Origin of the sequence: Rudanella lutea DSM 19387, from assembly GCF_000383955.1 — a bacterium.
GTDB lineage: Bacteria > Bacteroidota > Bacteroidia > Cytophagales > Spirosomataceae > Rudanella > Rudanella lutea.
The window spans coordinates 3,118,865-3,176,535 of the sequence record NZ_KB913013.1 but is presented as its reverse complement, the minus strand read 5'-3'; the positions used below and the strand labels follow the sequence as shown (position 1 = coordinate 3,176,535).

Here is a 57,671-nt window from a genome sequence, read left to right as displayed (position 1 = left end):
GTGCCAACGACGATGGTTCGGGTACGGCGGCCGTGATCGAACTCTGCCGGGTGCTGAGCAAGTCGAACTTCCCGGCTACCATCGTCTTTGCCACTCTGACGGGTGAAGAACAGGGGCTTTTGGGCGCCGAGCACCTCTCTGACCGGGCCGTGAAAGAAAAATGGAACCTCGAAGCGGTACTGAACAACGACATCATGGGCAGCAACCACTCCAACGAGACCCACATTATCGACAATACCCGGCTGCGCGTATTCAGCGAAGGCTTGCCCGCCAATATGCTGCGCGATACCACCGGCCGCATCGCCCAGATTCGGAACTTTGGTAACGAAAACGATGGGAAAGCCCGTACGTTGGCCCGTTACCTGAAAGAGGTGGGGGAGCGGTATGTTGAAAATCTGGAAGTGGTCATGATTTACCGTAACGACCGTTACCTGCGCGGGGGCGACCATACGCCATTTGTGCAACGTGGCTTTGCGGCCGTGCGCCTGACGGAGATGAACGAAAACTACGATCACCAACATCAGGATCTCCGCGTCGAAAACAAAATCGAGTTTGGCGATTACGCCAAGTTCATGGACTTTGAATACCTCCGCAAAAACACGGCCGTGAACTTAGCTACCCTGGCCAACTTAGCTAAAGCGCCCGCCGTGCCCCAAAACGTGACCATCGAAGTACGTAACCTGACCAACTCGACCGCCTTGTACTGGAAAGCTCCGGCTACTGGCAAGGTACGCGGCTATTATGTACTCATGCGCGAAACCCATTGGCCGTTTTGGCAGAAGAAATTCTTCACCAACAAACTCGGCATGACGCTGCCTTACTCCAAAGACAACTATTACTTCGCGGTGCAGGCCGTCAGTGAAGACGGCAACGAAAGCCTGCCTGTGTTGCCGGTTCCAAATTTGAGATAGAAGGGAAGGATATTCGATAGGGGAAAAAGGAGAAGGGAGGAAAGGACAAACCCCCTTCTCCTTTTTCCCCTATCGAATATCCTTGTAAAGTCGCTTGAGCCGCGCGGGCGAAAAGCCTACACCCCACAAAAAGCCGATTGTCAGAAACAGGGCATTGGCTCGCCAGAAGCCCCATTTCGCCACCCGCCGGTCCGACGACTCGACCACCCGGTTTACCTGCCGGATGCGGCCAAACTGCACCAGTTTAAGCAACAGGTCGGCCTCTTCCATAATGGGTAGGTCGTCGCGGTAACCACCACAGCGCATAAACTGCTCCCGCCGACAGAAAATCACCTGATCGCCGAACAGCAACCGGGCCCCTTTAGCAAAGAAAAGGTACGGCCGGAAAAGCAGTGGGGCATAATAACTCTTGATGTAATTGTGCAAGGAGGTGAGCCAACGGGTTTGCGTATCGCCCCGCATAAGCGAAATAAACCCACCGGCTGCCACGCGTGGGTTGCGTAGGGTGTGCTCTACCACAGAGAGAGCATCGTCGGGCAGGAGCGTGTCGGCGTGCAAAAAACACAAAATAGAACCCTGCGCAACGTGGGCCGCCTGATTCATCTGGTGAGCACGACCCGTCTGCGCGCACTCAATCAGTTGGAGATGAGGTAACTCGGTTTGCCAGCTTCGCACGATGGTCAGCGTTTGGTCGGTGCTACCACCATCGGACACAATTATTTCCACCGGCGTCGGCCACAATCCCCGCAGCATGCGTAGCGTGCGGGGCAGAGCCTGCTCCTCGTTGAGGGTGGGAATAATAATCGAAACCATACATGTACAACCAACAGTGAACAACGAACAACCAACAGTGAGCAACTAACAACGGACAGAGAACAACCAACAACGGACAGGAGTCAAATGTCTCCCTGTCAATTGTTCACTGCTCGTTGCTCACTGCTCGTTGTTCACTGTTGGTTGTTCACTGTTCACTGCTTAAAACCAGCCCGCGCCCGGAATCCGGAACGGCCAGGGAATAGAGGCCAGAATGATCAGCAGACCGATACCCATAAAAATGGCAACCGCCTTGTGTTTATCGGCGGCATCGGTCAGGCGCTTCGAGCGCGAGTAGCCTACTGTAACCAGTGCAATGGCAATGAGCATCCCCACCAGGTGTTCTACCGTGTAGAAGCGGTAGAGCTTGTCGCTCATCATGCCGAAGTCAACTTTGGGGCTGATAAAATACAGAACCAGACCAATCAGCAGCTGAGTATGAACGGCAATCAGGGTGAACAGGTACAGTTTCCGGTTCGATTCGGTAAAGGCGTTGCGGCTTTGCCAGCGGCCAAAAGCGGTGGCTACAGCAGCCACCAGCAGGATCAGGGCGACCCAGCGTAGGCCCGAGTGGGCATGAACTAATCCAGAGTACATACGTTTTTCAGATTACAACAAGGGAGAATCTCCCCGGCAAATAAACAACCAAAACGGCAACTTGTCCGCAACTTAGTCGCATCCCGCATGATTCTTTTCAATATTACCTACAGCCTCGACCCTACCATCGAACGCGACTGGCTCCGCTGGGCCAAGACCGAGTACCTGCCTATGATTGAGGCTACTACCCTGACCGACAATGTGAGGGTTCTGAAGCTGTTGACCGAGCTCGACAATGGAGCGGCTACGTATTCGGTGCAGGTGTATTTTACAGCGATGGAGAGTTTTCTGGCGTATCACCACACATTCGCCGATGCACACCAGCGGAAAGCGGATGAGCTGTTTGCGAATAAGTACGCTACCTTCCGGACGTTGCTCGAAGACGTGTAGCCCCTGGCTGCCAAACCAATAAACCGCTTACTTGAACACACCCTTGGGGTCGGGCTGTTTGGCAATCAACTCGTTCAGGAGGGTGAGATCGATGCTTGAAAAGTCAATCTGTCGGGCCTTGTGGATATGCTCCCACGCCCGGCCATAATCGGCCTTGGTGTACTGCAACAAGGCCATTTTTATGTGCGCCGTAGCGTTATCGGGCAAGATGGAGAGGGCTTTTGCCAAATGGGTTTCGGCATCGGTGAGGTGCGCCGGGTCTTTTTTCTGCTGAAACTGCATCAACTCAACGGTGGCCAGGTCGGTCATCAGCACAGCGTTGGTATCGGCAATGGCCAATCCCTTGCCGAGCATCCGAATGGCCTGATCGAGCTTATTCTGCTGGTAGCAGACAACCCCAAGCCCCCAGTATGCATCCACATTTTTCTCATTGAGCAGCCAGGCCAGGTTGAACCGGTAGGCTGCGGTATCGAGCTGACTTTCGCCGAGGTAATCCCAGCCGCGGGCGGCAAAGAACTGACTGGCTTCGCCCCGGTTGCTAAAATTCTGGTCGCAATCGTTCAGAAAATTAATTTCGAATTCGATCTGCTCACCCGATTTTGCCCGTTCGCCAAACAACGGCATCACCCGCGTAGCCTGAGCCGACTCGGCCCCAACTCCGCTCGCATCGCCTGGCAACGCGGCTTTATCCCGGCTCGTTGAACTCACGCTCCGGGCCGAACTGATGAATTGACCCGGTTGGGCCATCGTCCAGAGCGGCAGGAACGCAACGATCAGCAGGAACGAATTATGGGGAATCCGAATGCTCATTGTCATACTCGATAACAGACATGCTTTTCTAGAACGAAAAGGAAGGGAAATATAGTGTTTTCCCGGCAGATTATCTCCGCCCTTTTCGCTTGGGTCCGCCGGGTCTACCCGAGGTGCCTGCCCGCTTTGGTCCACCCGTTTTGGGCTTTCCGCCACCTGGTTTTACGCCTAATTTGGCCGCCCGGGCCGATTGTGCCCCACTTTTAACGGCACGGGCTTTGGCGGTTCCGAGCGACTTTTTCTCGTGAAAAGCACCTTTAAACGTGGGGTCTTCTTTTTTACGTTGCTCGTCGATTTCGCGAAGCATGGCCTGCTGCTCATCAAACGGCGTTTCGGTTACCTCGACGTTGGCGGGCAGGGCCTCGCGCGGGATGGGCATCCGAATAATTTTTTCGATTTTCTGGATATGATACGCTTCCGGTGGCGTCATAAACGTAATGGCCTGACCCGAGCGGTTGGCCCGGCCGGTGCGCCCAATCCGGTGCACGTAATCTTCGTAAATAAGCGGCACATCGAAATTAATCACGTGCGACACCTCGGCCACGTCGATACCGCGAGCCGCTACGTCGGTAGCCACCAGAATCTTGACCGAGCCTTCTTTAAACGCTTCCATCGAATTGATCCGGGTATTCTGGCCCTTATTGGCGTGAATGACCCGTACCTGCCCTTCTTCGACTACCTTACGCTGTAAAAACTTGTACACGTTTTCGGCGGTCGTTTTGGAGCGGGTAAACACAATACCTCGCTCGAAAGCCTCGCGCTCTACCAGTTCTTCGAGTAGGCTTATTTTGGTTCGAAAATTAGGCACTTCGTAAAGCGTTTGCGTCACCATTTCGGCTGCGGTAGCCTGCGGGGTCACTTCAACCCGCACCGGAGCTTCGAGAAATTCGGCCGATAGGCGTTCAACTTTTTCGGGGAAGGTGGCCGAAAACAACAGGTTTTGCCGCTTGCGGGGAATAACCTCCAGAATTTTGCGGATCTGAGGCATAAAACCCATGTCCATCATCTTGTCGGCCTCATCCAGAATCATGGTCTTAAGCTCCTTCGTCACAATCGACTCGGTGAGGTAAAGGTCCATGAAACGGCCCGGTGTTGCCACAATAATATCAATGCCAGCGTCGAGGGCAGCAATCTGGGTTTTGGGGCCAAGGCCACCGTACAAGGCTATATGCCGTAGGTCGGTGTATTTGGCCAGCTGAGCAATGGCTTCGTCGATTTGCATGACCAGCTCGCGGGTCGGGGCCAGAATCAGCGCCCGTGGATTTTTGCCCTGCGCGTATTTCACCTTCATCAGCAACGGCAGCACGTAGGCGGCCGTTTTGCCCGTGCCGGTCTGCGCAATGCCCAGTACATCGTGATTGCCCAGAATAAGCGGAATGGTTTTCTGCTGAATCGGGGTAGGGGTGGTGTAGCCGGCATCGGCAATGGCGTTGAGTAGCTGGCGATTCAGAGCGAAATCGTCAAACGAAGTAATTTCCATAAAACAAAGGTAATCATTAAGCCGGACTCCAACTTCCGGCTTTGTCTATGATCTGATAGTCAGTGAGTTATTTGGGAGCTAGAAGGGGCGTAAAACCTGGCTCGGCTAAGGCGGGTATTGTACTTAAATATCTATTGATAGTACAACAATTATGGCCCATAGGTGTTGCTACAAGGGTCAAATGGCTTATATTTGCCCATTCAAAAAAATGTTATGCACGCATACTATCTGACATACGGACACGAAAAAAGCCTTCCCGAACGAGAAGGCTTTCTAAGCGAGGTGGTGATGGACGGAATCGAACCGCCGACACAAGGATTTTCAGTCCTTTGCTCTACCAACTGAGCTACATCACCTCGGCGTCTGTTAAACGTGGGTGCAAAACTATGGGCAGATTGCCCACAAAGCAACATTTTTAGAAAATATTTTTCACCATCAGACAAGCTGACGAGCCAATCGGTTGGAAGTCAGTAGCGATCAACTTTTCGTATGGCATATTTAGAGCAAGTATTCTTTGTGATAGCGCTGGGTGTAACGGCCTGGTTTATCACAAAACGGGTCAAACTCATCACGCGGGCTATCAAGCTGGGCCGACCCGAAGACCGATCGGCGAATGCCGGTGAGCGGTTGAAAATCATGTTGCAGGTAGCGTTTGGACAGAAAAAAATGTTCGACAACCCGCTGGTGGGGATTATGCACTTCGTGATTTACGCGGGCTTCATTATCATCAACATTGAGATTCTGGAGATCATTGTGGATGGGCTTATCGGGGCCCACCGGGTTTTCGCGCCGTTTATCACGCCCATTTATCCGTTTTTGATCAACGTATTTGAGGTGCTGGCTTTCGGGGTTCTGGCCGTGTGCGTGGTGTTCCTGACGCGCCGGTGGGTATCGAAAGTACAGCGGTTGCAACCCGAACGCCATCGGGAACTGAAAAACTGGCCGGTTAAAGATGCAACCTATATTCTGGTGGCCGAGATTGTGCTGATGATTCTGTTTCTGACCTGGAACGCGTCGGACAGCGTACTGCGCGATCGGGGAATCGGGCATTACGGCGAATTGCAGGGCATTGTCCCCGATTTCTTGGTCAGTCAGTATCTGAAGCCGCTTTTTACCGGTTTTAGTGACGGGGCGCTGGTGGCCTACGAACGGGCCGCCTGGTGGTTGCACATTCTGGGAATCATGGGCTTTGCCGTGTACGTAACTTACTCAAAGCACCTGCACATTGCCCTGGGCTTCCCCAACGTGTATTTCTCGGACCTGAAGCCTAAAGGCGAAATGACCAACATGCCTGAGGTGACCAAAGAGGTGCAGCTGATGCTGGGTATCTCGCCCGAGCAGGCCGACCCGTCGGGCGGCAATGACAACGGCGAACAGCCGCCCACCATTGGGCGGTTTGGGGCCAAAGATGTGGAAGACCTGCGCTGGATCAACCTCATGAATGCCTACAGCTGTACCGAATGCGGGCGGTGTACGGCGGCTTGCCCGGCTAATATTACGGGCAAAAAACTGTCGCCCCGGAAGATCATGATGGATACCCGCGACCGGCTCGAAGATATTCAGCGTGGCTGGGTGCAGAATGGCCCCGAGTTTAAAGACGAAAAATCGTTGCTGGGCGACTACATCACGGTGGAAGAAATCAACGCCTGTACCACCTGTCAGGCGTGTGTGAATGCCTGCCCGATCAACATTAACCCGCTCGATATTATCCTGCAACTGCGCCGGTACAAGGTAATGGAAGAGTCGCAGGCACCCGGCTCGTGGAACGCCATGTTCAGCAATATCGAAAACAACATGGCCCCCTGGAAATTTTCACCAAGCGACCGGTTTAACTGGGCCGATCAGATTAATTCATAAGTTTTCGGTTTGCAGTTTTCGGTTTTCAGTTGCTGGCGCCATAGAGCTGGTCCGGTTTCTCGAAAACTGTAAACTGTAGACCGAAAACAGAAAACTTCACTTACGATGTCTCAATACTCCGTTCCGACCATGGCCGAGATGATGGCCGCTGGCGAAGAACCTGAAATTTTATTCTGGGTCGGTTGTGCCGGCTCGTTTGATGACCGGTACAAGCGGGTGACTATCGCCTTTGTCCGGATTCTGAACCATGTGGGTATCAAGTTTGCCGTACTCGGACCCGAAGAGGCCTGCACCGGTGATCCGGCGCGCCGGGCGGGCAATGAGTTTCTGTTTCAGATGCAGGCCGTCTCGAACATCCAGGTGCTTAACGGCTACAACGTAAAGAAAATCGTGACGGCCTGCCCGCACTGTTTCAACACGATCAAGAACGAATACCCCGAATTGGGCGGGCAGTACGAGGTGATTCACCACTCGACGTATTTGCAGCAGCTTATCAATGAGGGGCGGGTGAAAGTAGCCGGTGGCGAGTCGTTTAAAGGGCGTCGGATTACGTTCCATGATTCGTGCTACCTCGGTCGGGCCAACAAGGTGTATGAGGCTCCCCGCGAGGTATTGGCGGCTCTGGATGCCGATTTGGTCGAGATGAAGCGCTCAAAAGCCAATGGCCTTTGCTGCGGAGCGGGTGGGGCTCAGTATTTTAAGGAGCCGGAGCCTGGCAATAAAGACGTCAACGTGGAGCGCGTGCAGGAAGCCCTCGGTACCGGGGCCGATACCATCGCCGTAGCCTGTCCATTCTGCATGACTATGATGTCCGACGGAGTAAAAAACCAGAATCAGGAAGAGCGGGTCAAGGTGTACGATATTTCGGAACTGATTGCCCAGGGGCAGGGGTTGTAATAGGTGAACAGCTAACAACGAACAGTTAACAGTGATCAATTAACAAGTACCTCTTTTAACTGCTCGTTGTTAGTTGTTCGTTGTTCACTGGCTACTGTTATGTACACAAACTTCGATTCACTTCCCGACGACGCCCGCGTGTGGGTGTATCAGGCAAATCGTCCGCTGACCGACGCGGAAGTAGAGCAGATTCAGGCCTCGCTCGAACCGGCCCTGAACGGATGGGCGGCCCATGGACAACCTTTGCGGGCATCGGCTCAGGTGCTGGCTAATCGGTTTGTCGTGATTGCCGTCGACGAAGGCTACAGCTTACCCAGTGGGTGTTCGATTGATGCCTCAACGCATTATCTCAAGCAGATTGGCCAACAACTGAGCATCGACTTTTTTGATCGGTCGGCGGTTTACGCGGCCCCCGGTGGTGTGGTAGAGACCCTACCGCTGCCCAAAATCAAAGAAGCCGTTCTCGATGGTCGGCTCACTCCCGAAACAACGGTCTTTAACACATTGGTAAGCACGAAAGCCGATTTGGCCGCTAACTGGCTCAAGCCGGCAAGCCAAACCTGGCTAAACCGGTATTTTGGGCGAGTCATTGCTTAATAACTCAGCACACGGATGACACGAATTGAACGGATTTGCACAGATTTTTTTTAATCCGTGTCGATCTGTTCAATCCGTGTCATCCGCGTTCCTTTAGCGTCAAATAGTTTTAGTTTATTGTTTTTGGTTATCCTGTAGCACCCAAAAATGTATCGGTCGTGCGGTATTTTTAAGACTGTGTATCGACTGGTTCGAACAAAAAACTATTAACCAGAAACGAAAAACACCTATGGCAGAAACACTTATTCTCCCCCAAACCACCGACCGGGCGGCTATTTACGAAAGCTTAGTTCCGCAGATTGCCGGGCTACTCGAAGGCGAAACCGATCTGACTGCCAACCTGGCCAATGTAGCAGCAGCGCTAAAGGAGGCATTTGGGTTTTTCTGGGTTGGCTTCTACCTCAAAAAAGAAGGTCAATTAGTGCTCGGACCCTTTCAGGGACCAATTGCCTGCACTCGGATTCGGTTCGATAAGGGCGTGTGCGGAGCGGCTTACACCCAACAGCAGACTATTCTGGTGCCCGACGTAGAGCAATTTCCGGGACATATCGCCTGTAGCTCAGCGTCGAAATCAGAAGTCGTGGTGCCTATTTTCGATCCGCAGGGCGAGGTTGCCATGGTACTCGATGTAGACAGCGACCAGCTCGACGATTTCAGTCAGGCCGATGTAGAGGGTCTCGAAGCCGTGGGTCGGTTAATTACGCCCCTGCTCGGCTAACTAATCTGCCGGATTGGGCCGGAGCTCTTTTTCCATCACTATGAATTCGAGGGGCAGTTTGGGAAGTCCAAAGTTTGGGTCGTCTGACGGGAAGGCGTGCGTTTCGCCAGTGGCTCGGAAGCCCCGCCGTTCGTAGAAAGCTACCAACTCATGGCGCATTGGCAGAACGGTCATGGTTATTTTTGAGCATCCGTGGGCAAGGGCGTGCGCTTCGGCCGCCTGCATCAAGTGTTTGCCAATACCGTTGGCCTGCGCGTCGGGAGAAACGGTCAACATACCAAGGTATAGAGCCGTACCTTTATTTTCCAGACAAACGCAACCGATCAATTCGCCGTCCTGCACATAGTTCAGAATGGTGATGTGCGGGTCCTGAAGAAGCGCCTGCAACGATTTTTCCGTCGTTCGGACTCCATCGAGCAAATCGGCTTCGGTGGTCCAGCCCCGGCGCGACGATTCGCCCCGGTACGCGCTGTTGACAAGTGTGTTGAGCCGGGGCACGTCGGCTTCCGTAGCCGGCATAATCTGAACAGAGGCCATTGGCTATACCGTCGGGACTTTGGTTTTCAGATACGAAATCACCACGTCGAGCCCTTTGCGGTAATGCACATTGTTTGGAATGACAATGTCAGCTTCGGCCCGGTAGGGCTTTATAAACTGCTTGTAGGTGGGCTTCACGTGGTATTTCCAGCGGTACATCACATCGTCGAGGTCGTAACCGCGCTCCTCGGCATCGCGTTTGACCCGGCGCTCCAGCTTGATGCTGTTCTTGGCATCGATGAAGATTTTGAGGTCGAGCAGGTCGGCAATTTCCCGGAAGTAAAAGACAAAAATGCCTTCGACCACAATGATGGGCGCGGGCTTGAATGTCAGAATTTTGGGTACAACCGTCGGGTTGTTGAAGGTGTATTCCAACTGCTCCACAATACCGCCCGACCGCAGCTCCTGAATATGCTCGGCATACCGTAAGTGGTCGATGGTTTCGGGAAGGTCGAAGTTATGAACCCCCTGATCATCAATAGGTACGGAGTCAAGACTACGGTAGTAATTGTCCTGCGAGATAAGGCAGATCTGATCTTCGGAAAAGGCGCTCATCAGTTCGTGGAGGAACGATGTTTTGCCCGACGCACTGCCGCCGGTAATGCCGACGATAAACGGTTTGGTATTCATGGGGCAAAGATAAGGAGACAGCCCGACGTTTGGAGAGCCCTCACCCGAAAGCCTGTAGCCACAAAAAAGCGGACCGGCGCATAGGGGCCGGTCCGCTCTGTACTACGTTAAACAAACACTATTGAGCTAACAATTCGTGTGTGGGTGTGTCGTGCTGGAAAGAGCCGACTTTACCCACCCCAAAACGTTCTTAGTTGGTTGGCTTCTGGTTGCGCGTGCACTTAATTTCCTGCTTAAACGCTCCGTCGGCCCCGAACGACAACCCTACGTTGGTGCCGTCGGCTTTGGTGATCCAGACCACAAAACCACTGTCAACGTTGCTCTTGGCGGCTTTCTTGATAGTGCTATCCGCATACGTCGACTTGATGTACGCCGAGATGGTTTGCGGCAGATCGGCAACGGCAACGTCGGTGAAGCTGCCTTTGCCACGGCCGGGCCGTACTACCTCCTGCTTGAAGCTGCCATCGGCGTTGAACTCAAGCACTACCCGGTCGGTGGTGGTTTTTACGAACACAACGTACAGTTTCTCGGCATTCTGAGCGGCACCGCTGATTGTTGAGCTGGCGTATTTAGTGGTTACGTAGCTGGTGATGGCTGCGGGCAGGGTAGCCACATCAATGGAGGTGAAGCTGTTGGGGCCACGCTCACCAGGACCACCGGGATGGTTATGCCCTTTGCCTTTACCGCCGAACGCTAACTCCTGTTTGAAGGCCCCATCGGCGCCAAACTGAAGCGCTTTCATGGTGTTGCCCTGCTTAATAACAACCGTAAAGTTGCCGTCGCTGTCTTTTCCGGCTTTTTCGGCCGTGTAGCCACTATAGTTTTTAGCGATGTAGCTGGTGATGGCTGCGGGCAGCGCACTGATTTCCACCTTGGTCAGGCGACCGTCGCCCGTTTGGCCGGCGGCCTGCGCCCCCATACGAGCCTGGCTCAACAATTCATCTTCGGGCTCTACCGCCGAGCTATTGGAATCACAACCATACAGACCGATCAATGACGTTGCCAACAGGCAGAGGAACAAAATCTTTTTCATGAAGATAACTGGTTGGTTTTATTGTTGGGACCGCACGTCGGCGCCTGACGTTTGCGGCTTCTAAACAACCATTACCCAGGAGAAGTACGTAGCGTTGCAGCCGGGCAAAATTTTTTTGACAGGCTGCTATGTACCAAAAAAGGCGCTCTGATTGGGAGATGCCTTACCAAAAGCCCTAAAACACCACAAACCCGCCGGGATGGGGCGGGTTTGTGCGTTGGCAAGTATATCTGTGAAATTTACTTAACCACTTTCAATGTGCCCTGCATGAGCGTATGGTGACCGGGGAATGTACACACAAACGTGTAGTCGCCGGGTTCGCTGGGGGCTACGAAATAGATGCTCTCGGCCGTTTCGGGCTGTAAGATGTTCGTATGGAACAGGACATCGGCCGAAGTAGGTACGTAATTCATTTTGGCTCCGTTCAGGTTCAGGCGCATGGCTGCGTTGCCTACCGCGTTGGCGGTTCCCGGTTTGGTAATTACACAGTTGTGGAGCATATCGTCGTTGTTGTTGAACACCCATTTTACCCGGCTACCGGCTTTCACCTGCACCTGCTCCGTATCGAATTTAAGGCCGGGTTTGGTACTGATCGTGATTGTTTGGTCGGGGCCGTTGGTCCAGTCAGCGGGTTGCTCCGTCAGGCGTTTGACGGCTTTCGTGTCGGCCTTACTGCCGGTTGTTTTGGCGCTGGCAGGCTTCCCTTTGCTGCTTACGGCGGGGGCTTTGCCAGCCGAGGCTTCGAGCATAGCGCCGTGGTTGTGGCCACTCATGCCGGTACTGGCCGATGCTGTTGCGGCTGCCCGAGCCGGTAAGTTAGCGACACGCTCGCCGGGGGCAATGCTGTTGAGTGTGTAATAACCCGTGTTGTGAAGTAGGGGTAAGCTACCCGCTACCGACCGAACCCCTTCGGCTTTCAGCTCGTGGATGTAGCCCTCGCGCAGGGTCGTATCGGCCACGATTCGGGCCGAGAGGCCATCAGCCGATAGAATGACACCCCGGATAGGCACGGGCCGGGCGTCTTCGATGGGGCTGCCGTAGGTACGGTGGTATTTGTAGGTGAAGCTGTTCAGGCTGTACGAGTTGGGGTCTTCACCGGTTTTGCGGTCGACGGGGAGCGTAAACGTAACCTCGAAACCGTCGGGGCGCGAGTGAATCGTTTTCATTTCAAACGGCACTTTGCCGGTCCATACCAGCCGCTGAATACCGTAGGGCGATTTGCCGGTGCTGGCCCAACCCCGGCTGGTCATGCCAACAAACATGGATCCATCCTGACCCCATACCATGCGGAGAATACCCGATTGCAGCCCTTCGCGGAAGGGGAAGCACGCACCCTGCCATTGGCCGTTTACTTTTTCGAGGGCCATGCGCATCACCTTACTGTGCCCCTGGTCGCCCACAAACACCTGACCGGCAAACGGGCCAAAAGCGCCCCCGGTGGTGTCTTCGCGCATGTCGGACGTCGAAATGCCCATCAGTGTGTGCGGAAACCACACAGCGGGTACTTTCAGGTTTTTAACCGTTTTGGCTACCTCGTGCATGGGCTTGCCCGTACTGGGCACCTCTTCGGGTTTCAGGCTGAGGGGTGAATTCGGCTCGCCCGACCAGCGCAAGCCTGCCGGGTTGCCGGCAAAGTCGCCTTTTTCGAGGTGTGTTACCCGGCCTGAGCCAACCCAGTCGCCCTGATTTTCGCCGTAGAAAATGCTGCCATCGCGCAACACGGCAAAGCCGGCTGGTGAGCGGAGGCCCGTAGCCCAGGGGGTCATTTCGCCTTTCTCGTTGAGCTTGAGCATCCAACCCCGCCATTTGGCTAAGCTGGCTCCGTAGCCAATCCAGTCGAGGTTGAGCGTAATAACCATATCGCCGTCGGGTAGCAGTAACGGCCCGTAGCTGTACTCGTGGTAATTGCCGGAGAGAGGCCACTTGTAAAACGATTTGTATTCGTCGGCCACCTCGTCGCCATCGTTGTCAATCAGTTTGGTTACCTCGCCCCGCTGCGTACAGAGGAGGTAGCCCTTGGGGTGCCACATCAGGCCGAGCGGCTCGTGCAAACCAGCCGCAAACCGCTTGAACGTGGGCACGCGGCTACCCTGCATGTACGGGTTACCAATGAGCCACACATCGCCCCGGCGCGTACAGGCCGCCAAACGGCCATCGGGTAGGGGGGCCAGGCCGCCCACTTCCAGGCTTACGCCCTCAGGTACGGGTAACGTGACAATCCGGTAATAGTCGTCTTCGGTCATCGGGCGCGACTGCCCAACCGTGTCTACTGGGCTGGCAACCCATTGGAAGAAGGAAAGCGTGATTCCGAGTAGCAGGAATTTTTTCATTCGTAGGTGGTCTGCGACCATTAGGCATCAATCAATGTTCAAGGGCAATTACCCAATGCGTAACCCGTTTTCCACGGGTCGTTCGGGTTGTAACAAGGTCACGGTACCGTTGTCGGCTACCGAACCCAGTACCAAACATTCGCTCATAAAGGTAGCGATTTGCTTGGGAGGAAAATTCACGACGGCAACAACCTGCCGCCCAACCAGGGCTTCGGCTTCGTAGAGGGTAGTAATCTGGGCCGATGATCGGCGGATGCCCAGAGGCCCGAAGTCGATGGTGAGCTGGTAGGCCGGTTTGCGGGCTTTCGGAAAGGGCTCAGCTGCCACGATGGTGCCCACGCGCATCTCAACCTTTTCAAAATCAGCCCACGAAATTGTCATACAGATAGCAAATTGTTGCGTGACCCGGCGAGTGGCGCGTATGCACTACCCGCCGGTATCTCTAAAAGCAGGCGGTTTGGCAAACCTAATAGCGTACAACCCGCCTGGTGGCTTGCCGATAGCCAGTAGCCTGTACCGTGAGCAGATAAACACCGGGGCCGGTTGGTAGCTGACCCGGTGGCACCGTGTACGCATGTGGCCCCGGCTCTTGATTCATGACTTCGGTGCTAAACAGCCGACGGCCCTGTAAATCGGTCAACACCAGCCGGACATCCGTACGTTGATCGAGCTGGTAACGGACCGTAACGGTCTCGGCTGTCGGATTGGGGCTTATCAGGAGCGTAAGGGCTGGTTCGGTAGCTAGTTGCGGCATGGCCCCATCCAGCCAGGCGAGCCGTTTGGTGACCCAGTCTTTCAGGTAATTAACCTCATCTTCGTAGGTTTTTCCAACAAAGTCATTGGGCCAAAGCTGCGTTCCAATCACGGGCCAACGGGTGAAGTTGCGGATGCGCGCGTCGGTAATGCTTTTTCCGGTTGAGTCGAGGTAAGCGTGAATCCGCGGAGTGGCCAGCACGCCCTGCCGTAACGTTTGATATCGGTTGTTCAGCCGGGCGGCAAAGGCGGGGTCTTGTAGGAGCCGCTCCCACCAGAATGGTTGCGGATAGGGGTCATTGGGGCAAACCTCGTTGAACTGATACGCCCAGCCTTCGGGCTTGTCGGCGTTGCAGTACGATGCATTGGCAAAGGCGAGGTTATAATCCCAGATGGGCCCCATTGTGAGTTTGCCGTTTCGGCTGTCCCGATCTTTGTAAAAAAAGGTGCTGAGCCGGTAGCCGTCCACGTTGCGGCACAACTCGGTAAGTAGCATGTAATCTACGGCCGACTCCACATCGAGGTAGCGGGCGTAGCCGTTGGTGGGGTCGGCAAAGGCGTCACCAGCGAGAGCGGTCTCGAAGTCAGTAACGTACTGTTTGATGTATTGAAACTGTTCGAGAGCCAGGTCTGCGGGCTTGGGCCGGTCAATGAGGATGTTAACCTGTTTAGTATTTCGCCCGGCTTGTGCCGACATCCATGATTCCGACATTGACCCCTCAAATTTGTCAATCTTAAGCAGGTAACCACCCGTTAGCGCATCACCCGACAGGTCGGTTTTCTTGATACTGGTAATGTCGACCCGATTTTTGTCCCGTTTTATCTTTTCCTGCAACAAGTACAGCCCATCGTACCCATTGTTGAGCACGACCTCACAGTACCGGAAACGGGGCGTGTAGTATCGGCTGATTCGGCGGTTGAGGTCGTAGGCCAAAGCCTCGCGCAGCAGGGTTTTGTCATTGTATGTCGGGTTGAGTATCCAGTCGCTTTCGGCGGGCATACCCACCAGCGATAGCTTAACCGAGTTGCTACCGCCGGAGTCGCGCAGCTCGAACCCGTAAGGCTTTTTCGGAAAAAAATCCTGCGACGACGACCCCCGCAGCTCAATACCAATCGGGCTTGTGAGAGCCGGTTTATCGGTGATATGATTGCGTTTCCCGGTTTCGTTATCAATCAATGTGAGCGTAGCCCGTATCTTTGGCTCGTTGATGATGGGCTGCCCACCCGTGTTGATCAGCAGGATGGGCAGGTCAGATGAGGTAAACGTTTGCCCTCGGGCGGTCGTGTACAAAAAAAGGCAGAGTAAGCTGATGTAGACGCAGCGTTTTACATTCATAGTCAAAAACACGAGAAAGAGGAATTTGCGGCTATGTCTATTGAGTTGGTGAATTAAAGACCGCCCTCTATCGTTTTGGACGAACAACCTACCGCTATGGAACCAAAAAACGTGGAGAAAGTAACGGGGGCCATTGCCGATAAATACCGGCTGGCGATCCTGATGCAGTTGGCTAAACAGGAAACAATGACCAGCTCCGATGTGCAGGAGATGACGGGCTTGTCGCAGCCGTGCGTATCGCACCACGTCAAACAGCTTACCGATAGCGGATTAGTGGATACCCAGAAAGAAGGGCGCAACGTATTTCTGCGGCTCAACAAGCAGGCTCTCCAGCAATTGTGCGCTTTTTTGAAGGAGCTGGGTTAAAATTTTTTCAAATACATTCAAACTTTTAAATGATTCGATTGGTTGTGCTCCTGAATAACACGATTTAACTCATCATGGCAAATAAACTATTCGCACCCGCTCAGTTGGGCGGCCTGACCTTATCGAATCCGATTGTAATGGCCCCTATGACGCGTAACCGGGCAACTACCGGGCACGACGTTACCGATATCATGGCCACCTATTACGAACAGCGGGCATCGGCCGGGCTGTTGATTACAGAGGGTGTGGCTCCCTCGCCTAATGGTAATGGGTATGCTCGGGTGCCGGGTCTGTACACACCGGAACAGGTAGCTGGCTGGAAAGCCGTTACCGCAGCAGTTCATGCCAAAGGCGGGCGCATTTTTGCTCAGCTGATGCATACCGGTCGGGTAGGGCATCCGGTAAATATGCACGCGGGTGGGCAGGTGCTGGCTCCTTCGGCTATTGCCGCAGCGGGTCAGATTTACACCGACGAGCAGGGTATGCTGGACCAACCGACGCCCCGCGCCTTCACAACCGAAGAGGTGAAAGCAACGGTGCAGGAGTTTGTGACGGCCGCCCAGAATGCCATTGAAGCTGGTTTCGACGGGGTGGAGCTGCACGGTGCCAATGGGTACCTGATTGAGCAGTTTTTGCGGCCTACCAGCAACACGCGTACCGATGAGTACGGCGGCAGTGTAGAAAACCACGCCCGGTTTGCGCTGGAGGTAGCCGAAGGTGTATCTGCAGCTATCGGCAAAGAAAAAGTAGGGATTCGGTTGTCGCCCTATGGTGTGTTCAACGATATGCCGTACAGCCCTGAGTACGATGCGATCTACACCTATCTGGCCGAGAAGCTAAACGACTACGTAGTGTACGTACACTTGGTAGACCACGCGAGCATGGGCGCTCCGGCGGTGGCTCCTGAGATTGTAGCACAAATTCGTCAGCTGTACACGGGTACGCTGATTTTGAGTGGTGGCTACACGGCTCAGACAGCTGAGGAAGCCCTCGAAAGCGGTCGGGCTGATCTGGTAGCGTTTGGCCGTCCGTTTATTGCTAACCCTGATTTGGTAGAGCGCTTCAAAGCCGGTGCCGATCTCAATCAACCTGATTTCTCAACGTTTTATACGCCCGGCGAAAAAGGCTACACCGACTATCCGGTGCTGGCCGAAGTTGCTGAGGCTTGATTACCTGATTGAAAAAGGCCAGTCGCGGTGCGGCTGGCCTTTTTTTAATTTTATGGTTCTTAGTGGCCCGCGTTCTGGTTTATAGTTGATTGCGGATGAACGAACATGAGGGATGAACTATAAACCATAAACCCTTTATTGGTTCGACGTGCCTTTTTTGCCTTTGGCTGTTCCGGCGGGTGTGCCGGGCTTACCAACACCGGTTGGCTCCGGGTAGCCCGTACCCACGTTCCGGTCGTTGGTGCGCGATTCTTTCTGAACGCCTGCGGCTGACGTAGGCCGTTTTGAGCCGCCCGTTGAGCCTGATGTCGATTCTTCGTTGGTCCGGGTCGTATTGCGACTGTTACCGCCGGTAGCACCGGGGCCAGTAGTACCGCCATCGTTGGCCGTGTTGTTGCGGGCATTCTGGGCGCCTTTCACGCCCCCGCGGGCTTGCCGGGTGCCGGTTCCTTCGGCTCCGCCTGTGGAGCGCACACTACCGGTACCCTCCGAAGTGCTCCCGTGGGTATTGGTTGGGCCGGTGGGCGAGAGGTTGCTGTTACCGCTTCGGCTGACCCCCGACTTCATTTTGGGGCTTTCCTCACCGGTGCCTTTCCGGTTGAGCCCTTCGGCCGACCCGGTTGCAGGGCTCGATTTGGTGGAGACCCCATTTGAGGTATTCTGCGTTTGTGTCTGGGCGTTGGCACCGATCGATAGGCCGATGAGTAACGCTGCGGCAAAGAATGAACGTTTCATGAGCTTGTTTTTCGTTGTTGAGTCGTTTGTTCCAAATGGACTTGTTATTTACCAACTAAAGTCTACAGGAATTGTTGGTTATTTTGTTTCGATACAGTACCACTGGTCCGGGGCGGGGTTGGTTCCTGACAACTTTGCGACCGTCGGAACTAATCAACAGCCTGTCTCACTTAGCAGTACGGCTAAATGCCGGTAGTTCAGACCCCTTTTTCCTCTCCTGATTTGGCAAACTCTACGGCTCCCGGACATGCTGATGTCCCTTCTGATTCGACTCCTACCGCTTTGCCCCGGCGGCTTAGTCTCTTGCAGGGAACGGCCCTGAACATGATCGATATGGTCGGTATTGGGCCGTTTGTGGTGTTACCGCTCGTGATTCAGATCATTGGCGGGCCTCAGTTTATCTGGGCGTGGGTACTGGGCGCGGTGGTTTCGTTTATCGATGCCTTTATCTGGGCCGAGCTGGGGGCGGCTTACCCGCTGGCCGGAGGCAGCTACAACTTTCTGAAGATTGCGTATGGGGAGCAGCGTTGGGGGCGATTGTTTTCGTTTCTGTACGTCTGGCAAACGCTTATTCAGGCTCCGCTGGTAGTAGCCTCAGGGGCCATTGGGTTTGCGCAGTACTTCTCGTACCTGGTTCCGCTGGATCCGTGGCAACAAAAAGCCGTTTCGGGGGTGGCGGTCCTGTTTGTGATTTTGCTTCTCTACCGCAAAATCGACGACATCGGCCGTATCGGAATGGTGTTCTGGGGGGCCGTGCTGCTTACGCTGGGCTGGATTATTATTGGCGGGCTCACCCATGCCAACAGTCCGGTTAGCCAAACGCTGGCCGCTGCGCTGGAGCCAAGTCCGGCCAATGGCGGTTGGTGGGCTGCGGGTCTGGGGGCGGCTTCGGTGAAGACCATCTACTGCTACCTCGGCTACTACAACGTGTGCCACTTAGGGTCGGAGATTCGGAAGCCGGGGCGCAACATTCCCCTGAGTATGTTTATCTCCATTGCGGGTATCGCCATTTTGTATTTGTTGCTCAATATAAGCGTGGTGGGAGTTATTCCGTGGCAGGAGGCTAAGGAGAGCAAATTCATTGTCAGTAGTGTGATTGAGCGGATTTATGGGGTGCAGGCCGCTCAACTGGCTACGGGTATGGTATTGGTCGTGGCGTTTTCGTCGCTGTTTGCGGTACTGCTGGGCTACTCGCGGGTGCCCTATGCCGCTGCGGCCGATGGGCAGTTTTTCTCCATCTTCGCCCGGTTGCACCCCACCCGGCAGTTTCCGTATATCTCGTTGCTGTTTCTGGGTGGACTGGCGTTTGTGTTCAGTCTCCTGTTTCGGTTGGGCGATGTCATTACGGCGATTCTGGCCATGCGGATCGTCATTCAGTTTATTGGGCAGGCGGTTGGGTTATGGATTCTGCGGTCGCGCAAAACGGCGGCTTCATTTCCGTTTCGTATGCCCATCTACCCCGTGCCTATTGTGCTGGCCATTGGGGTGTGGGCGTTCATCTTCATTTCGACCGGGCTTTCGTTTATGCTTTCCGGCCTGACCGTGATCGGGCTCGGCGTAATCGCGTACCTGATTTCGTCGCGTGTGCGCCAACAGTGGCCCTTTCAAACCCCTCGTCCCTGATCGGTTGAGTTTTTTGATAGAACGGCTTACTTTAAGGGAAAAATTAACCCCTGCTGTATGAAACCGACTATTGATGAACTACACAACTCAGGCCGCTACGAACTGATCAATTCGTTTCGCATCGACGAAATGGGGCAGTTTCTGGCGCAGGAACTGGGCCTTCAAACCTCAGCGCAACCCACCAAAAAGCCCAATAATCGGTTTATGACCGTCTTCTTTCTTATTGGTTTTCTGGTGGGCGGTGGTGTTTTCGGGTATCTGGTCGGCGGTCAATTGGGCAAAGGCGGTACTGGTGCACCAGAGGTATTTGGTCGGGCGGGTACAGAGTTTGGCCTGGCTTTTCTGGGTTTCTTTGTGCTGCTGCCTATTCATGAGCTAATTCATGCCGCCGTTTTTAAATATTACGGTGCCCAGAAGGTTGGGTTCGGTGGGTCGTGGAAAAGCATGATTGTGTACGCCTACGCGCAGCAATTCGTGCACAATGGCCGGGAACTGTTCTGGGTTGCCATTATGCCGTTTCTGGTGATTTCGGCGGGGCTTATTGCCGGGTGGATTATCTGGCCGCAGTACGGCCTTTTCTGGGGAATGACCCTGTTTATTCACACAACGGCCTGCGTTGGCGATTTTGTGCTGATTCGGTATCAGGCTAAACATAAAGGAGCGCGGTTTTACACCTACGATGACATCGAGAACGAACAACGCTCGTACTTTTTCCGTGAAAAAGCGTCCTAATAAAACGGGGCTGGCAACACTGCCAGCCCCGTTTTATATGCGTACAAACAACGTTACTACAAGTGAATAGCCTCATCGTAGGCTGCTTCGGTTGCGTCTTTGATGGCTTCCGACATGGTCGGGTGGGGGTGAACCGCCTTCAAAATCTCGTGACCAGTGGTTTCGAGTTTACGGGCTGCTACTACCTCCGCAATCATTTCCGTTACGTTGTTGCCGATGAGGTGGGCACCGAGCCACTCGCCGTACTTCGCGTCGAAAATTACTTTCACGAACCCTTCGGGAGCACCCGATGCTTTCGCCTTACCCGACGCTGAGAAGGGGAATTTACCCACTTTGATCTCGTAGCCGGCTTCGCGGGCGGCTTTTTCGGTGTAGCCTACCGACGCAATTTCGGGTACGCAGTACGTACAGCCCGGAATGTTGTTGTAGTTGAGCGGCTCCACGTGGGGCAAACCGGCAATTTTCTCCACGCAGATGATGGCTTCGGCCGAGGCTACGTGTGCCAGAGCCTGACCTTTGGTACAGTCACCAATGGCGTAGTAGCCTTCCACGTTGGTCCGGTAGTAGTCGTCGGTAACAATTTTGCCCCGGTCGGTTTTGATGCCCGTTTCTTCGAGACCAATGTTCTCGATGTTGGCAACCACCCCTGCCGCCGACAGCACAATGTCGGTCTGGAAGGTTTTCTCGCCTTGTGGGGTTTTCACCAGCACGCTGCAACCAGCCCCGCTCGTGTCTACTTTCAGAACTTCGGAGTTGGTGTAAATCTCGACGCCGAGCTTTTTGTATTGCTTGGCCAGTTCTTTCGAAACGTCTTCGTCTTCGACCGGTACAATGTTCGGCATAAACTCCACGATGGTCACCTTGGTGCCCATGCTGGCGTACACGTACGCAAACTCGACACCAATAGCCCCCGATCCGATAATGAGCATCGAATCAGGCCGTTTTTCGAGGGTCATGGCCTTCCGGTACTCAATAACCTTCTGTCCGTCGATGGGGACGGTTGGCAGGGCGCGGGCCCGGCCACCGGTAGCCACAATGATATGTTTGGCTTCGTATTCGGTTGTTTTGCCGTCTTTATCGGTCACGCTTACTTTTTTGCCCGGAACCACTTTGCCGGTGCCGTTGATGACGTCGATTTTGTTTTTCTTCATCAAAAACTGCACTCCTTTGCTCATGGACTCGGCTACGCCCCGGCTCCGCTTGATAACGGCCCCGAAATCGGCGCTGGCATCGGCTACCTTAATCCCGTAGTCGGCCGAATGCTTGATGTATTCAAAAACCTGAGCACTTTTGAGCAATGCTTTGGTGGGAATACAGCCCCAGTTGAGGCAGATTCCGCCCAGGCTTTCGCGCTCGATTACCGCAGTTTTCATGCCCAATTGCGACGCCCGGATGGCGGCTACATAACCGCCCGGCCCGCTACCTACCACAATTACATCGTACTGTGAAGCCATTTCTTAATGGGGAAAGTGTAATGGAGAACCTTGAACTCCTTTTTTGACAACGCAAAGGTAGTTTGAAAAGTTGATTGCGGGCATACCAACCTTAGTGCCTGAGAGGTAGACATGAGAGGTTCGATGGATCGACTGAAAAGGCGATGGGGAGACTGACCAGGCAAACTGAGCGATTTTGAGTGCCGCCCTTGTACTCGTCAGGTTGGACGTTGCAGTTCCCCCTCCTGAAAGACAGGACGGGGAGGGCCGGGGCCGGTGGTAAAAACCGGTCAGCCTGCGTTATTTTTCCAGAATTCGCGGCTCCAGTGCCGTTCGTAGGGCCATTGTTTGTCGCGGAGAGCGAAGGGCAGTAAGGCATGGGCCTCTTTTACGGTTTGGCGGTAATACTGATCGTCGTCGGTCAGAATCAGCGCTGTGTACGCATCGCCTTCCCGAACGGTCAGGTCGGCCACCGGGAGCTCAGGTTGCCAGTTGGGATGCCGACGCGACAGTTGACTTTTGAGCAGCCCCTCCGGGCGTAGTCCCTCCACCGGGCGGGGCTGCGGCCGAAACTCGCCCGCCGACACCCGTTGGGCGTAGTGTAGGTAAGCTTTGAGCAGGCGCGGCCCGTCGTTCGCAACGGTCTCGACAGACAATTGCTCGGGGCGCAGGCTTGTGATCACGTACACCTGCTCGCGGGCGCGGGTAACGGCCACGTTGAGCCGGTTGGCCCCACCCGCCTGATTCAGGCTACCAAACTGCATCGCCAGCCGACCCCGCTCATCGGGGGCATAGCCCACCGAAAAAATGATGACATCGCACTCGTCGCCCTGTACGTTTTCGATATTCTTGACAAAGGCCACCGGCAAGTGGGCCTCTTCGAGTTGATCCTGAATGAGTTGCTGCTGCGGGTAGTTAAACGTAACCACGCCCACCGATTTGCCCGGCTGTTCGGTGGCCAGTGCGCGCACGCGTTGCAACACGGCCTCTGCCTCCACGGGGTTGGTGTTTTGCTGCCACTGCCCGCCCACCAACAGGTACCGAATGGCCGGAATTTGCCGGTTGAGGGTTGGGCGGTCGGGCAGCAAGGTCAGTTTGTTCCCATAAAAGTGTTCGTTCGAAAACTGAATCAGATCGAGGGAACGGCTCCGGTAATGGCCCGTCAGCGATACCTGCGGCAACGACTGGGCCGCCAGTTCGAGCAGCGACTCTACTTCCAGCGCGGTTTGGTCGGCTTCGTCGCCGGCCGTTTCATCGTCCATACGCGTACGGTACAAATCGCTGGGCCGAAGTTGCTGATTGTCGCCGGTCACTACCACTTGTTTACCCCGAATCATGGCGGGCACGCCGTTTTCGGCAAAGCACTGCGAGGCTTCATCAAAAATGACCAGATCAAACAGTCCTTCCTGAAGCGGAAAAATAGCCGAAACCGACTCAGGTGAGGCCATCCAGCAGGGCACCAGCCGGAACACCTCGATGGCAAACTGACTCATGAGCCGACGCACCGGCCACACGTTCCGTTTTTTGGTGGTCTGATGCAGTAAATCGCGGTACGTAGTCACGTTGTTGAGCCGGTTGAAGGTCAGGTTGCGGTACGTTTGCTGGCGCAGCTGCATCAGGAGAATATCGCGGCTCAGGCGTTGTTTTTGCTCGATACTGGTTTGCAGAGCCTGTTCCTGCTGACTCATCCGCAACGACGATACCGACCGCAAACTGGGGTATTTCTGCTCCAGATGGTTGAGCCAGGCCAGTTGCAGGCTATTCATAAACAGAGCCACTATGCCGGTCGGGTTGGCCTCGGTATGGGTAGCCAGGCGCTCGGCTACGGTTTGCTCTACCTCGCTCAATTGAGCCCATAGCCGGTCGTTTTCAATCAGCAAATCAAAATCAGCGCGGAGGGCCCGACGGAGGGTGTCGGCATGGGATTGGTTGGCCCACAGTATCTCAATTTGCGTGGAGGTCAGAAACGGCTGCCAGTCGGCGAGGGCGTTGGCTACCTCGTCGGCCTGCGCCCGCAATGCTCGCACCGTTTGGGCAAACTGACCCGCCGAAATCCAGTGCTGAGCGGGTAGCTGAGTAAGCACGGGCAGATCGGCCATGCGGGCCACAACCTCGCGTGCATCCTGCAACAGCCGTAAGGTCTCCGGTTCGTAAGCGAGCGGGAGTGAGGCCAGCAGCGGCTCGGCGAAAGGAGCCAGTTCGTTTAGGGCCTGCCGTTTCTGTAAACGGGCTTGCAGGGTACGAAGGTGGTCGGCCGAGGTGGTGAGCCCATTCATGCCCGCTAATTGAAGCAGTTTGTCTTTGCCGGGATTGGTGAGTTGCCACCAATTCCAGCTCACCCACGACGGGCGCGCGTCAATGGCCGAATTGAGGAGCACAGCCAGCCCGTCGAGCTCCGTTTGTTCGGTCGGCAGAACCAGGGGGCCCGGTGCGGTCAGGGCTTCTTCCCAGCGATTAGCCAGCCGGAGCAACTCGCCCTCGGCCACGGTAGCCGCCGGGTGGTCGGCGGCCTCGCGCAAAAACAGAACGGCCGTCCAGAGTGCCCGGCTGTTGGCATCATTCAGCAGCGAAAGCAGGGCTTCAAGAGCCCAGGCCGACTCGTGCCAGCTACGCCATGTATCGAGTGAGAGGGACTGTATGCCATGTGTAGCGGCTACCGACGCGGTCTGTTGGGATACCGTACCAACGGCGGCTACGGCCCGGTCGAGCACAAACTGATCGGTGGTGGAAAACGACGCAAACGAAACCCGGTCGTTCCAGGGGTGATTTGGCCCCAGTCGTTGTTGATAATCGGTATAGTGCCGTAGTCGCTGGATAAAGTTATCCACATTGTTAAGTTGGAAATGTGGATAAAGGTCGTCCAGCTTGATGGTGTTGGCCTCCGGGTTGGTATTCAAGTACAATTCTTTAGCCGAAACCCCGCATTCGGTTGTGTCGAACAGGGCGTGCTTGAACGTTTCCAGTTCGTCGAGCAATTCGTCGATTTGCCGACTCTCGCGGTCAAAATCCCGTTCAATCAGCACAGCGTCGAGCCCGTGATTTTGCTGTCGGTAGCGGTCGATGGCTTCAATTTGCCCGGCAATTTGGGCGTAAAGGGCTTTGCGGTCATCTTGAAAATCGTGGATAAGGGCAATGAATGGCTCCATTCCCACTTGCTTCAGCCGCTCAAACACCACATCGAGAGCAGCTCGTTTCTGACAAACCAGCAAGACTCGCTTGCCCTCGGCGGCTGCATCGGCCATGAGGTTGGCAATCAACTGCGACTTGCCCGTGCCCGGTGGCCCCTGCACCACCAGCGATTCGCCCCCTTTTACGGCCCGCACGGCAGCTTCCTGCGAGGCATCCATAGGCAGTGGGGTGCGTAGGAAGCGTTCTTTCAGGGCGTATGGGGCGGGGGGCGGGGAGAGGGGGGTGAGCGATGGTATCGCTGCGGCCTCGACCGGATTTTGCGTCTCGCTTTCCTCACTAGTCAGCAGGGCATCGTAGTCGGGTACCAGAAACGAGCCAGCCTGTGGAAAGATGCCCAGAACGGCCTCAGGGTACAGCTTCAGTTCGCCGGTTTTTTCGAGGGCGTGCAGGGTTTTCTGGGTAACCTTGTCGAAGGGGCGGAGCAGGTCGACAAACAGGTCCTGGTTGAAGTTAATCTTCAGTGGGCTGGCTTTGAGCCACTCGTACAGTTGCGTCCGAAACGTGAGTGAGTCTTTGTCGAACTCGTCAAGCTCCTTCTCTATGTACTCGCCTGGTAACTTCACGGCGTTGAAGTGAGCGTAGGCCAGCATGAACGTCGGGTTTACAAAGCCTTCTTCATCGCCCCGGCGGGTGAGGTGCCATTGGTCGCCCTTGTGCTCGATCTGCACCGGAAAAAACAGCAGGGGTGCGTGTACGGGGGTACCATCCATAAAAAGCCCGCGCACAAACGGCCAGCCTACGTACAGGTCTTCGGTGCCGCGTTCTTCCTCAATAAACCGGGCCGTGCGGGCAATGCGCCCGAGCCGTTTGCTGATCTGATTTACTTTCTCGTGCCGGGGGTCGAGCACATCGCAGAGCGGGATGCTTGCTTTGCGGGCCAGCAGTTGCTGAATAAGGCTGAACGACGGTTTGTTGAGCACAAAATCGGTGTCGTGCAGATCCAGAAATCCATCGGCGGGCAGGCTCGACAGTAACAACGACCGGTTGCGGCTGCTGAGGTTGGTTAAACGACGGCGGTAGGTACGGAGAACAGAACGATTCGGAATCAAGATGGCAGATCGGAGTTTTTACAAAATAACAACCTGTTGGGAAAACGTCACAAGTGGGCCCTCCGTCTGTTTCGGCCCGAATTGTTCGTGTACAGAAAAGCCCACCCCATTGGGGCAGGCCTTTCGTTTTGTGAAGCTGAGCCGGGTTTAACGGGTCAGTACGTATTCGTCCCAGTTGATTTCGGCTTGGGGCCGGGCCAGTTGCCGGAAAATAGAGCCCCGGTCGAGGGTCACGTCGACATTCTGCGCGTTCAGGCGGTTATACCGGCGCAGGTCGATCCAGCGGTGGCCCCAGGGTTCGGCCCAGAGCGAGTACCGGCGCTGGAACAGAATCTCGTCGATGAGAGCTTCGCGGGTGGTGGCCCCGGTGTAGTTGCCCACGCCAGCGGCCGTCCGGATGCGGTTGATAGCTGCCAAAGCGGCCTGCGTGTTGCCCAGTTGGGCGTTGGCCTCGGCCACAATCAGTACCAGTTCTTCATTGCGGAAAAACTTCAGCTCGCTGGTGTTGAGCGGAAAACGCCGATCCTGATACTGCCCGGAGAGCGGAGTACCGTCGGAGGTAACGGACACTGGCGAGGTCCGGCGGAAAAACTTCGCCCGAACGCGGGCATCGTTAGCCAGTGTGTCGCGCAGTACCGACGGATGCACCACCATCATGGTAGTCACGTTGGCATTCAGGACAAAAAACAAGGGGTTGAACTGATCGGGGGGCGCGCCATAGGTGTGGGCTGGGCCGGCATCTAAGTTGCCCGTAGCGTTGTAAAACGAAGCATTGGCGGCTTCGAGCGCCCCCTGCCAGTCTTGCCGGTACACGGCCAGCCGGGCCGCAATAGCCCGGTTCAGTTGCCGCAACGATGCAACCGTGTTGAAACCATTAGCGGTGAAGCCGCTCGTCAGGCGTAACGGGAAATTGCCCGTGCCTCCGTTGGCGAGTTCGGTATTGGCTTCGTCGAGCAGCTGCCGAATCTGCGTGAGGGCTTCCGGTAGCGGCACAAACGGCCCCGGATTCTGAATATCAGCCACGTTCATCCGGATGCCGTTTTCGTACTGCCCCATGGCCACAATCAGGTACTGGTACGCCATGATGGTTTTGGCAAAACCCGATACCGCGTTCTTTTCCTGATCGGTAAACGTATTGGTATTCCGAACGGCATCGACCACCGTAAGCCCCTGCCGAATGGCAAAATAGGGGTTCGTGTAGGTGGGCAGGTAGTTAAACATGTTGGCGTTGGCCGTACGGTTGTTCATACCGAGCCAGTCGGTTTGCCAGCGCGGGTCAGAGGCATTCAGGTACCATAATTCGCGGCCCATCGTGCCAAAGAGCATCGTGACGTTAAACACATAGTCGCGATGGCGGGATTCGAGACCCGTAATCAGGTTTTGTACCTGTGTGCGCGATGCATTTTGGGATACGCTCCCCAGAGAGGGGTTATTGGGGTCATTGGGGGCTTCCAGCTCAAAGAAACTGCATGAGTTGAGCAGCATGAGCCCGGCCAGCATGGAGAGATATAAACGAGTTTTTTTCATGACTTATGAGGGCTTAAAACTCAACAACCAAATGTCCGAAGAAACGACGCTGGGTCGGGTAGGGGGCAATATCGACGCCCGACGCTACGGCCTGCAATCCGAAGGTTGATGTTTCGGGGTCGTAACCAAAGTATTTGGTGAACGTGAGGGGGTTCTGGCTTGAGAAGCCTACCCGCACCCGTGATACCTTGTTGTTGAACAGGTTACCGAGCGTTTTGGTAGGAACGGTATAGTACATGGCCACCTCACGCAAACGCACGTACGAGGCATCCTGTACCCAGCGGTCGGCCCCGTTGTTGGGGGCAATACCCCGGTCGCGGCCGTTCGGAATACCATCGCCATCGTCGTCCTGAGCCCAATCGGGGGTTGTACCGCCCGAATCCATCAGAAACTGTGTGAGGTTGATGTTGTCGCCACCCTGTTTCCAGTGCCAGAGCATGTTCACGTCGAAGTTTTTAAACAGCGTGAATTCGTTGAGCCACGACATCTGAAATTTGGGCTGGTTGTTGCCCAGAATATAAGCTCCTGTCCGTACGCCCTGTGCGGCCGGGGTATCGTTGCCATCGCGGGCGGGGCGCGTGCCCACAATGGTGGTTGGGGCAAATCCTTCCTGATAGAGGAACGTACCCAGTGTTACGCCAAACGCGCCAGCATTGTAGGGCGGAATACCCAGGCGCGTGAGCAGGAGGTTGTTACGCCACCACATCAGGCGGGTGTTCCAGCGCAGATTTTCTTTTTGCACGGGGGCGGCCGCCAGCGAGAGCTCAATGCCCCGGTTCTGGAGTTGGGCCAGATTGGTCGGGATGGTGCTGATGCCTACAGCAGGCGACAGTTGCAGGTTCTGAATGTTGCTGCGGGTCTGCTTGTCGTAGTAGGTAGCTTCCAGCTGAATCCGGTTGCTGAACAAGCCCAGGTCCAGACCAAATTCCAGTTCGCCCGCCCGCTCGGGTTCGATGTTGGCGTTACCAGCGGCCGTTGTCACCACCGAGCCCAGCAACCCACCGATGTTAGCTGAGTTGAGCGGGGTAAATGTTGTGCCGAAGCCGGGCACCCCCGCCGTTTCACCGTAAGCAATGCGCGGTTTGATCTGCGAGAAGGTGTTGGCGAGGCTCGACGAGCGAATAAACTCAAAATTAGCCAGGTTTACGGCCAACGAGGCTTTTGGGAAGGCCCAGAACCGGTTGGCATCACCAATCAGGGTTGATTTGTCGAAGCGAATACCGGCTGTAGCGATTACCTTGTCGTCCCAGTTCGCTTCCTGCTGAACAAAGGCCCCTACGTCGGTGATCGACTGGAACCGCTGCTCAAAAATCTCCTGAACCGTTCCCTGCCGCAAGTTCGTTTGGCCACCGGCCAACCCCCGCGACCGGTTGAGCAGGCGGTCGTCGCGGAAATTTAACCGCACGGCACCCACCTGACTGGTCAGGTTAACTTTGCCTACGTTCCAGTTCAAAACCAAAGCCGCCTGCAGGTTGGTGTTTACGTTTTCGGTTTTACCCCAGAGCACATCGCCGGGATTACCCTGACCGCGCTGAAACTGCAGGTCTTCCGGCAAGTACACCAGCGTGGTGTTCTGGGTATAGTCGAAACCACCCTGCCCGATCAGTTTCAGCAAAGCCCGCTCCGACTTGTACAGGTTGGCCGTGAGGTTAAATGATTGAATAAAGCGGTTAACGTTGCTGTTGTTGATACCCCGGTCGGTAACGGCAATCGGGTTTTCGTTGAAGTACGGGTTGTCGGGGTACCGTCCACTGGCGTCGGGGAAGAGGTTGAAATAATTAGGGACATAGACAATGTTGTAGCCAATGCTGGCGCCCGAGTTGTTCTGGTTACCCGTGAAACCCCGGTCAGTGTTGGTGTTGATGTAGTTGGAGCCAACCGAGAGCGTAATGTCTTTGGTTAGCTTGTGGTCAATATTAGCCCGCAGTGAGTACCGCTTGAAGCCCGTCCGGCGGATAATACCCTTCTCGTCGGCGAAGGCACCTGAGATAAAGAACTTCGTTTTGTCGGTCCCTCCCGAAATACTCAGTCGGGTGTTCGATAGTGGGGCCGTGTTGCCGTAGAAGTATTTTTCGTAGTCCCAGGTTTGCCCGTTGGCGGCCCGGAACCGCTCCAGTTCAGCAGGGCGCCGGGCAGCCGAGAAAAAGGTATTGATTTTAGCCTCCGTCCAGTTGTCAACGCCCAGCAATCGCTGAGCGGTGGCAAAGCCGTAGTCCTGTGCAAACGAGACCTTTGTTTTGCCGGCACTGCCCCGCTTGGTGGTAATGATAATGACACCGGCGTTGGCCCGGGTTCCGTAGATAGCCGCGGCCGAGGGACCTTTGAGCACCTCTACGTTTTCAATGTCGTTGGGGTTAAGGTCAGAAATCCGGTTGGCGGCATCATCCTGCGTTTCTACCCCCGATGCACCCGTCACCGAGCCGCGCCCGGTCCGGTTTACGGCATTGTTGGCATATACCCCGTCGATGATGTACAGTGGCTGTGAAGCACCCACCAGCGACGAGATACCCCGTAGTTGAATAGAAACCCCACCGCCGGGTGCTCCACCGTTGGTGTTGATGTTCACGCCCGGAAGTTTGCCGTAAAACGCGTTGTCGACGGTCTGAATCTGCGTAGTTCCGACGAGTTCCCGTGCCGAAATAGTACTAACGGCGTTTGCCAGATTTGACCGCTTGATGCTCGTTGCCAGGCCCGTCACAACAACTTCTTCCAGGTTCGAGACATCTTCGGACAGGGTAACGTCGATGGTGGTGCTATTACCAACAGGCACCTCTTTAAACTGGTAGCCTAATGATGAAAATACCAGTGTTGCTTTCGATTGTTTGGGGATGATGGAGTAGGAGCCGCTGGCGTCGCTGACGGTTCCAATGGTGGTTCCTTTTACAACCACGTTGGCACCGGCAATGGGTGTGCCGTCTTCGGCTTTAATCGTGCCGCTGATTTTTGTTTGGGCGAGCGATGCCACACTGAGTAGCCACATACTCACACAAAACGTCAGCCTTACTACCCTCAAAAAGGTAATACTTTGCATAAATTTGTGTAGTAAAGGTTAAACAAAAAGCAATATAAAATTAGCCTCAGAACAACCCTGACAGAGGATTGTTTGGCAAAATGGCCACAAAATAAATTTGCTATTGCGTTTTGAACAACTGGAATGGCCTATGTCGGGGTACGATTTGACGGAGCTAATTGGCCTCGTTTTGTAAAGAATGAGTAGAGAATCAAATTGCTTTGTGTCTTATAAGTGACTTACCGACAGTGGTTTCCATTTGGAAAGTATCCTTTGGGAATATTGGCTTTTTACAAGGGTAAAACCCTACTGAATTTGATTATATCTGGCTGATAAAATGTAATCTTCGGCAGCGTACAAAATATGCCGATGCTCAGAAGTGTGTTGAATAAAAGTTAATCAGACTTTCCCCGTAAGAAAAGTCGGTAAACTTCTCCACGACGGGAGACATAAAAAAAGCGGGCCACATCGGCCCGCTTTAAATTCAATACTTCGAGTTACCGTCTTACACCTCGATACCCTGCTCTTTCTCCGCTTTTTTCTCCGGAATAAGCCACGAGGCCAGTACGCTCACGGCCAGAATTGAGACGATAATGTAGAGCGAGTAAACGGGTTTGAAGCCGAGTTCTTCGAGATAATGGTCGGTGAGCATTTTCACGCCGATGAACGTGAGCAGCACCGCCAAACCAACCTTCAGGAACCGGAATTGGCTCATAATGCTCGACAGGAAGAAGAACATCGACCGCAGGCCCATGATCGCGAATACGTTGGAGAAGAATACGATGTAGGGATCTTTGGTGATCGAGAAAATGGCCGGAATAGAGTCGACCGCGAAAACAAGGTCGGTAAAGGCGACTACCACCACCACAATAAACAAGGGGGTCACAAACAGCTTGTTGTCGGTTTTGCGCCGGACAAAAAAGTGGTCGATTACGTTGCGCCGGTACACGTTGAAGTATTTCGACACAAACTTGACCACGGGGTGGTTTTTGGTGTCGATCTGCTCTTCGCCTTCTTTCTCAAAAAACAGCCGAACCCCGGTGTACACCAGAAACGCCCCGAAAACGAGCATGATCCACTCGAAGCGCTGAAGCAGGGCCGAACCCACGAAAATAAACACGAACCGGAGTACGATAGCCCCCAGAATTCCCCATACCAGAATCTTTTTGTAGTACCGCTCCCGCACGCCAAACGACGCGAAAATGAGGATAAAGACGAAGATGTTATCGGCTGATAATGAGTATTCTACCAAATAGCCTGTAATGTACTCCAGGGCCATGTTGTTCTGAAAGAGCTGTAGGCTCTGTTCAAAGTTACCCGGTACCAGCTCTACATGGTCGGCGTAGAGGTCGCGCACTTGCTGGAGCCGGGCAAAGTCGTTGATCCCGTGTACGAGATAGCCGTAGTTCTTGATAAAAAAGTAGAAGGCAATCGACAGCGATACCCAAACGGCGCTCCAGATGGCGGCCTCCTTGAAGTGTACCACGTGGCTCTTCTGTTTCGTAAATACCCCTAAATCAAGGGCCATTACGACCATCACGAAAGCCGCGAAGCCTAAGAAAAAAGTTGTCTCACTAGTTAGCATACGTTCTTAAAGAATCATTAAATCGACAACCCCGCTGATCATAAAAAAGTTAGGGTTAGCACAAAAACTGTCGCAATATGGGCAAAGAAATGATGGGAGTCAGTAGGGAGATGGCATCTTAATTGCTAGAGTCCCCCAAAAGCCTCCCGGCGAACTAATTCCAGAACGTATTGGCATAGTTCGTCGGTCTACTTAGTTTTGAGCCATGTTTAATGGGAAGAAAGTCATTGTGGTGATGCCTGCCTACCGGGCAGCCCTTACCTTGGAGCGTACGTACCGCGAAATTCCGTTCGATATTGTCGATGATGTTATCCTGGTGGATGACTTCAGCCCCGACAATACCGTTGAGGAAGCCCGGCGCCTGGGTATCCGGCATGTGATTCGGCACGATCAGAATAAAGGCTATGGCGGGAATCAGAAAACCTGCTACCGGAAAGCTATGGAGTTGGGTGCTGATATTGTGGTGATGCTTCACCCTGATTATCAGTACACCCCCTTGCTGCTGACGGCCATGATCTCGATCATCGGCAACGACCTCTATCCCGTTGTGTTTGCTTCCCGGATTCTGGGAAAAGGCGCGCTCAAAGGTGGCATGCCTATGTACAAGTACATTGCCAACCGATTCCTGACCCTGGCGCAGAATATTCTGATGAATCAGAAACTGTCGGAATACCACACGGGCTACCGGGCGTTCTCCGGCGAGGTGCTACGTTCACTCGATTTCACCCACAACTCCGACGATTTCATCTTCGACAACGAGATGATCGCCCAGATTTTCTACAAGGGCTTCGAAATTGCCGAAGTCACTTGCCCCACCAAGTACTTTGAAGAAGCCTCGTCGATCAACTTTAAGCGCAGTACCATTTACGGTCTCGGCGTGTTGGGGGTATCAATCCGCTACCGGCTTAGCCGATGGGGACTGCTGCGCTGGAACGTGCTGTCGAAGTAAGGGACGTGGTTACGGGTTGCCCCACTACGTCCAGAATCATTGATTCCAGCGTAAGGCCTGGCCCAAAGGCACAACTCAGAATATGCCCGCCCGAATCTGTCGAAGGTTCTGTATGGCCGGATTCGAGGCTCTGCCATACCGCATTGAGCACAAACAGCACCGTTGCCGACGACATGTTGCCGAATTCGCGGAGTACGTCGTAGGCAAATCGGTTGTCGGTCGTTTCGAGCCCAAGCTGCTGCTCAATTACCTCCAGAATCTTGCGGCCGCCGGGGTGCATGGCGTACAGGTTGATGTCGCCAATGGTGAGGCCGCTTTTTTGCAGCAACCGTGACAGCAACTCGCTGATGCCCTGCTGAATATACCGGGGCACTTCGGAGGTCAAGGTCATTTCAAAGCCAAAATCGCTCACGTGCCACGCCATTTCTGCTTTGCCTTCGGGGAGCAGATCGCTGTAAAACGACCGTAATCGGAGTGCCAAGCGTTCGGAAACCGGCTCGCCTTCGACCAATACGGCCGCAGCCCCGTCGGCAAACAGGGCGTTGGAGAGTAGGTGATCTGTTTCGGTTTTTTTCTGGAAGTGGATGGTGCACAGCTCCACGCACACCACCAGCACTTTAGCGTCGGGGTCGGCCCGTACCATGGCGTCGGCCGTTTTCAGGCCATTGAAAGCCCCGTAACATCCCATAAAATTGATGGCGAGCCGCTGCGTGGTTGTGGGTAGCCCGAGTGCTTCGATCAGCTCAATATCGGGGCCGGGCGCATACAGACCCGTACAACTGACCACAATCAGGTGCGTAATCGACTGCCGGTCGAAGTCAGCCCGTTTGTTCAAACAGGTTTCGATGGCCTGCCGGGCCAACGGGACCGCTTCCTGCCGGTACAGGAGCATACGTTGCCCAACCGTTGGAAACGGCTCAAGCCCCGGTGTATTTGGGTAGAACGCGTAATCGCCATTTTCGCGGCTATAGTCGGGCAAAACCGAATGCCGTTTTTCGATGCGGGTTTGGCGGTAAAGGGCCGTGAGCCGTCGGCGGTCGCGGTGGTCGAACTGAAGCGCGTCGGCCATAAACTGGGCGATTTGCATCTGGGGTACCGCGTATTGCGGCACAGCCGTGCCAATCGCCGTGATAAAGGCGCTATATTCGTGTGTGTTCTTATTCAATGTTCATCAGCATAGGTTGTAGTGTAGTAACCGTCTGTTTTTTGGGATTGTTATGATCTGGAATGCTATGTACCGATTCCTCTGCCTCCACCATGACCCTTCGCGAAATTTGGCTTCATCTGCGGGTTCCTTTTTCGTTTTTTCTACTGCCCGTTTTCTGGTTCGCACTTAGCCAGTCGGTCAACCCCGATTTGGGCCGGTCGGTATTGGTGGCCTTTATTCTGCACCTTCTGTTGTATCCAGCCAGTAACGCCTACAATAGCTTTTTCGATAAAGACGAGGAAAGTATAGGGATTCTGGAAAACCCGCCCCCCGTAGACCAAACCCTGCACCGGGTAGCCTGGGGGCTCGATGTCCTGGCTTTGCTGCTGGGCACGCTGGTGGGCTGGTCTTTCGTGTGCTATTTGCTCATTTATGGGCTCATTTCCAAAGCGTACAGCCACGATCGGATTCGGCTCAAAAAATACCCGGTCTGGAGCTGGCTCATCGTAAGTCTTTTTCAGGGGGGATTCACCTACCTGATGACTTTGCAGGCCATAAACGATGTACCGCTCGAACACCTTCTTACGCGCCAACCCTTGCTGGCGGCCTGTTTGTGTACCCTCAACGTGATGGCTATGTACCCTCTTACGCAGGTGTACCAACATGCCGAAGACGCCCGCCGGGGCGACCTCACCCTGAGCCGCCTGCTGGGTGTTGAGGGGACGTTTGTTTGTGCCTTACTGGTATTTGCCTGCTCACTGGCTGGTTTTTACGTGTATTTTGGGGGGCGTTCGCCGTTTTACATTTTGCTGGCCTGTATTCTGCCCGCCATGATCTTTTTTGTAGCCTGGTATGGACGGGTTCGGCACGACCGTGCCCGGGCTGATTTCCGATCGGCTATGCGGATGACGGTCTTGTCGGGGATCGGCCTCAACGTTTTTTTTCTGACGCTACTGTTTTTAGAGTCCTGAACTGGAGTGAGAGCGAGCTACCGAGGGTAAGTACGCAGTAGTTGGTACCCGTGCAGCTCCTGGTTCGTGATTTTTTTAGGCTTATAAGTGATTGATCATCAAACCCAAAAAATTCAACAAGAGAATTTTTTGGGTTTACCTCTTGACAAACGTCGGAAAACGCTCTACTTTTGTACCCACAATTCAGCACCGCAACGCTGAATCACCAAACGCGAAAGTAGCTCAGCTGGTAGAGCGCGACCTTGCCAAGGTCGAGGTCGCGGGTTCGAACCCCGTCTTTCGCTCCAGAAAAAGGCACCGACCAACGGTGCTTTTTTTGTAGTTATCCGATTCGTCGGGTGGATTGCCGGGATGGCGGAATAGGTAGACGCGCCGGACTTAGATCAATTTGAGTGCACGGTTGGAAACGACCGATGTAGAACCGCTTAAATTCGGGGAAACCTTATCAAGTAATTGATTGGCAATCCCGAGCCAAGCCTACTAACAGTTGTTGGTGTGGAAGGTGTAGAGACTGAACAGGCGGTACCCTAACGAGTGAGTCGAGGGTAAAGAGACAGTCCAGACCACAAATCGTTGCAAATGGTAACGAGCAGCGAAAGCTGTAGTTGGTAAGAAAATCCTGTGGGCCGTAAGGCCCGTGCGGGTTCGATTCCCGCTCCTGGTACAATGAATCCCCGTAGTAGGTTGTGAATCAGCCTTTTACGGGGATTTTTGATTTTTTACCGAAACAATACCGAAACATTTTACAAATATCCCCTGAAGCCAAACTGATATAATCCCCCTTTCGCCTTATTCATAGGGGTTTCATTTGGGCTTCCGTACCTCTTCGTTTTGGGGGCTCCGGTAAGTAAAAACCGACTCTTAGCCACTATTGCCCGATAAACGAAGAAAGGGGTATACCCCCTTTGATTATATCGCACGATGTTGGCTAAAGCGGGTCTTCCGTTCGCGGTTTGGAACGGTGGCAAGATTCGCTATACCCTGCCATATGTTGCCAGAAAGAACCCCCCTTAGACTTTTGGTTTTGTGTGTGTGCCGTTGGTCTTCCGTTCGTAGGCTGGTACGGTGGCAAGATTCGCTATGCCCTGCCTATCTGCCCCTTTTTACAGTGTGAAAATAATCTTGCTCCCCCGATTACTGAGGGGAAAACAGGCTATTTTGGGGGCATTTTAGCCACTTTTTACCGCTTTTTGGGGCTGTTTTTGGGGTTTATAATGCTCGTATATTATTGTTAATGAGTTAGTTGTATTCTGTTTGGGTGTTTGATTTTCTAAGGTGCGAATTTTGACACTGTATTCTTTTCGGTGGACTTGCGCTCGTGCTTTAAGATTGCGCTAAGGATTTTGCCCACGCTACCCCCCTATTTCAATTTTGACACGATACGCGTGAGGTTGTATTACCGTTCGCGGTTTAAGAGTGCGGTAGGGATTTGACCCGCGCTGCCCCCTTCGGTGTTGTACAAAGCTTGCCTTAATTGCTCCGATACATCGAAAGGACTGTTTGACGTTTCCGGCATCAACAAACTAAGCATCTTACGTAATTGCCGTTTACGGGCCTTACGGTCTTCGGTAGTCAGTACCTCTTCCGGCATCGTTTTTAGCTTCTCAATTAATAGCTCTTCTGTGTTGAAGCCGTACTGTAGTTCTAAGTCTTTCAGGACCAATAGGGGAAGCATTGAAGCCGAAAGGTCTTTTTTGTTGGTAGGCATTGCGCTGGCTGGTGTTTTCTGAATTCGTTGGTAGGTTGTCAGAAGGTCTTCTTTGCAAAGGTTGACGAATTGACTACTGAATAGGTCTGCAACCAATACCGCCTGTTTAAAATAGATTTGGGGCTTCTTGTAGTGGTTTTCGACTTTCAGATAAGATTGATCGGGTTTAAAGCCGAAGTCTTGCTGTAGGGCTTCTTTGGGGCTCCCTTTGATCTTGTGGGCAAAGTTCTGCCTGGCATCATACAACTTTACCCGTAGGGCTGAGGATTCAAAGTATTTGCTGGCTCCGTTAATATAGCCGTGTGCCTTGAATCCGGGTAGGTGGTTATGGTTTGCCAGTAGAACTTTTGTCTTGTGTGGAGTATGCACAAACTGACCATACTCGAACGTGTCAACCTTCCCGGCAAATACATTCATGCCTACTATCTGGCTGATATAGTCGATACCTTCCCGAAGGTCGTTTGTACCTGCGGGGTAGTTATGCCCTCTGAATAGGTACGGTATACTGCCACTAATTTTTAACTCCCATAGTTTGGGATTGTATTGGACTCTGAGGGGGCAAACCCCTTCTATACGGTATTGTTGCCAACCCTGCCAGACATTACCCGTATGAGTGAGGTTCGATAGATTCGGTGTACTTTTACCAACGAAAAGGGAAATACCGATATGGTCAAACATAGCTGTGTTCTCGTTTTCTATCCTAATAAGAAGAAAGGGACTACCCGCGTGGGAAGCCCCTTTTTTGTTTTCAGCCTATCAGACCCAAATCGGGGGTTGTACTCTTAGCTCTTCGTGCAATAGCGTCAGTACGGTATCCCGTTTAGGGTATAAGCCCGGATAGATACGAAGTTCCAACGTATCCCGGCAATTATCGGGGGTGCGTATAATGGCGACCAAATCGGGGGTTTGTTCAATCTTGCCCATTTCGTTGCTTCTGCCAATATCTGCAAAGCCTAACAGTAACGGCATTTCGGGGTACTCCCAAACCGAAAAGCTTATTCGGGGCTCCGTGTTGCTGGCTAAGACATAGTACGGGCTTTGTGTGTCCTTCCGGGTGAATCGGGCTTTCACATCTGCCACTTTCTTTAAGTGTGCGGCTCTTCCCGTTCGCGTTACTGGCTGAAACCCTTCCGGGTCTATTGAAAAGTTGATTCGCTGAGGTAGTAACTCGGTGCTTCCCGGTTGCCGGTAGAAGCTTACCTTTGTTTCGGGGCTCCGGTGGTAGATAGCCCGTTTCTCGATTGACTTTAAAAAGATTGCGTTCATGGTCGTAACGGGGTTTAGGCGTTGGGCTGATTTTTCCGAAGCAATCCTTTCGCCTGAATCCTGTTACGATTCAGAAACGCTTGCACATCTTGTGCCGTGAACCAAATCTTTGGTCCAACCTGGCTAAAGTCAATTAGTTGTTTGTCCCGGTAGTTCTGCAACGTTTTGGGGCTGCAATCAAGCATTTTACAAACCTCTTCGGGGGTATACGTCACCGTATCCAATTGCTCCGGTATCAGTTTGTCTAACTTGCTTTCTAAGCGCGTTAAAGCGCATTGTAGGGCTTTATAATCCTCTACGGTTATCAGTTTAGCTTCCATCGTGATTAATCGTTTACGGTGTGGTTTTGCGTGATTAATCCGGTGGCATCAATCCACTCTTGAAGAACTTCGTAGTAGTAGATGTTCTCAACCAACGAAGAATGATTTATGTGGTCTTCGGTTTGGGTGAGGAACGACATAAACCACGAACGTAAAGCGGTTCTAAGCTTTAGCTGATCGGTAGGGCATGACACAACTTCGATAAGTTGCGCTTCAATTGCGATTCCTTGAATCGGGTCTTTTTTACGGCTGTTTGCCATGTGTTAACTCGTTTTGATTGTAAAAAAAGAATCATTGAACGAGTCAAAGGTCATTAGAGGGAAATAGCGTAGAAACTTCAGACATTCCCGAAAAAAGGATAGGTCTGAAGTTGCTTTTATGACTAAGGGTTAGGGACCTGACTAAAAAGACCTTCTTTGCGGGCTCTATTTTCTAATTGATTAAAGTATTTATCTATATCTGTTGTAACCTCATCAAGATTGACATTGCTCATCTGCAAAATACCTTGAATGAACCAATACTTTAATTTCTTGGTGTGAAACGTAAAATCTAAGCGTATTAATATCTTATCAAGAGCTACAATTGTGTTTTTCAAAAAGCGCGTTATAACTTTTTCATTTGAGTGTTTTGAAATATTAGTCTGATATAAATGCGGGCTTTTGGGAGATTCACGTATCAAGTTGAGCATATAAGTTGCAGCATATTCCTTAATGTGAACAGATTTAGGAGACTTGCCGTAAGAATTAAAAGTTATGGAATAATAAGGTAAATCAGGTGCAGGTGGTACATCCTCTTCTCTTTCACTGTTTTGTAGGATTGATGACCATTTCTCATGTGCTGCTTTATAAGCCTTGTCTTGTTCAATCACCAAATTGATAAACGATTTAATAGCTTCCATATCTTTGATTAACTCACTTGTTGAAGGTGATTCATAAACATTATACCCACCGATTTCCATAATCTTCGATTCTTCGTTTTGTAAAAAATCAACGATGTAGCAGATGTTAGACATGATTTGATAATCAGTCGGAACTTGGTAGTATGAAAGAAAGTCTTCACAAGTTTTATACAACTCTTGTTCAACTTGATATTCACTAAGCTCTTTTCTTCCCCATTTTTCCCAATCATCTTCTGTTAGGTACACTCGAAAAAGGTACTCAGCAAGCCAGTTTTCAGGAAGAATGTTAATTAAGTTGTCCATTGATTGAATTAAAGAAGGGTAAGAATTCATACCCGAAAAGGACTACAATAAAAAACTACCCGAATAGGGTGTTCAAAGCCTGATCGGTAACTTCAGTATCAAAGTCCTTTATGTACTTCTCGGTAATATTGATTTTGGAGTGCCGAAGTAGCTTTGATATGGCGTATACGTCTTTGATTTTCCTTCGGCCTAAGTCGGCAAAGGTGTGCCTGGCCGAATGAAATGATACGTCTTTGGCTATTTCCGCCTTCTGGCAGATTAGCTTGAGGTACTTATTGATTAGCGCATTTTTGCGCGAAATTTCTTTTAACAGGTCGTCTTCGGTGTTGTATTCGCGTTGTGTGCTGAGGATTGGAAACAGATAGTCTTCGGGCTTGCTTTCGGGGCTCCGGTAGTGGTCTAAAATGGCTTCTGCCTGTTTGGGTAAGGGAATTGTGTGGCTTTGCTGAATAACGTGTTGCGTCTTACGCATTACGTACGATAGCCTACCCCCGTTAATGTTGCTCCACTTCAGGCAAGCCACATCGCTAAAACGTACCCCTGCCGTATAGAAAGCGAATAGCCAGTAATTACGGGTATGCCATATCAGCGTACCTTCGGGTAGGTCAACGGTTGAAAATGCTTGTAATTCCTCTTCTGTGAGTCTTACCCGTTGGGGTCTGGCTTCTGTCATTTTGAAGCCCAAAAACGGGTTATCCTGCCATTTTATAAGTCCCTCTTCGGTGGCCTTGCTTATGACGGTGCGTATTTTCGTTAAAGAGGTGTTAGCCGAATTCAGGTTATTGCCGTGCGAACGTATCAGCCAATCGTGATAGTCGTAAAGTATAGGGGTTGTAATGTCAGCAAAGGTTAACTGCTCATTACCTATCCAATCCCGAAATTTTTTGATTTCAGATTTAAGGTTTCGGGCTGTGTTGTAAGTTCTTTTACCGACTTGAATATCAGCGTACGGAAAAAATAAAGAGGTGTTTTGGCCTTTCAGGTGGCTTACTACTACGTTGGTCGTTGCTCCCTTAACTTCTGCCTTTACCGTTATGGCTTGTGCCTTCAGTTCTTCTATCCGCTTGTTTATCTGGCTGTATAGCGGATAGGTACGACGAACTTCTTTCTTTTTGGGGTTCCAATCCTTTTTGGGTACATCAAATCCGGTGTATATCCGCTTTACCTTCCGGTTTTCCGTTATCCGAAGAAATAAACCATAGTCACCGTTTGCTTTTGGCTTATGGTTAAGCTCAATTGAGAAGGTAAAAGCATTAACAGCGTTTCGGCTGATTGCTGAATCGGTCTTCATTTTCTATGTTTCGTTTTACTATCCTGCCCGAAAATAGTTTACCGAAACATTTTACCGAAACATTACCGAAACATTACCGAAACAAATCTTACTTTTAACTACTCTGATTTACTTTTGAAGTAGACAAGTGACTTTTATAAAGTGCTGATAATCAGTAATAATAAGAATAGGTGACGGTACGAAAAGGTAAAGGTTCGATTCCCGCTCCTGGTACCTAAAATTGCCCAAAGAGCCGCTACTTGTAGCGGCTCTTTGGCGTTAAAAGGGCTCAAATCGCGCCCAAAAGCTACATCCTTGGCGGAAAGTACCCCTTTTTTTGCGGGCATCGGTAAACCGGCCGCTCCTTCGTCTTATACCCCAAAAAGTAGTCTGAATGGCTTTAGAACAAACCTGGCGATGGTTCGGTCCGAATGACCCCGTATCGCTGGCGCACGTCCGACAGGCAGGTGCCACCGGAATCGTAACGGCCCTGCATCATATCCCGAATGGGCAAGTATGGCCCGTAGCTGAAATTCAGCAGCGGAAAAAGATCATCGAAGAGGCCGGGCTTACCTGGTCGGTTGTCGAGAGTATTCCGGTGCATGAAGAAATCAAAACACGCACGGGGGCATATCGCCAACATATCGAAAACTATAAAGAGTCGATCCTGAATCTGGCTCAGTGCGGTATCGATACGGTTTGTTACAACTTTATGCCCGTACTCGACTGGACCCGCACCAATCTGGATTATCCCATGCCCGATGGCTCAACGGGGCTCCGGTTCGATGCGACCGAGTTTGCGGCTTTTGAATTGTATATTCTGAAACGGCCCGGTGCTGAAGCCGAATACAGCGATGCGCGCAAGCAGGAAGCCAAAGCCTGGCTGGACGGGGCCACTGAGGCCGATGTGCAGCGCCTGACTCGGACAATTATTGCGGGTTTGCCCGGTTCGGAAGAAAGCTACACGCTCGAACAGTTTCAGGCAGCTCTCGATACGTACAAACACACGGGCGATGCCGAACTGCGGCAAAACCTGTATACGTTTCTACGCGAAATTACGCCGGTAGCTGAGTCGGCTGGGGTGCGTCTGTCTATTCACCCCGACGATCCGCCGTACCCAATTCTGGGTCTGCCCCGCGTAGTGAGCACCGAAGCCGACGCAAAACAGTTACTGAGCGAAGTGGACTCGCCGGCCAATGGGCTGTGTTTCTGCACAGGTAGCTATGGGGTTCGGCCCGACAACGACCTGCCTGGTATGGTAGAGCGGCTGGGGCCACGGATTCATTTTGTGCATCTGCGGAGCACCCTGCGCGATGCCGACGACCCCTCACTGATGCGGAGTTTCCACGAAGCCGATCACCTGGCGGGCGATGTGGATATGTACAGCGTGATGCGGGCGTTGCTGAAGGAGCAAAAACGCCGACAGGACGAAGGTCGGGAGGATTTGCGGATGCCATTCCGACCCGATCATGGCCATCGGATGCTCGACGATCTGACCTCCAGCAAAAAAATAAACCCCGGCTACACGGCCATTGGGCGGCTACGCGGCCTGGCTGAGTTGCGGGGGCTGGAAATGGGTATCGAACGGAGCGAGTCGTAACGATTGGCTTGCTTTAAAAGAAACCGGATGCTTTACCGGCGTATCAGTTAAGAAATTTCTTTGCTGATGCTCTGGTAAGGCACCCGGTTTTTACATAAGCTCTGAACCGTTAGTTCAGGTACTTGAGCTTGATTACTTCTTTGGGCTCCAGGAAGCGCCACTTACCGCGTGGCAGCTCTTTTTTGGTTAGCGTGGCGTACACTGTCCGGTCGAGCTTCATAACCTCGTAGCCGAAGTGCTCGAAAATCCGGCGGACAATCCGGTTGCGGCCGCTGTGAATCTCGATGCCAACAACTTGCGCATCGGGTGTAACCAGAGCCAGGTCGTCGGGCTTAATCATGCCGTCTTCCAGCTCAACACCGGCCCGAATGGCTTCAAAATGCTCTTCGGTGATGGGCTTATCGAGTTCGGCCTGATAAATCTTGCGGATATTGTTAGACGGGTGCGTCAGCTTGTCGGCCAATTCGCCGTCGTTGGTCAGCAGCAACAGACCGGTTGTGTTGCGGTCGAGACGACCGACGGGGTAAATCCGGAAGTTGCCAACATCGGCTACCAGTTCCATTACGGTCCGGCGCTCTTCGGGGTCTTCGGTGGTAGTGATGTAATCTTTCGGCTTGTTGAGAAGCACATACACCATCTTTTCGGGGTTCAGTACCGTTTTGCCGTACTTTACCACGTCATTTTCCTTCACCTTATAGCCCATTTCGGTCACGACCTTACCGTTGACTGTAATGTCGCCCCGGCTGATTAGCTCGTCGGCTTCCCGACGTGAGCACACCCCGGCGTTGGCAATGTAGCGGTTCAGACGCATCAGGCCCGACGGGTCGCGCTCGTCGTGTTCGCGTTCAGGGCGGGGTTTGTCGTCGCGCTTGCCGAAACTTTTCTTGTCTGATTTCTTATCAAAGCCGGGCTTGCTGAAGCCAGGCTTCCCGAGGCCGGGTTTGTCGAGCTTATAATCAGGAGCGGCTTTGTAGCGGCCTACCCGGCGCTCGCGGCTGTCGTCGCGCTGCTCGTCGGTGAAACGCTTGTCAAATTCATTGTCGCGGCCAAAACGCTTTGATTTATCCTGAGCGTCGTCGTCACGTCGGTTGAATGGGCCCCGACGGTCGCCTGAGGGCTGATCGCCAAACGGACGACGGTTTCCTTCGCCACGGTTGTTGAAATCCCGGCGGCCGCCTTCGGGCCGGTCGCCATGGCGGTTAAACCGGCTTTCACCCCGACGGCCATCGCCCCGGTTATCGTCGTTCCGACGATTGAAGGACCGACCTTCGCCCCGCTCGTTGTTCCGGTCGAAACCGCTCTCGCGACGGTCTCCACCACGGGTGTCGTTGAACCGGCGTTCATTGCCAAACCGGCTCGGACCACGTTCGTCTCCATCGTTCCGGCGGTTAAATCCACCTTCCCGGGGGCCGTCGTTCCGACGTGGGGCCCGGTCAAACGAAGGGCGCTCGCCCCGGTTACCAAAACCTTTGTCGTCCCGGTTGAACCCACCTTCACGCGGCCCGTCGAAACGTGGTCCGTCGCTACGGCGATCGTTGCGGTCGAACCGGGGGCGGTCAGAACCCGACTCCCGATTAAACCCACCTGATCGGCGATCATCGTTCCGGTTGAATCCCCCTTCGCGTGGTCCGTCGAAACGGCGGTTGTCATTACGTGGTCCGTCACTACGGCCAAAACGGCCTCCATCCCGGCTATCATTGTCCCGGTTGAAGGGGCGCCGGGCGTCGCCACGCCGGGCGTCGTCGCGCCGGTCGAACCGGGGGCGGTCATCGCCAAAGCGGTCGTTACCGTTACGTTCACCCCGGTTAAAACCACCGGGCCGGGCGTCGTCACGCCGGGCGTCGTCACGTCGGGCGTTGCGGTCGAACCGGGGGCGTTTGTCGCCTTCGCCCCGCGCATTGCCGCGCTCGAACCCTTTATTTTGACGGTTGTCATCCCGACGGCCGTCTGTATTTTTACCAAAAGAGCGACGTTCGCCATCCCGGCGATCATCCTGGTTAAAATTCTGATCCTGATTCATGGAAAAATACAGCAATCCCTGCTGTGTTAGATAAACTATTGGCTGATTATCAGCTATGCGAATTGTAAATTGTCCAAAAATGGACGCAAAGGTACGGCTTTTCTGAGAACTCTCATCACTGGCCGTTGGTATAACGTTGCCTCAACCGAAAACAATCCCTAACCCTTGTCTGTCGTTAACGGTTTCGAGTAAAAGTCTGTCCAACACCGTACAGACACAGTTCGTATTCGTCAATAAGCTGCCTACCTGCATGACTACACCTCTTTGGAAACCCAACCGTTTTCTGGCTGAACATTCAACGCTCAAAAAATATACGGAATGGCTGTTTATCAAACGCGGCCTCTATTTCCGGGATTACGATGATTTATGGGATTGGTCGGTTACTGACCTGGAAGACTTCTGGGAGAGTATCTACCAATTTTTTGATGTGCAGAGCCACACGCCTTATTTCGATGTGCTCGATCGGCCACAGCCCGGACCGCCCAACTGGGGCATGCTCGGCACCCGCTGGTTTACGGGTGCAACGGTCAACTATGCCGAACATATTTTCCGCCACAAAAGCGTACAGCACCCGGCTCTGATTTTTCAGGCCGAGGGGCGCGACCCGTTTCAGATGTCATGGCATGTGCTGGAGCGGCAGGTTGCTGCGGTGGCCGCCTACCTCCGCGATGCCGGGGTTGGTATGGGCGACCGTGTGGTATCGGTACTGCCCAACATACCCGAAACGGTGGTGTCGTTTCTGGCTACAGCCTCGCTGGGGGCGGTCTGGTCAAGTTGCTCGCCCGATTTTGGTACCGCGAGCATTGTCGATCGGTTCCGGCAAATTGAGCCTAAAGTACTGCTGGCCGTTGACGGGTATTTCTACAACGGCAAACTGATCGACAAAACCGCCGTGATGCAGGAGCTTCGGCAGGCACTGCCTACGGTAGAGCGGGTAATCTGGGTGCCCTACGCCGATTTGCCCGCGCAAAACCGGCTGACAGGCTCCGACCTTTGGGCCGAGGTAGTACAAACCCCCAACACAGGCCTGTACTTTGAACCGGTGCCGTTCAACGACCCTATCTGGGTACTTTATTCATCAGGGACAACGGGTAAGCCCAAAGCCATTACGCACAGTGTGGGCGGCTGCCTGCTCGAACACCTCAAGGCGCTGGCCCTGCATCAGGATGTCCGGCCCGGTGAACGGTATTTCTGGTACTCAACTACGGGCTGGATGATGTGGAACTTTGGTCTGGCCTCGATGCTGCTGGGGGCCACCCTCGTCCTGTACGAAGGGGCACCGGCCTACCCCAACCTCAACGCCCTCTGGGACCTGGCCGAACGGGCACAGGTTAACCATTTTGGGGGTGGAGCAGCCTACTTTGTATCGTGTATGCGGGGTGGGGTAGATGGGGAGCCGCTCCGGCCTATACGTACCCACACCCTGACGAGCCTGCGGACGATAGGCTCAACGGGCTCTCCATTGCCGCCCGAGGGCTTCCGGTGGGTGTACGAGGCCGTGAAGAAAGATGTCTGGCTTATTTCGTTTAGTGGCGGCACCGATATCTGTAGCGGTTTTGTGGGCGGGTGCCCGGAGGTGCCCGTGTATGCCGGCGAGATTCAACGCCGGTTGCTGGGTTGCAAACTCGACGCGTTCAACGAAGCGGGCGAGCCGGTGCAGAATCAGCTGGGGGAGATGGTCATCCGGGAACCGATGCCGTCTATGCCGATTTTCTTCTGGAACGACCCTAATCAGGAGCGGTACCGAAGCAGCTACTTTGACACCTTCCCGAATGTGTGGCGGCACGGCGATTTTATCCGTATCACCGAGCACAATGGTGTGGTGATTTACGGCCGCTCAGACGCGACGCTCAACCGCGATGGCGTGCGGATCGGAACCGCCGAGATTTACAGTGCCGTAGAGAGCGTTCCCGAAGTGGCCGATAGCCTTGTGGTGGGCGTAGACCTCCCCGGTGGTAGCTACTTTATGCCGTTGTTTGTAACCTTACGCGATGGACAGGATTTGAACGACACACTTATCGGCCGGATTCGACAGGCTATTCGGACGCAGTACAGCCCGCGTCATGTGCCCGATGCCGTGTATCAGGTGTCGGAGGTGCCGTACACCATCAGCGGCAAAAAAATGGAGATGCCCGTTAAGAAAATCCTGGCTGGCAGCGACCCCCAAACCGTAGCAAGCCGCGATACTATGCGCAACCCGGCGGCACTCGACGGGTTTGTGGAACTGGTAGCGTCGGGAAAGATTGCAGTTGCTAAATAAGCGACTGATTTTCTTGTTGTTCTGTGCTAAAATGGCCGGGGTTGATTATTTTTCTGCTTTCCCTCGATTTTGGTAAACATTATAGTATTCATACTGCGTTATGGCGTGTGTACAACCTTAAAAACAGGAGAGTGATGGCGGAGGATACGAACTTTGGCCGGCGGCAGGACCCGCCCATCCAAAATGATAAGGCAACGGTGCGTTTGCCCATGTTGCTGGGTGTGACCCTGGCTGGTGGTATGCTTATTGGCGCTACGTTTTTTGGCGGGGCCAAGAGTGTGAATACCATCGGGCGAGGCTACACGAAGTACAAAGAGATTCTGCAATTGATCGAGAATAACTACGTGGATACGGTCAATACCGACGATCTGGTAGATTATTCGATCACCAAGATGCTGGAGAAACTCGATCCGCACACGGCCTATATGAACCCCGACGAAGCCGTAGCAGCCCGCTCTCAGCTGGAAGGTGGTTTCGATGGCATCGGGGTCGAATTCAATATCTACAAAGATACCGTGTACGTGGTGGCCCCGTTGGCGGGCGGCCCTTCCGAAACAGCCGGGATTCGGAGTGGTGATAAAATTTTAAAAGTGAACGAAACCTCGCTGACGGGTGGTAAGGTGGACAACGGGTCGGTGTTTCAGGCTCTACGCGGTAAAAAAGGGACTGAAGTGCGCCTGACGATCCTGAGCAAAGGCGAAAAGGCCCCTAAGGTGGTGACCGTTACCCGCGACCGGATTCCGACCTACTCGGTCGATGCTTCGTACATGATCGACGCAAAGACGGGCTACATCAAAGTCAACCGCTTTTCGGAAACTACCTACGAGGAGTTCCGCACGGCGCTGGGGCAGCTCAAGCAGCAGGGTATGACACAACTCATGCTCGACCTGCGCAATAACCCCGGTGGCTACATGGACCGGGCTACGAGTCTGGCCGACGAGCTGATTGATGGTAACAAACTGCTGGTGTACACCAATGGAAAAGATACCCGGTACGATCGGCAGACATTCGCCAAGATTGCCGGTCAGTTTGAGCACGGGCCGGTGGTGGTTCTGATTGACGAGGGTAGCGCTTCGGCTTCGGAGATTGTGGCTGGTGCTTTACAGGACCACGACCGGGCGTTGATTGTGGGTCGGCGGTCGTTTGGTAAAGGACTGGTACAAATGCCGGTACAGTTATCCGACGGTTCGGAGCTTCGGCTGACTATCTCGCGTTACTATACGCCAAGCGGGCGCAGTATTCAGAAACCCTACGTACTGGGTCACGAAAGCGAATACGAACACGAGCTGGAGGCCCGTTCGAAGCGGGGAGAGTACTTCATTGCTGACTCGATCAAGAACGATCCGAAGCTGAAGTTTAAAACCGACAATGGTCGGGTAGTGTACGGCGGTGGGGGTATTACGCCCGACTATTTTATTCCGCGCGACACTACGTGGCAAACGAATTATCTGGGGCAGCTGTACGGCAAAAATATCATTCGGGAGTATGCGCTTGAGTATGCGGCCGACAACCGCAAGACGCTGGAGAAATTGCCCTTTGCCGAGTTTAACAAGACGGTCAACTTTGGCGATGAGCAAATGGCCCAACTGGTGAAGGATGCAACGGCTCAGGGCATCAAATTCAACGAGAAGGAGTTTGCCCGGTCGAAGAAATATATTCAGGCACAGGTGAAAGCGTACGTGGCTCGTTACACATATCAGCGCAACAACCGCAGCGGCCAAAACAACGAGTTTTACCGGGTTATGAGCGATGCCGACGAGACATATCGGAAGGCCCTGACCCTATTTGACCGGGCCCGGCAGTTGGAGCGTGGCGAAACCCTGTCGTCGGCGAAGAAGTAGAGGATCGTAGAATCTATACGCGGCCCCCGCTCCGTACGGAGCGGGGGCCGCGTTGCTTTTTGGGGGGCCGTAAGTTGTGAGTTTTTACAAAAAGATTACTTAGATTGGTGCACTATCTACGCAACCTTTTAGTGAATTTGTTGATATGCTCGCCGACATTACCTTTCCCCCCTCCGAAGAGTACCGAACCGGCACCCAACACGAACCGCTGACCTTCTATATGGAAGCATTGGTAGAAAGCACCCGGCTAGACCTGTTGTTAGGGTATTTTAGTTCGTCGGCAATTCGGGTGTTAGCGTTGGGGTTTGCTAAATTTATCAGCAATGGTGGGCGGGCTCGACTAATAATTAACCACATTTTGTCGCAACCGGATAAGGAAGCCCTCTTAGTTGGCACTTCGGGCGGGATAGCCCCAAATGCATTCTCGACTAAGGACTTTCAGAGCCTCCGCCAAGCGCTTGATAGCTATGGGCATCACTTCTTTTCGTGTTTGGCGTGGCTCATTGCCACCGAGCGCGTACAGATTCGCGCCATCCGACCCAAACATGGGCGTGGCATCGCTCACTACAAATCAGGTATTTTGGGCGATGGCCGGGATAAAGTCAAATTTCGTGGCTCGTGTAACTTCACGGCGTCGGGGTTGTTAGAAAACCTCGAAGAACTGGAAATTCGCACGTCGTGGGGAGCCAATCCTACCGTTTTTAGCAGCTATGAAGACGAGTATGAACGTTTATTTGGGGGCACCGCTGACCATGCCGAACTCATTCCATTTGCCGATATTGAAGCCGTCATTCTGCGCGACTATGGCGGCAAAGACCTCGACGAGTTGCTGACTGCGGAGCAGCAACTTATTGCTCAACAGGCCAAACAGGTACGAAATAAAACCCACCAAAAAGCTGTACAACGCATTTTGCAGAAGATCGAAACTTACTTGGCATCGCCCCGATTTCCATACGAGAGCGGCCCACGCCTATATCAGCAGGAAGCCTATCAAAACTGGCTGGAAAATGATTGCAAGGGTATTTTTGCGATGGCAACCGGCACCGGCAAAACCATTACCTCGCTGAATTGCGTGCTGAATGAATCGGCAAAAACTGGTACCTATCAAGTCGTTATTCTGGTGCCAACCACCGTATTGGTAGAACAGTGGACGGGCGAATGTCGAAGGTTTAATTTCCGCAAGGTTATTGCCGTTTCTGGAAAATCGGTGGAGTGGCCCGCCCAACTCGGAAGTATTACGACGCAATTGAGTTTCGGAGTCGCTACGTCGTTTGTCATCATTGCTACGTACCGCTCATTTACAAATTCGCAGTTTCAGACGTACTTCAAGCGACTGCCTACAACCACCGTACTGGTGGCCGATGAAGCGCATAACATCGCGTCGCCATCGGTGGCTAAACTGCTCGACGGAATCCATCTACAAAAACGAATCGGGTTATCAGCCACCCCCAAGCGTATTTATGACCCCGAAGGCTCGGAGAAGATGGAAGCGTTTTTTGCTGACAAAGAGCCTTATACGTATAGTTTTCCGATGGAGCGGGCCATCGACGAAGGGATTCTTTGCCCTTACTATTACTACCCTAAAATTGTTAGCCTGACACAGGAGGAGATGGTGGCTTATGCCGAAATCTCTGCCAAGCTCGCCAAGCTGTATGCCCGCGCCAAAGGGGATGAAAAAGCGTCGGCATCGGTGGAGATGCTGCTGATGCAACGCAAACGCATTATTCACAAAGCGCAGAACAAGCTGACTACCTTCGAGAAAATTCTGTCTGACATTATGACCCGGCACGGCCGCATCGATTATACGCTCGTGTATGCCCCCGAAGGCTACTATGCTGACAGCGAGATAGACGAAGAAGCTTTTGCCGAATTGAGCGACGAAAACCGAATCATTGATTTCTACGCCAATATTATCCGGCGCGTGTCGCCCACTACCACCCTCACACAATACACAAGCGACTCGGCCGATAAGGATTTAACGCTGAAGCAGTTTGAACAGGGGCAGATCAACGCGCTGCTGTCAATGAAGTGCCTGGACGAGGGCGTTGATATTCCGCGCACGGAGCAGGCCATTTTCTGCTCAAGCACCGGGAATCCCCGACAGTTTATCCAACGGCGGGGGCGCATTTTGCGGCAACACCCGGCCAAAAGTTTCGCCTACATCTACGACATGGTGGTGATTCCGCGGACCGATCCCAATAGCTTTACCTTCCAGTTAGAGCAACGTTTGGTGCAGAAAGAGCTCGAACGGGTTGTACATTTTGCCTTTATGGCCCAAAATAAATACGAAGCCACCGAGGTGTTTCGCGAAGTATGCAACAGCTATGGACTCAACTTAGATACCATTCACAAAGAACTCAGTGCCTAAACACCATGACACAAATCGAGATTGTAAAAGCGTTTCTGCAAGACCCGCAGATTCAGCAAAAATACAGCCTGACGCCCGACGACGTAAACCGGATGACCTTGCAGTCACAACCAAACGCCGAAGCTAAAATACTGGTTGACCTCATTAAACGGATTGTGCAAGACGTTGAAGACAAATCCATAACCATTAATGTGGCTGCGGCTACCATGAACAGAACCCTCGAAAACGCCCTCCGTTAGTCATGCTTATCAAAAAAATAACCATCCAGAATTTCCTTTGCTACTACGGCACTGATAATGAGTTCCTGTTTACGGAAGGGCTGAATATGGTGCTTGGGGCCAACGGCTACGGAAAATCAAAGCTCTACGACGCCTTTCAGTGGGTGTTTGGCGATGGCATTACGGATAACGCTACCACCGCAACCCTAAGTAAGCTTAGGCCTACAAGCGTGGTTAAAGGTGAGTTAGTGTCCGAAAAAGCCAAAGAGCAGTGTGCTGTTGGCGAGTCGGTTGAAGCAAAAGTTTGCATTGAAGTGGAAGCTGTCCGCAACAACGCCCCCAAAGCTTATCAGTTAATTAGAACCTATACCATCCGCCGAACCAGCACCAAGCAGTGGGTTGAACCTGCCAAAAGCGAGTTTCAGCTATTCGAATACGACATCATTTCGTTCAAACCTATCCCGCCGAGCCGATATGAAGAGGTGCTGGAATGGCTGATTCCGGTCGATGTGCGGCCCTACGTATGGTTTCAGGGCGAACGCGGAATCAATAACCTGATCGATACGTCAAACACGACCTCGCTCCGGAATGTGATCAAAAAGCTCTCGGACATTGACCGTTGGGATCGATACATTCAGGCGACACAAAAGGCCTACGAAACGGCTAAGAACGCATTTGATCTGGAACTAAAAAAATCACAGAAAGGGCAGGAGGAAATTGAGAAACTGCAAACTGAATACCGGTTGCTTGAACGGGAAATTGCCCAATTAGAGGGGCAGATTACCTCGGCTCTGCAGAATGAGCAATTTGCCAAAGAAAAGAAAGACGGGCTGTTGGCAAGTATCGAGTTTGCCCAGAAAATTAACGAGTACACCCAAACCCGCGATCAGGCCCGCCGGGCTTATGAAAACGCCGTAAAAGAAGCCGATACGTTCAACGAAACCCTGGGCCGCAAGCTCTTCACCGACAATTGGGTGCTGCTGGATACCACGTTCCTGCTCCGAAAATTTGAAGAAAAACACGAAGCCTACGACGTGGCCGTGGCTACACGCAAAGCTATTGCCAACTTAGACAAAAAATTGGGTGAGAAACTACAGATTCGGCTGCCCGACAACGTGCCGGAGCCGATGTATGTCCGGCAAATGCTTGCCGACGAACACTGTAAGGTTTGCGACCGACCGGCCCCCGAAGGCAGTGATGCCTACGAAGCCATCCGAAGTTTACTCTTGCCCGAACCGGAAATTAGTCAACCCGAACTCCCCCGAACGAATCTGAAGTCGTTTTTTAAGCAATTGATGCAAAACGGGCTGGGTATGGCGAGCAGTATCGAAAGCATCAACTACCGGGTGCAGCAGTCGATGCACGACGGACAAATGAAGCAGGAACAGGTAGGGGCTACCAAACTGGAACTGGAAGCCCGGATGCGCGAGCTTCAGGAGCAGGAGCAAACGAGCGGCATCACCAACGCACGTGACATCATGAACTCGATGGATGGAGCTATTGCTGATATAACAAAGTTTGGCCGTGATCTGGATAAGTACCGGACGCAAAAAGAGCAGAAAGAAAATCGGCAGAAACAAATTAACGACCGGCTGAACGTGCTCTCGCAGGGGCAGGTACCGCCCTATCTGATTCAGAAGAAAGAGATGTTGTTCGACATGGCCGAGTTGGCCAAGCGCGTCAAAGATACCAAGTACCGCGAGTTGGTGCGGCAACTCGAAGACGCGGCTAATGAACACTACCGCAACATCAACGCGCCCACGGGAGCTTTCTACGGCACCATCCGGTTTGTGGAAACCGGCACCGATGGCGGTTACCGACCGGCTATCCTGAATGCCGATGGGCGCGAGGTGAGCAACCTGAATACCTCACTCGTTAGCTCGCTGAAGCTCTCTATCATCATGGCTATTGTGTCGGCCAATAAAACCCGCAACTATGCTTCATTTTACCCACTCATTTCCGACGCGCCCGTGTCGGACTTCGACGTGGTAAAGGCGATGACGTTCTTCAACGAAACGGCCAATACGTTTACGCAAAGCATTGTAATTGTGAAAGAGTTACTGCTCGAAGACCCTGACCGCGTGGGTCGCTACAAGCCTGATTACGAACGGCTCCGCGAGTTAAAAGAGAGTATGCAGCGCACCGGTAAAGCGTTGAACGTGTATCAGTTGGACATGCCTGATGGGGTCTCGAACACCCACCGGAGCGAACTGGAAGTGACGATTCAGAAGATTGCCCTTTGATTGCTAACCGAACCCATTTTTCTTCAAGAAAATATTTCAATCAGTTGCGGGTGTTGGCGCAACTCTGTAACTTGAGTGTACAACTTGACAAGACAATGAATACCATTAAACCATTTTCTGGACTGGAAAATGCTGTTTCTTATCTGATTAGTGAAGAAACAGCAGAAGTAAGAGATGAGCTGAAAGCCAAAGCACGTTTTGTTTGAAATTTATCTGCTATACCGACGGTCACCATTGAACAAATTGCTGATTGGGTTGAAGTATCGGTTGAGTTTGTGGAAGAGATTCGGCAGAAAATGGCAGACGAGCAAAAATTGATTAATCTTATTTAATTATGGTAACAACTGGAAAACTAACGAATCTGCAACAGGAACTGTTGAAACTGTATGCTCAACAGGTAAGCGAAACGGACCTGCTAAACATCCGTGAATTAATTGGACAATATTTCGCCAATCGTCTAACCACCCTGGCAGACAAAGCCTGGGAACAACAGGGTTGGTCTGAGCAAACCATGAATGAATGGTTAAACGATGAAAAGCAATAAGTGTCGATGAATATAGTTCTCGACACCAACGTTTTACTGGTTTCCTTGCCAAGCCACTCGCCTTTTCATCCAATTTTCGAGGCACTCAGATAAGGTCGTTATACGCTTTTTTTGACTAACGAAATGGTCATCGAATATGAAGAACAAATCAGCGTTCGACTTGGCCTACCGCGCACTGAGATTCAACTCCGCGAATTGCTCAATTTATCGAATGTTACGTTGGTCGATGTCTATTACAAGTGGTACAAAATCAAGGCTGATCCCGACGACGACAAATTTGCTGACTGTGCCTTTGCCTGTGGAGCAGATTATTTAGTGACGAACGACCGACATTACGATGTGTTGAAAGATACAATTGACTTCCCGCAAGTAACAGTTATCACCGCACAGGATTTTTTGAACTTTTTGGCGCAATCAAGCTAACCCCATGCCCAACCTCCTCGACCATTTCAACCGTAAAGAGCCGCGCTACCCCAACCGCTACCGCGAGTTGATTGATAATCGGACTGCCGTTGCAGCTTTCCCGCAAACGGGCCTTTGATACGTCCGTAGGGACCGAGGAGGAGAAATACGCGCAGGGCAAAATCTTCGCCAACTACTACGAGTGCTTTCTGTACGCTACTATTTTGGGAATGCGGCAGGAGTATCACCGCTTAGTTACGTTCCTGATCCCTCCCCCTGCGTTGCTCGCGTAACGCGGAATCACGTGGATACTCGCGTGAGGGAATTTCTGCCCGCCCGCTGTCCCGACATTTAGGCCTACATTGAAGCCATCCGGCGCGTAACGTTCCGTCAAAATCTCCTGCACTTTATTGACTACCTGCCAGCATTCGTTTTGCTCCAACAAGGGCAACTCGAAGAAGTTGGCGACATGTCTTTTTGGCATCACCAACGCGTGGCCTTTGCTCACAGGATAACCATCCAGCACGGCATAGGTCAATGTTGTTTCGGCTAGTAGTTCCAATTTGGGTTTGGGCGAGCAAAACGGGCAGCTTGTTGGCTCGGTAGCGAGTTGGTTAAAATGCCGATATTCGTAAAACTCGGTATTCTCGTTTCGGTAGATGGACGTGAACGGCAACACCACACTGCATTGATAAACGGGTTTGCCGTGTAGCTGGTGCGTTCGGAAACCATCGCGGCTGATGTCGCGCCGAACCGCGAAGTAGGCCCGCCCGCTTGGTTTGAGTAGGCGCGAAACGTTGAGCAACACATCGGTTTGCTCGTCGGGGAACAACACGTTGAGCACATAGAAGCAAACAATGGTATCGAACGTTCCGGCGGGCCAGTCAGGAGCATGGTGCGGGTCGTAGCCGTGCGCGTCGAAGCCCTTTGCTTGCAGAAAACGCACATCCTGCCCGAACCCGCAGCCATAATCCAGCACCCGGCCATGCAGCAATTTGCGCTCGTGCAGCATCCGAATAGGCAACGAGGGCGTGTCTCGTTGCTTGGCGGTGAGGTGGCTGTATGGGTTTTGTGGGTTATTCATGAATAAGGTAGGCCGTTGGTACGTGGTCGGTTAGCCAAACACCGTTTTCAGACTGGTAAAAAACGTGCCCATCAGCAACCATCTCCCCCGCTTTGACCGTCAATATTACCGGCTTGCCGTGTCGGCTACCCACTTTATACGCTGTTTGTTCGTCGACACTCAGGTGTACATGATGGCGGTCCATCTTCTTTAGTCCCTCGGCCAGAATTGCATCCAAAAACCGTGTTGCTGTGCCGTGAAACAAAAAATTGGGTGGCTGTTTCTGCACATAACCCAAATCAACTTCTACTGAATGACCCTGATTTGCCCGAATACGGGTCTCGTTTTCGTTGAAAGCAAACCGCTTTTTATTGTTGGTCTCAACTATGAAACGTAGCTGCTCGTGTGTGATACGGTGCCCTTTCGCAGCCAGTTTTACCAGGAGCGTTGGTACATCCGTCCAGCCGTTTTCATCCAGCGTAATGCCAATTTCTTCGGGTTTATGACGCAGCACCAGACTGAGAAATTTACTAACGCGTGTGGTTTGTGCTTCGGCGAGCATGCTTAATCAGTGGATTTATAGATAAATGGATAGGCAAAACCCATGTTCCGGGCGGTTTGAAGCTGGGGTAGAACGGCGCGTTCTAAACCTTCACGAAACCACGCGTAAGGTTGATTCTGCAAACTGTTCAAATCTTGTCCAAATAAGGCGAAATAATCAGCTAACAGCTTACTGTGCCCATTCTGAGCGTGAAACGTAAAAGCATCAAATTGCAATTGGGCGTACTTTTCAAAATAAGCTACTTCGGAAGGAAGCGAGTTGTTTTTAGCCGAATTGACCGATTTAGGCGTTGGGATGATGTTCCAAAGCTGGTCATGAACGACGTATGACCAGGGCAGAAAATGATCTAAGCTAATATTCTGCCGGGTGATCAGTTGACCGGAATAAATGCAGGTTAACGCAGAGTGAGTTTGCAAATAGCTTTTCCAGAATGTTTCGGCTTGCTTCAGGTCTCGCTCACTATGTTTGAAAAGCTTATCAGGCAAACCCACAACGATCGGGTTGTTTTTCTGTAAGAATCTCAGTAGATGCCAGTAGGTGAAGCCCCGCAAAATGGCCTGGTGTTTTTGCAGATAGTCTTTCCAGACCGAACTGATTTCGATAGCTCCTTTCGAAAAACGATACATTACGCGGTTAGGATCTACAGCAAACAAAGTATTGCTGAAATGCACAATGGCATTTTTCACGTTATCGCCCTTGTCCTCAACTGTAATAAACTCGCTCAGAAATGGCCGAACAAACCGATAAGGTACGTAGCGAACTCGCGTATCGACCATTTTATAGACCGTAGCTAATTCTTGATGTGTCAACTTTGTCGTCAACTGCTCAAAAACAGGGAGTGAGTTTTTGCTATGGTCAACCACCATGCGAGCCGACACAAAATCGGCAATTGGTTTAAAACCGTCCTGACTGCCAAACGATAGCTTGAAATAATCGAGCGGATACCAGACGTTGGCAACCATCCTTAGAGCAAGGTCGTTAAGAGAGATGATGCTTCTGTCGTTTTCTTTCAGGTCGTCCAGAATTGCCAGTAGCCAGTAAAACTTATATGAGTTAGTTGTGTCCGCAAAAACGCGGGCAAGGCGCGAAATGTCTAGCTCCGTGCTTTCAGGTAGTTGCATGAAAGCAAGTTAAGCGTCTGTCGTCAATCTACAATTTCAAGACGGCGTAATAGTCCCTCCGAATCATTTCATATCCTTCTGGTCAGCTTTCGGGGGTCTAAAGCGAGCATTTTTCGCGGTGTTTTTATTACAGAGCTACAACGTTTTAGCCATGTAGAGACCGGTCTCTACTAAAACCCTTCCTTCTCTTCTTCTTTCTCCTTTTTCTTCTCTTTGGGGGTTACGGGTTCCTTGGTCACTACAGCTTTGTCGGCTGGCGTCGCTGTGGTAGAGCCGGGCGTCGTCACGCCGGGCTTCGCTACGCCGGGCTTCGTTGCTACACCGGGCGTTGCTACGCCCGGTTTGGTTGGGGTTCCTTTACCGCCGGGGGCATCTGTAGCCACGGCTTTCTCCGTTGGTTTGGCTGCCGAGCCAGCGGCCGGTGTTTTGGCGGCCGGTGTCGCAATGGTGCTGGGCTTGGGGGCCGGAGCCGGGCGAACCCGCGTTTTGT

General features: G+C 52.8%; 46 protein-coding genes, 2 tRNA genes and 1 pseudogene (2 of these 49 running past the window's edge). 21 read left to right on the top strand and 28 right to left on the bottom strand.

Annotated features, from left to right (window positions below):
- Positions 1 to 911, top strand: the 3' portion of a protein-coding gene (locus RUDLU_RS0113100; RefSeq protein WP_027303023.1) for a M20/M25/M40 family metallo-hydrolase. 472 nt of this gene lie to the left of the window's left edge; 911 of the gene's 1,383 nt are visible here — the last part of the coding sequence; its start codon lies beyond the left edge, outside the window; it ends in the stop codon at positions 909 to 911.
- A gap of 69 nt (positions 912 to 980) precedes the next feature.
- Here the strand turns inward: RUDLU_RS0113100 and RUDLU_RS0113095 are convergent, their stop codons facing one another.
- Entirely contained in the window at positions 981 to 1,724 is a 744-nt protein-coding gene (locus RUDLU_RS0113095) for a TIGR04283 family arsenosugar biosynthesis glycosyltransferase (protein WP_019988843.1), read from the bottom strand.
- A gap of 162 nt (positions 1,725 to 1,886) precedes the next feature.
- Positions 1,887 to 2,321, bottom strand: a complete 435-nt coding sequence (locus RUDLU_RS0113090) for a hypothetical protein (protein ID WP_019988842.1) — start codon at positions 2,319 to 2,321, stop codon at positions 1,887 to 1,889.
- 87 nt (positions 2,322 to 2,408) lie between these two features.
- On the opposite strand from RUDLU_RS0113090, the gene RUDLU_RS0113085 reads away from it, so the two are divergent.
- Positions 2,409 to 2,711, top strand: coding sequence for a DUF4286 family protein (locus RUDLU_RS0113085; protein ID WP_019988841.1), 303 nt, complete (start codon positions 2,409 to 2,411; stop codon positions 2,709 to 2,711).
- Between the two features lie 27 nt (positions 2,712 to 2,738).
- Here the strand turns inward: RUDLU_RS0113085 and RUDLU_RS0113080 are convergent, their stop codons facing one another.
- From RUDLU_RS0113080 to RUDLU_RS0113070, 3 genes are all read right to left on the bottom strand, one after another.
- On the bottom strand, positions 2,739 to 3,521 hold the full coding sequence (locus tag RUDLU_RS0113080) for a tetratricopeptide repeat protein (protein ID WP_019988840.1): 783 nt from the start codon (positions 3,519 to 3,521) through the stop codon (positions 2,739 to 2,741).
- Positions 3,522 to 3,591: 70 nt separating this feature from the next.
- Complete coding sequence (locus tag RUDLU_RS27435; RefSeq protein ID WP_019988839.1) at positions 3,592 to 5,001, bottom strand: DEAD/DEAH box helicase; 1,410 nt, start codon at positions 4,999 to 5,001, stop codon at positions 3,592 to 3,594.
- Positions 5,002 to 5,284: 283 nt separating this feature from the next.
- Positions 5,285 to 5,357: transfer RNA gene (locus RUDLU_RS0113070), tRNA-Phe, on the bottom strand.
- 133 nt (positions 5,358 to 5,490) lie between these two features.
- Here RUDLU_RS0113070 and RUDLU_RS0113065 point away from each other — a divergent pair.
- The 4 genes from RUDLU_RS0113065 (at position 5,491) to RUDLU_RS0113050 (ending at position 9,070) form a co-directional block, all read left to right on the top strand.
- Positions 5,491 to 6,858 (top strand): 4Fe-4S dicluster domain-containing protein, encoded by a 1,368-nt coding sequence (locus RUDLU_RS0113065; protein ID WP_019988838.1) that lies wholly within the window; start codon positions 5,491 to 5,493, stop codon positions 6,856 to 6,858.
- Between the two features lie 129 nt (positions 6,859 to 6,987).
- Positions 6,988 to 7,755, top strand: a complete 768-nt coding sequence (locus tag RUDLU_RS0113060; RefSeq protein ID WP_019988837.1) for a (Fe-S)-binding protein — start codon at positions 6,988 to 6,990, stop codon at positions 7,753 to 7,755.
- A 99-nt stretch (positions 7,756 to 7,854) separates the two neighbouring features.
- A complete protein-coding gene (locus RUDLU_RS0113055; RefSeq protein ID WP_019988836.1) occupies positions 7,855 to 8,352 on the top strand; it encodes a hypothetical protein in 498 nt (165 codons plus the stop codon).
- Positions 8,353 to 8,581: 229 nt separating this feature from the next.
- A complete protein-coding gene (locus RUDLU_RS0113050; RefSeq protein ID WP_019988835.1) occupies positions 8,582 to 9,070 on the top strand; it encodes a GAF domain-containing protein in 489 nt (162 codons plus the stop codon).
- On the opposite strand, the gene RUDLU_RS0113045 is transcribed toward RUDLU_RS0113050, so the two are convergent.
- From RUDLU_RS0113045 to RUDLU_RS0113020, 6 genes are all read right to left on the bottom strand, one after another.
- Positions 9,071 to 9,607, bottom strand: a complete 537-nt coding sequence (locus RUDLU_RS0113045; RefSeq protein ID WP_019988834.1) for a GNAT family N-acetyltransferase — start codon at positions 9,605 to 9,607, stop codon at positions 9,071 to 9,073.
- Positions 9,608 to 9,610: 3 nt separating this feature from the next.
- Positions 9,611 to 10,237: a uridine kinase gene (gene udk / locus RUDLU_RS0113040; RefSeq protein WP_019988833.1), complete on the bottom strand. Its 627-nt coding sequence runs from the start codon at positions 10,235 to 10,237 to the stop codon at positions 9,611 to 9,613.
- A gap of 190 nt (positions 10,238 to 10,427) precedes the next feature.
- Entirely contained in the window at positions 10,428 to 11,270 is an 843-nt protein-coding gene (locus RUDLU_RS0113035; RefSeq protein WP_019988832.1) for a PepSY-like domain-containing protein, read from the bottom strand.
- A 239-nt stretch (positions 11,271 to 11,509) separates the two neighbouring features.
- Positions 11,510 to 13,600: a plastocyanin/azurin family copper-binding protein gene (locus RUDLU_RS0113030; protein ID WP_027303021.1), complete on the bottom strand. Its 2,091-nt coding sequence runs from the start codon at positions 13,598 to 13,600 to the stop codon at positions 11,510 to 11,512.
- A gap of 48 nt (positions 13,601 to 13,648) precedes the next feature.
- Positions 13,649 to 13,981 (bottom strand): tRNA-binding protein, encoded by a 333-nt coding sequence (locus RUDLU_RS0113025; RefSeq protein WP_019988830.1) that lies wholly within the window; start codon positions 13,979 to 13,981, stop codon positions 13,649 to 13,651.
- A gap of 85 nt (positions 13,982 to 14,066) precedes the next feature.
- Positions 14,067 to 15,689 carry a CotH kinase family protein gene (locus RUDLU_RS0113020; protein ID WP_044129428.1) on the bottom strand — a complete coding sequence of 541 codons (1,623 nt, stop codon included), beginning with the start codon at positions 15,687 to 15,689 and terminating at the stop codon, positions 14,067 to 14,069.
- A 96-nt stretch (positions 15,690 to 15,785) separates the two neighbouring features.
- On the opposite strand from RUDLU_RS0113020, the gene RUDLU_RS0113015 reads away from it, so the two are divergent.
- A complete protein-coding gene (locus RUDLU_RS0113015) occupies positions 15,786 to 16,055 on the top strand; it encodes an ArsR/SmtB family transcription factor (RefSeq protein ID WP_019988828.1) in 270 nt (89 codons plus the stop codon).
- Positions 16,056 to 16,129: 74 nt separating this feature from the next.
- The gene (locus RUDLU_RS0113010; protein ID WP_044129427.1) at positions 16,130 to 17,224 is read left to right on the top strand and encodes an alkene reductase; all 1,095 of its coding nucleotides are present in this window, start codon (positions 16,130 to 16,132) and stop codon (positions 17,222 to 17,224) included.
- Between the two features lie 135 nt (positions 17,225 to 17,359).
- Here the strand turns inward: RUDLU_RS0113010 and RUDLU_RS0113005 are convergent, their stop codons facing one another.
- Entirely contained in the window at positions 17,360 to 17,959 is a 600-nt protein-coding gene (locus tag RUDLU_RS0113005) for a hypothetical protein (RefSeq protein WP_019988826.1), read from the bottom strand.
- Between the two features lie 222 nt (positions 17,960 to 18,181).
- On the opposite strand from RUDLU_RS0113005, the gene RUDLU_RS0113000 reads away from it, so the two are divergent.
- Both RUDLU_RS0113000 and RUDLU_RS28770 read left to right on the top strand, forming a co-directional pair.
- Positions 18,182 to 19,582: an APC family permease gene (locus RUDLU_RS0113000; RefSeq protein ID WP_044130304.1), complete on the top strand. Its 1,401-nt coding sequence runs from the start codon at positions 18,182 to 18,184 to the stop codon at positions 19,580 to 19,582.
- A 57-nt stretch (positions 19,583 to 19,639) separates the two neighbouring features.
- Entirely contained in the window at positions 19,640 to 20,314 is a 675-nt protein-coding gene (locus RUDLU_RS28770) for a DUF3267 domain-containing protein (protein ID WP_019988824.1), read from the top strand.
- Between the two features lie 56 nt (positions 20,315 to 20,370).
- Here RUDLU_RS28770 and lpdA read toward each other — a convergent pair whose 3' ends face one another.
- The 5 genes from lpdA to RUDLU_RS0112970 form a co-directional block, all read right to left on the bottom strand.
- Positions 20,371 to 21,768 carry a dihydrolipoyl dehydrogenase gene (gene lpdA, locus RUDLU_RS0112990; RefSeq protein WP_019988823.1) on the bottom strand — a complete coding sequence of 466 codons (1,398 nt, stop codon included), beginning with the start codon at positions 21,766 to 21,768 and terminating at the stop codon, positions 20,371 to 20,373.
- Positions 21,769 to 22,037: 269 nt separating this feature from the next.
- Entirely contained in the window at positions 22,038 to 25,985 is a 3,948-nt protein-coding gene (locus RUDLU_RS0112985) for an AAA domain-containing protein (protein ID WP_019988822.1), read from the bottom strand.
- 147 nt (positions 25,986 to 26,132) lie between these two features.
- Positions 26,133 to 27,512 carry a RagB/SusD family nutrient uptake outer membrane protein gene (locus tag RUDLU_RS0112980; protein ID WP_027303018.1) on the bottom strand — a complete coding sequence of 460 codons (1,380 nt, stop codon included), beginning with the start codon at positions 27,510 to 27,512 and terminating at the stop codon, positions 26,133 to 26,135.
- Positions 27,513 to 27,525: 13 nt separating this feature from the next.
- Positions 27,526 to 30,543: a SusC/RagA family TonB-linked outer membrane protein gene (locus RUDLU_RS0112975; RefSeq protein ID WP_019988820.1), complete on the bottom strand. Its 3,018-nt coding sequence runs from the start codon at positions 30,541 to 30,543 to the stop codon at positions 27,526 to 27,528.
- A 484-nt stretch (positions 30,544 to 31,027) separates the two neighbouring features.
- Positions 31,028 to 32,107, bottom strand: coding sequence for a TerC/Alx family metal homeostasis membrane protein (locus RUDLU_RS0112970; protein WP_027303017.1), 1,080 nt, complete (start codon positions 32,105 to 32,107; stop codon positions 31,028 to 31,030).
- A gap of 205 nt (positions 32,108 to 32,312) precedes the next feature.
- On the opposite strand from RUDLU_RS0112970, the gene RUDLU_RS0112965 reads away from it, so the two are divergent.
- A complete protein-coding gene (locus tag RUDLU_RS0112965) occupies positions 32,313 to 33,056 on the top strand; it encodes a glycosyltransferase family 2 protein (RefSeq protein WP_019988818.1) in 744 nt (247 codons plus the stop codon).
- Here RUDLU_RS0112965 and RUDLU_RS0112960 read toward each other — a convergent pair.
- Positions 33,013 to 34,221, bottom strand: coding sequence for a type III polyketide synthase (locus RUDLU_RS0112960; protein WP_019988817.1), 1,209 nt, complete (start codon positions 34,219 to 34,221; stop codon positions 33,013 to 33,015). The genes RUDLU_RS0112965 and RUDLU_RS0112960 overlap by 44 nt on opposite strands.
- A 92-nt stretch (positions 34,222 to 34,313) precedes the next feature.
- On the opposite strand from RUDLU_RS0112960, the gene RUDLU_RS0112955 reads away from it, so the two are divergent.
- Together RUDLU_RS0112955 and RUDLU_RS0112950 are read left to right on the top strand one after the other, a co-directional pair.
- Positions 34,314 to 35,174: a UbiA family prenyltransferase gene (locus RUDLU_RS0112955; protein WP_019988816.1), complete on the top strand. Its 861-nt coding sequence runs from the start codon at positions 34,314 to 34,316 to the stop codon at positions 35,172 to 35,174.
- Positions 35,175 to 35,385: 211 nt separating this feature from the next.
- Positions 35,386 to 35,461: transfer RNA gene (locus tag RUDLU_RS0112950), tRNA-Gly, on the top strand.
- A 1,109-nt stretch (positions 35,462 to 36,570) separates the two neighbouring features.
- On the opposite strand, the gene RUDLU_RS0112945 is transcribed toward RUDLU_RS0112950, so the two are convergent.
- The 5 genes from RUDLU_RS0112945 to RUDLU_RS0112920 all read right to left on the bottom strand — a co-directional run bounded on the left by RUDLU_RS0112945 (position 36,571) and on the right by RUDLU_RS0112920 (position 40,960).
- Complete coding sequence (locus RUDLU_RS0112945) at positions 36,571 to 37,560, bottom strand: hypothetical protein (RefSeq protein ID WP_019988815.1); 990 nt, start codon at positions 37,558 to 37,560, stop codon at positions 36,571 to 36,573.
- 602 nt (positions 37,561 to 38,162) lie between these two features.
- Entirely contained in the window at positions 38,163 to 38,468 is a 306-nt protein-coding gene (locus RUDLU_RS0112935; protein ID WP_019988813.1) for a helix-turn-helix domain-containing protein, read from the bottom strand.
- Positions 38,469 to 38,473: 5 nt separating this feature from the next.
- Positions 38,474 to 38,728: a hypothetical protein gene (locus RUDLU_RS0112930; RefSeq protein WP_019988812.1), complete on the bottom strand. Its 255-nt coding sequence runs from the start codon at positions 38,726 to 38,728 to the stop codon at positions 38,474 to 38,476.
- Positions 38,729 to 38,850: 122 nt separating this feature from the next.
- Positions 38,851 to 39,699, bottom strand: coding sequence for a hypothetical protein (locus tag RUDLU_RS0112925; RefSeq protein ID WP_157580186.1), 849 nt, complete (start codon positions 39,697 to 39,699; stop codon positions 38,851 to 38,853).
- A 25-nt stretch (positions 39,700 to 39,724) separates the two neighbouring features.
- Positions 39,725 to 40,960 carry a site-specific integrase gene (locus RUDLU_RS0112920; RefSeq protein ID WP_019988810.1) on the bottom strand — a complete coding sequence of 412 codons (1,236 nt, stop codon included), beginning with the start codon at positions 40,958 to 40,960 and terminating at the stop codon, positions 39,725 to 39,727.
- Between the two features lie 373 nt (positions 40,961 to 41,333).
- Between RUDLU_RS0112920 and uxuA the strand changes: the two genes are divergently transcribed.
- Positions 41,334 to 42,539 carry a mannonate dehydratase gene (uxuA, locus tag RUDLU_RS0112915; protein WP_019988809.1) on the top strand — a complete coding sequence of 402 codons (1,206 nt, stop codon included), beginning with the start codon at positions 41,334 to 41,336 and terminating at the stop codon, positions 42,537 to 42,539.
- 109 nt (positions 42,540 to 42,648) lie between these two features.
- On the opposite strand, the gene RUDLU_RS0112910 is transcribed toward uxuA, so the two are convergent.
- Entirely contained in the window at positions 42,649 to 44,559 is a 1,911-nt protein-coding gene (locus RUDLU_RS0112910) for a pseudouridine synthase (protein ID WP_019988808.1), read from the bottom strand.
- Between the two features lie 250 nt (positions 44,560 to 44,809).
- Between RUDLU_RS0112910 and RUDLU_RS0112905 the strand changes: the two genes are divergently transcribed.
- The 7 genes and pseudogenes from RUDLU_RS0112905 to RUDLU_RS27425 all read left to right on the top strand — a co-directional run.
- The gene (locus RUDLU_RS0112905; RefSeq protein WP_019988807.1) at positions 44,810 to 46,819 is read left to right on the top strand and encodes an acetoacetate--CoA ligase; all 2,010 of its coding nucleotides are present in this window, start codon (positions 44,810 to 44,812) and stop codon (positions 46,817 to 46,819) included.
- A 134-nt stretch (positions 46,820 to 46,953) separates the two neighbouring features.
- A complete protein-coding gene (locus tag RUDLU_RS0112900) occupies positions 46,954 to 48,660 on the top strand; it encodes a S41 family peptidase (protein ID WP_019988806.1) in 1,707 nt (568 codons plus the stop codon).
- A gap of 145 nt (positions 48,661 to 48,805) precedes the next feature.
- Positions 48,806 to 51,028, top strand: coding sequence for a DEAD/DEAH box helicase family protein (locus RUDLU_RS0112895; RefSeq protein ID WP_019988805.1), 2,223 nt, complete (start codon positions 48,806 to 48,808; stop codon positions 51,026 to 51,028).
- A 5-nt stretch (positions 51,029 to 51,033) separates the two neighbouring features.
- A complete protein-coding gene (locus RUDLU_RS0112890) occupies positions 51,034 to 51,267 on the top strand; it encodes a hypothetical protein (RefSeq protein ID WP_019988804.1) in 234 nt (77 codons plus the stop codon).
- A gap of 2 nt (positions 51,268 to 51,269) precedes the next feature.
- Entirely contained in the window at positions 51,270 to 53,489 is a 2,220-nt protein-coding gene (locus RUDLU_RS0112885; protein ID WP_019988803.1) for an AAA family ATPase, read from the top strand.
- 334 nt (positions 53,490 to 53,823) lie between these two features.
- Positions 53,824 to 54,033, top strand: a complete 210-nt coding sequence (locus RUDLU_RS0112880) for a hypothetical protein (protein ID WP_019988802.1) — start codon at positions 53,824 to 53,826, stop codon at positions 54,031 to 54,033.
- 105 nt (positions 54,034 to 54,138) lie between these two features.
- Positions 54,139 to 54,456 (top strand): annotated as a pseudogene (locus tag RUDLU_RS27425) (PIN domain-containing protein); the annotation flags it as partial.
- A 223-nt stretch (positions 54,457 to 54,679) separates the two neighbouring features.
- Here RUDLU_RS27425 and RUDLU_RS0112865 read toward each other — a convergent pair.
- The 4 genes from RUDLU_RS0112865 to RUDLU_RS0112850 all read right to left on the bottom strand — a co-directional run.
- Positions 54,680 to 55,519, bottom strand: a complete 840-nt coding sequence (locus RUDLU_RS0112865; protein WP_019988799.1) for an HIT family protein — start codon at positions 55,517 to 55,519, stop codon at positions 54,680 to 54,682.
- On the bottom strand, positions 55,512 to 56,060 hold the full coding sequence (locus tag RUDLU_RS0112860) for an RNA 2'-phosphotransferase (protein WP_019988798.1): 549 nt from the start codon (positions 56,058 to 56,060) through the stop codon (positions 55,512 to 55,514). The genes RUDLU_RS0112865 and RUDLU_RS0112860 overlap by 8 nt, the downstream gene beginning before the upstream one ends.
- Positions 56,061 to 56,062: 2 nt before the next feature.
- Positions 56,063 to 57,181 carry an HNH endonuclease domain-containing protein gene (locus tag RUDLU_RS0112855; protein WP_027303016.1) on the bottom strand — a complete coding sequence of 373 codons (1,119 nt, stop codon included), beginning with the start codon at positions 57,179 to 57,181 and terminating at the stop codon, positions 56,063 to 56,065.
- Positions 57,182 to 57,351: 170 nt separating this feature from the next.
- A protein-coding gene (locus RUDLU_RS0112850) for a hypothetical protein (protein ID WP_019988796.1) crosses the window boundary here: on the bottom strand, positions 57,352 to 57,671 show its end. 4,873 nt of this gene lie beyond the right edge of the window; 320 of the gene's 5,193 nt are visible here — the last part of the coding sequence; its start codon lies beyond the right edge, outside the window — the gene reads right to left on this strand; its stop codon occupies positions 57,352 to 57,354.

Coding starts and splice junctions, on each gene's coding strand:
- RUDLU_RS0113065 (WP_019988838.1), top strand. CDS start 5,491: ATGGCATATTTAGAGCAAGTATTCTTTGTGATAGCGCTGGGTGTAACG.
- RUDLU_RS0112930 (WP_019988812.1), bottom strand. CDS start 38,728: ATGGCAAACAGCCGTAAAAAAGACCCGATTCAAGGAATCGCAATTGAA.
- RUDLU_RS0112865 (WP_019988799.1), bottom strand. CDS start 55,519: ATGAATAACCCACAAAACCCATACAGCCACCTCACCGCCAAGCAACGA.
- RUDLU_RS0113010 (WP_044129427.1), top strand. CDS start 16,130: ATGGCAAATAAACTATTCGCACCCGCTCAGTTGGGCGGCCTGACCTTA.
- RUDLU_RS0112895 (WP_019988805.1), top strand. CDS start 48,806: ATGCTCGCCGACATTACCTTTCCCCCCTCCGAAGAGTACCGAACCGGC.
- RUDLU_RS0113085 (WP_019988841.1), top strand. CDS start 2,409: ATGATTCTTTTCAATATTACCTACAGCCTCGACCCTACCATCGAACGC.
- RUDLU_RS0112935 (WP_019988813.1), bottom strand. CDS start 38,468: ATGGAAGCTAAACTGATAACCGTAGAGGATTATAAAGCCCTACAATGC.
- RUDLU_RS0112965 (WP_019988818.1), top strand. CDS start 32,313: ATGTTTAATGGGAAGAAAGTCATTGTGGTGATGCCTGCCTACCGGGCA.
- RUDLU_RS0112970 (WP_027303017.1), bottom strand. CDS start 32,107: ATGCTAACTAGTGAGACAACTTTTTTCTTAGGCTTCGCGGCTTTCGTG.
- RUDLU_RS0112975 (WP_019988820.1), bottom strand. CDS start 30,543: ATGCAAAGTATTACCTTTTTGAGGGTAGTAAGGCTGACGTTTTGTGTG.
- RUDLU_RS0112860 (WP_019988798.1), bottom strand. CDS start 56,060: ATGCTCGCCGAAGCACAAACCACACGCGTTAGTAAATTTCTCAGTCTG.
- RUDLU_RS0113020 (WP_044129428.1), bottom strand. CDS start 15,689: ATGAATGTAAAACGCTGCGTCTACATCAGCTTACTCTGCCTTTTTTTG.
- RUDLU_RS28770 (WP_019988824.1), top strand. CDS start 19,640: ATGAAACCGACTATTGATGAACTACACAACTCAGGCCGCTACGAACTG.
- RUDLU_RS0112980 (WP_027303018.1), bottom strand. CDS start 27,512: ATGAAAAAAACTCGTTTATATCTCTCCATGCTGGCCGGGCTCATGCTG.
- RUDLU_RS0112880 (WP_019988802.1), top strand. CDS start 53,824: ATGGTAACAACTGGAAAACTAACGAATCTGCAACAGGAACTGTTGAAA.
- RUDLU_RS0113060 (WP_019988837.1), top strand. CDS start 6,988: ATGGCCGAGATGATGGCCGCTGGCGAAGAACCTGAAATTTTATTCTGG.
- RUDLU_RS0113045 (WP_019988834.1), bottom strand. CDS start 9,607: ATGGCCTCTGTTCAGATTATGCCGGCTACGGAAGCCGACGTGCCCCGG.
- RUDLU_RS0113090 (WP_019988842.1), bottom strand. CDS start 2,321: ATGTACTCTGGATTAGTTCATGCCCACTCGGGCCTACGCTGGGTCGCC.
- RUDLU_RS0112925 (WP_157580186.1), bottom strand. CDS start 39,699: ATGAATTCTTACCCTTCTTTAATTCAATCAATGGACAACTTAATTAAC.
- RUDLU_RS0113055 (WP_019988836.1), top strand. CDS start 7,855: ATGTACACAAACTTCGATTCACTTCCCGACGACGCCCGCGTGTGGGTG.
- RUDLU_RS0112900 (WP_019988806.1), top strand. CDS start 46,954: ATGGCGGAGGATACGAACTTTGGCCGGCGGCAGGACCCGCCCATCCAA.
- udk (WP_019988833.1), bottom strand. CDS start 10,237: ATGAATACCAAACCGTTTATCGTCGGCATTACCGGCGGCAGTGCGTCG.
- RUDLU_RS0113035 (WP_019988832.1), bottom strand. CDS start 11,270: ATGAAAAAGATTTTGTTCCTCTGCCTGTTGGCAACGTCATTGATCGGT.
- RUDLU_RS0112890 (WP_019988804.1), top strand. CDS start 51,034: ATGACACAAATCGAGATTGTAAAAGCGTTTCTGCAAGACCCGCAGATT.
- RUDLU_RS0113050 (WP_019988835.1), top strand. CDS start 8,582: ATGGCAGAAACACTTATTCTCCCCCAAACCACCGACCGGGCGGCTATT.
- RUDLU_RS0112885 (WP_019988803.1), top strand. CDS start 51,270: ATGCTTATCAAAAAAATAACCATCCAGAATTTCCTTTGCTACTACGGC.
- RUDLU_RS0113095 (WP_019988843.1), bottom strand. CDS start 1,724: ATGGTTTCGATTATTATTCCCACCCTCAACGAGGAGCAGGCTCTGCCC.
- RUDLU_RS0112920 (WP_019988810.1), bottom strand. CDS start 40,960: ATGAAGACCGATTCAGCAATCAGCCGAAACGCTGTTAATGCTTTTACC.
- RUDLU_RS0112905 (WP_019988807.1), top strand. CDS start 44,810: ATGACTACACCTCTTTGGAAACCCAACCGTTTTCTGGCTGAACATTCA.
- RUDLU_RS0113005 (WP_019988826.1), bottom strand. CDS start 17,959: ATGAAACGTTCATTCTTTGCCGCAGCGTTACTCATCGGCCTATCGATC.
- RUDLU_RS0113015 (WP_019988828.1), top strand. CDS start 15,786: ATGGAACCAAAAAACGTGGAGAAAGTAACGGGGGCCATTGCCGATAAA.
- lpdA (WP_019988823.1), bottom strand. CDS start 21,768: ATGGCTTCACAGTACGATGTAATTGTGGTAGGTAGCGGGCCGGGCGGT.
- RUDLU_RS0113025 (WP_019988830.1), bottom strand. CDS start 13,981: ATGACAATTTCGTGGGCTGATTTTGAAAAGGTTGAGATGCGCGTGGGC.
- RUDLU_RS0113080 (WP_019988840.1), bottom strand. CDS start 3,521: ATGAGCATTCGGATTCCCCATAATTCGTTCCTGCTGATCGTTGCGTTC.
- RUDLU_RS0113030 (WP_027303021.1), bottom strand. CDS start 13,600: ATGAAAAAATTCCTGCTACTCGGAATCACGCTTTCCTTCTTCCAATGG.
- RUDLU_RS0112945 (WP_019988815.1), bottom strand. CDS start 37,560: ATGTTTGACCATATCGGTATTTCCCTTTTCGTTGGTAAAAGTACACCG.
- uxuA (WP_019988809.1), top strand. CDS start 41,334: ATGGCTTTAGAACAAACCTGGCGATGGTTCGGTCCGAATGACCCCGTA.
- RUDLU_RS0112855 (WP_027303016.1), bottom strand. CDS start 57,181: ATGCAACTACCTGAAAGCACGGAGCTAGACATTTCGCGCCTTGCCCGC.
- RUDLU_RS27435 (WP_019988839.1), bottom strand. CDS start 5,001: ATGGAAATTACTTCGTTTGACGATTTCGCTCTGAATCGCCAGCTACTC.
- RUDLU_RS0112910 (WP_019988808.1), bottom strand. CDS start 44,559: ATGAATCAGGATCAGAATTTTAACCAGGATGATCGCCGGGATGGCGAA.
- RUDLU_RS0112955 (WP_019988816.1), top strand. CDS start 34,314: ATGACCCTTCGCGAAATTTGGCTTCATCTGCGGGTTCCTTTTTCGTTT.